The sequence below is a fragment of the Edaphobacter aggregans DSM 19364 genome (assembly GCF_000745965.1).
GTDB classification, from domain to species: domain Bacteria; phylum Acidobacteriota; class Terriglobia; order Terriglobales; family Acidobacteriaceae; genus Edaphobacter; species Edaphobacter aggregans.
The window spans coordinates 1-57,671 of the sequence record NZ_KN050788.1 but is presented as its reverse complement, the minus strand read 5'-3'; the positions used below and the strand labels follow the sequence as shown (position 1 = coordinate 57,671).

Annotated in this window: 42 protein-coding genes, 2 tRNA genes, 3 rRNA genes and 2 pseudogenes (1 of these 49 running past the window's edge); 31 read left to right on the top strand and 18 right to left on the bottom strand. The window is 60.2% G+C overall.

The features are described from left to right. On the bottom strand, positions 1-79 hold the 5' portion of the coding sequence (locus tag Q363_RS32005; RefSeq protein ID WP_035358867.1) for a mechanosensitive ion channel family protein. 1,703 nt of this gene lie to the left of the window's left edge; 79 of the gene's 1,782 nt are visible here — the first part of the coding sequence; it begins with the start codon at positions 77-79; its stop codon lies beyond the left edge, outside the window. Positions 80-199: 120 nt separating this feature from the next. On the opposite strand from Q363_RS32005, the gene Q363_RS32000 reads away from it, so the two are divergent. The 3 genes from Q363_RS32000 (at position 200) to Q363_RS31990 (ending at position 1,638) form a co-directional block, all read left to right on the top strand. After that, positions 200-610 carry an ArsR/SmtB family transcription factor gene (locus tag Q363_RS32000; protein ID WP_051979633.1) on the top strand — a complete coding sequence of 137 codons (411 nt, stop codon included), beginning with the start codon at positions 200-202 and terminating at the stop codon, positions 608-610. Positions 611-642: 32 nt separating this feature from the next. Continuing rightward, complete coding sequence (locus tag Q363_RS31995; protein ID WP_157468108.1) at positions 643-1,137, top strand: SRPBCC family protein; 495 nt, start codon at positions 643-645, stop codon at positions 1,135-1,137. A gap of 75 nt (positions 1,138-1,212) precedes the next feature. Further along, complete coding sequence (locus tag Q363_RS31990) at positions 1,213-1,638, top strand: hypothetical protein (protein WP_035358865.1); 426 nt, start codon at positions 1,213-1,215, stop codon at positions 1,636-1,638. Here the strand turns inward: Q363_RS31990 and Q363_RS47345 are convergent. From Q363_RS47345 to Q363_RS31965, 6 genes and pseudogenes are all read right to left on the bottom strand, one after another. After that, positions 1,627-1,908: pseudogene (locus tag Q363_RS47345) on the bottom strand (DUF7684 family protein); the annotation flags it as partial. The gene Q363_RS31990 and the pseudogene Q363_RS47345 overlap by 12 nt on opposite strands. A 202-nt stretch (positions 1,909-2,110) precedes the next feature. Next, positions 2,111-3,331 carry a beta-ketoacyl-[acyl-carrier-protein] synthase family protein gene (locus tag Q363_RS31985; RefSeq protein ID WP_035358863.1) on the bottom strand — a complete coding sequence of 407 codons (1,221 nt, stop codon included), beginning with the start codon at positions 3,329-3,331 and terminating at the stop codon, positions 2,111-2,113. Positions 3,332-3,352: 21 nt separating this feature from the next. Then, positions 3,353-3,634, bottom strand: coding sequence for an acyl carrier protein (locus Q363_RS31980; protein WP_035358862.1), 282 nt, complete (start codon positions 3,632-3,634; stop codon positions 3,353-3,355). Between the two features lie 132 nt (positions 3,635-3,766). Continuing rightward, positions 3,767-4,897: an NAD(P)/FAD-dependent oxidoreductase gene (locus Q363_RS31975; protein ID WP_051979632.1), complete on the bottom strand. Its 1,131-nt coding sequence runs from the start codon at positions 4,895-4,897 to the stop codon at positions 3,767-3,769. A 42-nt stretch (positions 4,898-4,939) separates the two neighbouring features. Further along, on the bottom strand, positions 4,940-6,001 hold the full coding sequence (locus Q363_RS31970) for a type III polyketide synthase (protein ID WP_035358861.1): 1,062 nt from the start codon (positions 5,999-6,001) through the stop codon (positions 4,940-4,942). A gap of 141 nt (positions 6,002-6,142) precedes the next feature. Then, complete coding sequence (locus Q363_RS31965; protein ID WP_051979631.1) at positions 6,143-7,018, bottom strand: hypothetical protein; 876 nt, start codon at positions 7,016-7,018, stop codon at positions 6,143-6,145. 688 nt (positions 7,019-7,706) lie between these two features. Between Q363_RS31965 and Q363_RS31960 the strand changes: the two genes are divergently transcribed. The 3 genes from Q363_RS31960 (at position 7,707) to Q363_RS31955 (ending at position 14,619) form a co-directional block, all read left to right on the top strand. Then, positions 7,707-8,387 (top strand): PEP-CTERM sorting domain-containing protein, encoded by a 681-nt coding sequence (locus tag Q363_RS31960; RefSeq protein WP_035358860.1) that lies wholly within the window; start codon positions 7,707-7,709, stop codon positions 8,385-8,387. A gap of 719 nt (positions 8,388-9,106) precedes the next feature. After that, entirely contained in the window at positions 9,107-9,262 is a 156-nt protein-coding gene (locus tag Q363_RS41735; RefSeq protein ID WP_157468105.1) for a hypothetical protein, read from the top strand. After that, entirely contained in the window at positions 9,262-14,619 is a 5,358-nt protein-coding gene (locus Q363_RS31955) for a hypothetical protein (protein ID WP_169747228.1), read from the top strand. The genes Q363_RS41735 and Q363_RS31955 overlap by 1 nt, the downstream gene beginning before the upstream one ends. On the opposite strand, the gene Q363_RS31950 is transcribed toward Q363_RS31955, so the two are convergent. From Q363_RS31950 to Q363_RS31935, 4 genes are all read right to left on the bottom strand, one after another. Beyond that, a complete protein-coding gene (locus Q363_RS31950) occupies positions 14,605-16,149 on the bottom strand; it encodes an oligosaccharide flippase family protein (RefSeq protein WP_035358858.1) in 1,545 nt (514 codons plus the stop codon). The two genes, Q363_RS31955 and Q363_RS31950, sit on opposite strands and share 15 nt — an antisense overlap. 77 nt (positions 16,150-16,226) lie before the next feature. Beyond that, on the bottom strand, positions 16,227-18,527 hold the full coding sequence (locus Q363_RS31945) for a tetratricopeptide repeat protein (protein WP_035358857.1): 2,301 nt from the start codon (positions 18,525-18,527) through the stop codon (positions 16,227-16,229). 85 nt (positions 18,528-18,612) lie between these two features. Next, positions 18,613-19,293, bottom strand: a complete 681-nt coding sequence (locus Q363_RS37185) for an exosortase C-terminal domain/associated protein EpsI (RefSeq protein WP_051979630.1) — start codon at positions 19,291-19,293, stop codon at positions 18,613-18,615. Next, entirely contained in the window at positions 19,290-20,240 is a 951-nt protein-coding gene (locus tag Q363_RS31935) for an exosortase/archaeosortase family protein (protein WP_245632611.1), read from the bottom strand. The genes Q363_RS37185 and Q363_RS31935 overlap by 4 nt, the downstream gene beginning before the upstream one ends. A gap of 563 nt (positions 20,241-20,803) precedes the next feature. Between Q363_RS31935 and Q363_RS31930 the strand changes: the two genes are divergently transcribed. From Q363_RS31930 to Q363_RS31900, 7 genes are read left to right on the top strand one after another with little or no spacing between them, the layout of a single operon-like run. After that, the gene (locus tag Q363_RS31930) at positions 20,804-21,460 is read left to right on the top strand and encodes a polysaccharide biosynthesis/export family protein (protein WP_035358856.1); all 657 of its coding nucleotides are present in this window, start codon (positions 20,804-20,806) and stop codon (positions 21,458-21,460) included. A gap of 8 nt (positions 21,461-21,468) precedes the next feature. Next, complete coding sequence (locus Q363_RS31925) at positions 21,469-22,809, top strand: hypothetical protein (RefSeq protein WP_035358853.1); 1,341 nt, start codon at positions 21,469-21,471, stop codon at positions 22,807-22,809. 9 nt (positions 22,810-22,818) lie between these two features. Then, positions 22,819-24,369, top strand: a complete 1,551-nt coding sequence (locus Q363_RS31920; protein WP_035358852.1) for a GumC family protein — start codon at positions 22,819-22,821, stop codon at positions 24,367-24,369. Positions 24,370-24,371: 2 nt separating this feature from the next. Then, positions 24,372-25,301: an ExeA family protein gene (locus Q363_RS31915; protein WP_035358850.1), complete on the top strand. Its 930-nt coding sequence runs from the start codon at positions 24,372-24,374 to the stop codon at positions 25,299-25,301. Continuing rightward, the gene (locus Q363_RS31910) at positions 25,298-26,251 is read left to right on the top strand and encodes a CpsD/CapB family tyrosine-protein kinase (RefSeq protein ID WP_035358849.1); all 954 of its coding nucleotides are present in this window, start codon (positions 25,298-25,300) and stop codon (positions 26,249-26,251) included. Before Q363_RS31915 ends, Q363_RS31910 begins: the two co-directional genes overlap by 4 nt. 18 nt (positions 26,252-26,269) lie before the next feature. Further along, positions 26,270-27,646, top strand: coding sequence for a TIGR03013 family XrtA/PEP-CTERM system glycosyltransferase (locus Q363_RS31905; RefSeq protein ID WP_035358848.1), 1,377 nt, complete (start codon positions 26,270-26,272; stop codon positions 27,644-27,646). Further along, positions 27,643-28,803, top strand: a complete 1,161-nt coding sequence (locus Q363_RS31900) for a glycosyltransferase family 2 protein (protein WP_035358847.1) — start codon at positions 27,643-27,645, stop codon at positions 28,801-28,803. Before Q363_RS31905 ends, Q363_RS31900 begins: the two co-directional genes overlap by 4 nt. Positions 28,804-28,810: 7 nt before the next feature. On the opposite strand, the gene Q363_RS31895 is transcribed toward Q363_RS31900, so the two are convergent. Then, positions 28,811-29,884: a glycosyltransferase gene (locus Q363_RS31895; RefSeq protein ID WP_035358846.1), complete on the bottom strand. Its 1,074-nt coding sequence runs from the start codon at positions 29,882-29,884 to the stop codon at positions 28,811-28,813. 182 nt (positions 29,885-30,066) lie between these two features. On the opposite strand from Q363_RS31895, the gene Q363_RS31890 reads away from it, so the two are divergent. From Q363_RS31890 to Q363_RS31875, 5 genes are read left to right on the top strand one after another with little or no spacing between them, the layout of a single operon-like run. Next, entirely contained in the window at positions 30,067-31,977 is a 1,911-nt protein-coding gene (locus Q363_RS31890) for an HAD-IIIC family phosphatase (protein WP_051979628.1), read from the top strand. Next, positions 31,970-32,233, top strand: a complete 264-nt coding sequence (locus tag Q363_RS31885) for an acyl carrier protein (protein WP_211256477.1) — start codon at positions 31,970-31,972, stop codon at positions 32,231-32,233. The genes Q363_RS31890 and Q363_RS31885 overlap by 8 nt, the downstream gene beginning before the upstream one ends. Beyond that, positions 32,234-33,301, top strand: coding sequence for a hypothetical protein (locus tag Q363_RS31880; protein WP_035358840.1), 1,068 nt, complete (start codon positions 32,234-32,236; stop codon positions 33,299-33,301). It begins immediately after the preceding gene. Next, entirely contained in the window at positions 33,302-33,436 is a 135-nt protein-coding gene (locus Q363_RS45785) for a hypothetical protein (protein ID WP_281176123.1), read from the top strand. Between the two features lie 21 nt (positions 33,437-33,457). Continuing rightward, entirely contained in the window at positions 33,458-34,744 is a 1,287-nt protein-coding gene (locus Q363_RS31875; protein ID WP_035358839.1) for an MBOAT family O-acyltransferase, read from the top strand. Between the two features lie 74 nt (positions 34,745-34,818). Here the strand turns inward: Q363_RS31875 and Q363_RS31870 are convergent, their stop codons facing one another. Next, positions 34,819-36,288 (bottom strand): O-antigen ligase family protein, encoded by a 1,470-nt coding sequence (locus Q363_RS31870; protein WP_035358838.1) that lies wholly within the window; start codon positions 36,286-36,288, stop codon positions 34,819-34,821. Between the two features lie 132 nt (positions 36,289-36,420). Between Q363_RS31870 and Q363_RS31865 the strand changes: the two genes are divergently transcribed. From Q363_RS31865 to Q363_RS31855, 3 genes are read left to right on the top strand one after another with little or no spacing between them, the layout of a single operon-like run. Then, the gene (locus Q363_RS31865) at positions 36,421-37,512 is read left to right on the top strand and encodes a hypothetical protein (RefSeq protein ID WP_035358836.1); all 1,092 of its coding nucleotides are present in this window, start codon (positions 36,421-36,423) and stop codon (positions 37,510-37,512) included. Positions 37,513-37,514: 2 nt separating this feature from the next. Then, positions 37,515-38,852 carry a glycosyltransferase gene (locus Q363_RS31860; protein ID WP_051979627.1) on the top strand — a complete coding sequence of 446 codons (1,338 nt, stop codon included), beginning with the start codon at positions 37,515-37,517 and terminating at the stop codon, positions 38,850-38,852. Further along, positions 38,849-40,024 (top strand): glycosyltransferase, encoded by a 1,176-nt coding sequence (locus Q363_RS31855; RefSeq protein WP_051979626.1) that lies wholly within the window; start codon positions 38,849-38,851, stop codon positions 40,022-40,024. The genes Q363_RS31860 and Q363_RS31855 overlap by 4 nt, the downstream gene beginning before the upstream one ends. Before the next feature lie 53 nt (positions 40,025-40,077). Here Q363_RS31855 and Q363_RS31850 read toward each other — a convergent pair whose 3' ends face one another. Then, positions 40,078-41,175, bottom strand: a complete 1,098-nt coding sequence (locus Q363_RS31850) for a sigma-54 interaction domain-containing protein (RefSeq protein ID WP_245632610.1) — start codon at positions 41,173-41,175, stop codon at positions 40,078-40,080. Positions 41,176-41,705: 530 nt separating this feature from the next. Between Q363_RS31850 and Q363_RS31845 the strand changes: the two genes are divergently transcribed. Both Q363_RS31845 and Q363_RS31840 read left to right on the top strand, forming a co-directional pair. Further along, positions 41,706-43,130 (top strand): sigma-54-dependent transcriptional regulator, encoded by a 1,425-nt coding sequence (locus tag Q363_RS31845; protein WP_035358834.1) that lies wholly within the window; start codon positions 41,706-41,708, stop codon positions 43,128-43,130. Next, positions 43,031-43,639 (top strand): DUF6982 domain-containing protein, encoded by a 609-nt coding sequence (locus Q363_RS31840; RefSeq protein WP_035358833.1) that lies wholly within the window; start codon positions 43,031-43,033, stop codon positions 43,637-43,639. The genes Q363_RS31845 and Q363_RS31840 overlap by 100 nt, the downstream gene beginning before the upstream one ends. A gap of 30 nt (positions 43,640-43,669) precedes the next feature. Here the strand turns inward: Q363_RS31840 and Q363_RS31835 are convergent, their stop codons facing one another. From Q363_RS31835 to Q363_RS31825, 3 genes are all read right to left on the bottom strand, one after another. After that, a complete protein-coding gene (locus tag Q363_RS31835) occupies positions 43,670-44,617 on the bottom strand; it encodes an SDR family oxidoreductase (protein ID WP_035358832.1) in 948 nt (315 codons plus the stop codon). 144 nt (positions 44,618-44,761) lie between these two features. After that, positions 44,762-45,685, bottom strand: a complete 924-nt coding sequence (locus tag Q363_RS31830) for a methyltransferase domain-containing protein (RefSeq protein WP_035358831.1) — start codon at positions 45,683-45,685, stop codon at positions 44,762-44,764. A gap of 161 nt (positions 45,686-45,846) precedes the next feature. Further along, the gene (locus tag Q363_RS31825) at positions 45,847-46,788 is read right to left on the bottom strand and encodes a branched-chain amino acid transaminase (protein ID WP_035358830.1); all 942 of its coding nucleotides are present in this window, start codon (positions 46,786-46,788) and stop codon (positions 45,847-45,849) included. Between the two features lie 181 nt (positions 46,789-46,969). Between Q363_RS31825 and Q363_RS31820 the strand changes: the two genes are divergently transcribed. After that, entirely contained in the window at positions 46,970-47,650 is a 681-nt protein-coding gene (locus tag Q363_RS31820) for a MarC family protein (RefSeq protein ID WP_051979625.1), read from the top strand. A 79-nt stretch (positions 47,651-47,729) separates the two neighbouring features. Here Q363_RS31820 and Q363_RS31815 read toward each other — a convergent pair whose 3' ends face one another. Beyond that, on the bottom strand, positions 47,730-49,097 hold the full coding sequence (locus tag Q363_RS31815) for an NAD-dependent succinate-semialdehyde dehydrogenase (RefSeq protein WP_035358828.1): 1,368 nt from the start codon (positions 49,095-49,097) through the stop codon (positions 47,730-47,732). Positions 49,098-49,345: 248 nt separating this feature from the next. On the opposite strand from Q363_RS31815, the gene Q363_RS31810 reads away from it, so the two are divergent. The 7 genes and pseudogenes from Q363_RS31810 to Q363_RS31780 form a co-directional block, all read left to right on the top strand. Beyond that, positions 49,346-50,821, top strand: coding sequence for a M48 family metallopeptidase (locus Q363_RS31810; RefSeq protein ID WP_035359047.1), 1,476 nt, complete (start codon positions 49,346-49,348; stop codon positions 50,819-50,821). Positions 50,822-51,587: 766 nt separating this feature from the next. After that, a 16S ribosomal RNA gene (locus Q363_RS31805) occupies positions 51,588-53,087 on the top strand. Positions 53,088-53,366: 279 nt separating this feature from the next. Then, positions 53,367-53,443: transfer RNA gene (locus Q363_RS31800), tRNA-Ile, on the top strand. Between the two features lie 36 nt (positions 53,444-53,479). Then, positions 53,480-53,555: transfer RNA gene (locus Q363_RS31795), tRNA-Ala, on the top strand. 360 nt (positions 53,556-53,915) lie between these two features. Next, positions 53,916-56,864, top strand: a 23S ribosomal RNA gene (locus Q363_RS31790). A gap of 139 nt (positions 56,865-57,003) precedes the next feature. Continuing rightward, positions 57,004-57,120: ribosomal RNA gene (rrf, locus tag Q363_RS31785) — 5S ribosomal RNA — on the top strand. Together the 16S, 23S and 5S rRNA genes with 2 tRNA genes alongside form the textbook arrangement of a ribosomal RNA operon. A 264-nt stretch (positions 57,121-57,384) precedes the next feature. Further along, positions 57,385-57,642, top strand: a pseudogene (locus Q363_RS31780) (transposase); the annotation flags it as partial. Positions 57,643-57,671: the final 29 nt, after the last annotated feature.

The window sequence follows — 57,671 nt, the reverse complement described above, 5'->3', positions numbered from 1 at the left end:
GAGTGAGAAAGACGCCGATGAGGCTTGCAAGGAGGAGGAGGGCCGGGACAGCAATGGTGAGTCTACGCAAAGCCTTCATGCTCTCCACCCTACATTGTTTGGCGGGTCGGCTTCAAAGGGTGGCGGGGCAAAGAATTCTGCCGAAGAGCTTGACATTTCAGCACCGAGGCCTGTATATAACCGAAAGGTTATAGAACTTATGGGTTATGGAATCACAGGTGGTGGCGCGCAGGCGCAGAATCTGGATACGACGTTTGCGGCGCTCGCGGACCCAACGCGGAGGGCGATACTGGCGCAGCTGGCGCGGGGCGAGGCCTCGGTGCAGGAGCTGGCGGAGCCGTTCGCGATGAGCCAGCCGGCGATCTCCAAGCATCTTAAGGTGCTGGAGCGTGCGGGGCTGATCTCGCGCGGGCGCGACCGGCAGCGGAGGCCGTGCCGGCTGGAGGCGCAACCACTGGCGGAGGCGAACGAGTGGCTGGAGCGCTATCGGGAGTGCTGGGAGGAGAACTTTGCGCGCCTGGATGCGCTGCTGGAAGAGTTGAAAGCAGAAGGCGGCCGGACGAAGGTTGCAAAGACACAACAGAAGCGGAGGACGCACACGAAGCAGTAGAACGGAATATCTCGACGAGAAAGAGAGACGGCATGCTGACGAAAGAGACAGGGAAGCTGAAGCTGGCGGCGATGGGCGATCGCGAGATCGTAATGACGCGGGAGTTCAACGCACCGCGCAAACTGCTGTTCGATGCATGGACGAAGCCTGAGCTGCTGAAGCGCTGGCTGGCCGGGCCCGAGGGATGGACGATGACGCTCTGCGAGATCGACCTCGAGGTGGGTGGATCGTATCGCTACGAGTGGACGCACCAGAATGGGCAGAAGATGGGGATGGGCGGCGTGTATCGCGAGATCGTGCCGGCCGAGCGGATTGTGGCGACGGAGAAGTTCGATGAGTCGTGGTATCCGGGCGGCGCGATTGTGACGACGACGCTGAACGAGAAGGGCGGCGTCACGACGGTCGAGACGACGGTGACGTATGACTCGCAGGAGGCGCGCAACGGCGTGCTGCGCTCGCCGATGGATACCGGCGTTGCGGCGAGCTACGACCGTCTGGAGGGGCTGCTCGCTACGAACTTCGCCTGAACGCGTGGATTGTGCCGGCGTGGTCCTGTTTGGATCACGCCGGGCTGGTTTGCTCTTTGGTGTGAGGAGGAAACGATGAGCGAGTCGCGTCGATTAGGTCGCAGTGTGGTCGCAGTGTTTGTTGGGGTGCTGGTGGGTGCGGCGCTCAGCCTGGGAGTGGATGAGGTTCTGCATATGATGGGGATCTATCCGCCGTGGGGCGAGCGCATGTCGGATGGCTTGTTTGTGTTGGCCACGGCGTACCGGCTGGTGTTCAGCGTTCTTGGATGCTACGTGATTGCGCGGCTGGCTCCGAACCGGCCGATGGCTCATGCGCTGGTTGGAGGGGCGATCGGGCTGGTGCTGTCCGTTGCAGGGGCGGTTGCGACGTGGAACCTGGATATTGGGCCGCACTGGTATTCGGTGCTGCTGGCGGTGACGGCGCTGCCTTGTGCGTGGGTTGGGGGATGGTTGTGGTTGAACCGGATGAAGGCACAACCTACTGGAAGATTAGCGACGTGAGTTCGCGACGAAGGTCTCCCTGATCGTTTCGCACCAGAGAAGATTGTTGATCGAGATACCGATGCATTCGAAGTCGACAGGCTTTTCTGCTTCGGCGATAAACGCGCAATATTTGAGATACCAAGCAGCCTTCTGCAAGCTGTGTCTCGCGTGCCAACTGGTCATGATGAGTTTCCGCAGAGGATTTTGAGTTGTCTCCTCGTAGGGCCACTTGATTCGATCAAAAAGATCATGAACCCGTTCGCAATCAGGACCCCACGTGCAGAGGTAAGTTAGCCCGGTGGAACGATTTGTCTAGCTGCGTGAAGGATTTGTTCGTCCGACAGCTTCGTGGCGTCAACTGCAAGTAAAAATACGAACGGCTTGGTAATCCCTTCGAATAGGGCAGGCAATGCCTCGATGCTGGAAGCGTTGCCGACTCGAAAGACACGGCTGTCTCGCTTTACGTGTACTGTCTGTAGTCCTCGGACTTTCAGATCCATGTCTTGAGTGCGATGACGGCGTTGAGGCCGCCGAAGGCTAGGGAGTTGGAGAGAGCTACGGTGGGGCCGGTGGGGCGGGGTTCGTTGAGGATGACGTCGACGTTGAGTGCGGGGTCGGGTGTGGTGACGCCTGCGTTATGCGGGAGGCGTCCTTCGTGTAGCGCGAGCACGGTGGCGAGGCCTTCGAGGGCTCCGCTGGCTCCGATGGCGTGGCCGTGCAGAGCTTTGGTGGAGCTGATGGGGATGTGTGGGGTGTGTTCGCCGAAGACCTGGTGGATGGCGGAAGACTCGGTGGCGTCGTTGGCCTGGGTTCCGGTACCGTGCGCGTTGATGTAGCCGACGTCGTCAGGTGCGGCGTTGGCATCGGCGAGTGCCTTGCGCATGGCGGTGGCGGCTCCAGAGGCCTGGGGCTGGGTGATGTGGTTGGCGTCGGCGGACATGCCGAAGCCGATGAGTTCGGCGAAGATGGTGGCATTGCGGGCCTGCGCGGACTCGAGGGTCTCGATGACGAACATGGCGGCGCCTTCGCCGAGGGTCATGCCGTCGCGGTCGGCGGAGAAGGGGCGGCAACGCGTGGGGGAGACGACGCGCATGGAGTCCCAGGCGCGGTAGAAGCCGAAGCTGAGCGGGGCCTCGTGGCCTCCGGTGAGGGCGGCGGTGACCATCCCGGAGCGCACCATGTGGAAGGCGAGGCCGATGGCGTGGGTGGCGGAGGCGCAGGCGGTGGAGATGTCGAAGGTGGGGCCGGTGATCTTGAGGTCGATGGAGATCTGGCTGGCTCCAGCGGACGACATGGTGCGGATAATGGTGAGGGGATGGGCGCGGGCGTCGCGGGTATAGAGGCCTTTGACTTCGTGCTCCTCGGAGGAGCGGCCTCCGCAGGCGCAGCCCATGACGATGGCGATGTCACCGGGGGCGTGGTGCTGCGTGAGCGAGGCCTGCTGGGCGGCCTGGCGGGCGACGACGATGGCGAACTGGGTGTTGCGATTGGTAGCGGCGATGATGCCGGAGTCGAGATGCTGGGTGGCGTCGAAGTCGGGAACAGTCGCGGATTGGGTAAAGCGGACGCCTGGATTGCCGTCAGGGGCGTCCTCTACACCGGTGATGGGAGAGATGCCGGTTTTTCCGGCAAAGAGCGACTCGCGAAAGGCGGAGACGGTGGAGCCGATGGGAGTGATGCAGCCGAGGCCTGTGATGACGACACGATTCACTTCGAGAGGGGGCTCCTTTGTTTACGAGGCGGCGGCCGCGGCCGGGGGTGCGGAACCAGTGGCTGCCTTGGCAGCGATGAGCTGCTCGACGCCGCGGACGACATCGCCGACGGTCTTGAGGGAGCCGAGGGCGTCGTCGGGGATCTCGATGTGGAAGGCCTCTTCGACCTCGAAGGAGATGTTGATCTTGTCGAGCGAGTCGATGTTGAGCTCTTCGAAGCTTGTGTCGAGGGTGATGTTGTCGGCGGGGATGTTCTTGGCCTTGGCGATGATGTCGATCGACCGCTTTGCGATGTCGTCCATGGTGGCTCCCCCCTTTCTGTACTGGTTTGCTCAAAGTTACAGGGATGCCTGAGTCAGTGTAAAGGCAGCTCAGGGGGGCGAGGTCGTGTGGCGATTGGTTTTTTCTGAAGAGTGCATGCGGCGATACGAGGTTCAGAACGAGAGGAGACAGAGGAGGGAGGCGAGGAGTCCGCCGGAGCCGAGGAGGCGGAGCGGCTCTTCTCCGGAGTGGAGGCTGAGCAGGTCGGGGAAGAGCGAAGGGCGACGGCTGAAGGCACGGAGGACGCGGGCGCAGAGTGCGGGGTACCGGTCCATGAGAAGAAGGAGATGGGACATGAGGCGAGGCCGGCGCGAGATACGGGCGTGTGCCTGTTGATAGGACGAGAGATCGTCGACGGAGATGGACTGAACGAGAGCGAGGGCCTGCTGAAAGCAGAGGGCGAGGCCGTCGCCGGTGATGGCGTCGACGGAGCCGGAGGCGTCGCCGACGAGGGCGATGTTGCCGCGGGTGACCTGGCGGAGCGAACGGGTGAGGGTGATGGCCCCGCGGGTGACTCCGATCGGGGTGGCGCGGCACAGGCGGGCTTCAAGGGCGGGGAATAAAGAGAGATGGTCGCGTGTGGAAGGCCGGGAGCGGTAGACGAACGCGACGCAGAGCTCGGAGGCAGAGATGGGAGTGACGTAGGCCTGGCCGTGGGGGCTCCAGTAGACCTCGACGAGGTCGGTGTGAGGCACTACGGCGTAGTGCTGGCGGATTCCGATACGCGATCTTCCGTAGGGGATCTGTTCGAGACCGATGAGAGAGCGAATGCGGGAGTGAAGACCGTCAGCCCCGGCGAGGTAGCGGGGCCGGAAGAGGCCTGCTGTGGTGTGAGCGACGATGAATCCATCGTCAGTGTTCTCGACCGCGTGCACGGTGGTCTGCCAGTGGAAGCGGACTCCGAGGCTGTGCGCGCGATTGAGCAGGAGCTGATGCAGGCGGGTGCGCCGGATGCCGATGCCGGGAGCAGAGCGAAAGAGCCCCTGTGCGGAGGCGCAAGGGGCGGTGGCGTCGAGGAAACGGACTCCGCGAAAGGGGGTGTGCTCTGTGGTGTCGGGATGGACGCCGAGGCGGGCGAGGGCCTCGACGGCAGAGGGCATGAGGCCCTCGCCGCAGGCCTTGTCGATGGATGGTCGGTGGGAGTCGGTGACGACGACCGAGAGGCCCTGGCACGCCGCTGCTATGGCAGTCGCGAGACCGGCGGGGCCGCCACCGGCAATGAGGAGATCAGGGGAGTTCGGCAAGCGTGACCTTTTGTCGTCCTAACTGCTTAGGATTGGACGCAGTCACCACTGAAGCAGCACTAACTCCGAGCAAAAAGCTGGACCCATGGCGGCGAGGATGCTGTAGCTTCCGGGCTTGCCGGGGTGGACTTTGAGGTAGTCCTCCATGACGGCGAGGACGGAGGCAGCGGAGAGGTTGCCGACCTCGCGGAGGCTCTTCCACGAGGGGGCTAGAGCGTCGGGAGGAAGGCCGAGGGAGCTCTGCATGGCCTCGAGGACCTTGGGGCCTCCGGAGTGGAAGATGTAGCTGGAGATGTCGTCGCGGGTGAGGTTGTTGTCGGCGAGGAAGTCTTCGACGTTCTGACGGAGGTTGTCTTCGACGACTTTGGGGACCTCGGGGGAGAGGACGATCCTGAAGCCGGACTCGACGATGTCCCAGCCCATGACGCGCTCGGTGTTGCGGTAGAAGGTGGAGCGGGTGTCGAGGACGCGGGGGCCGCGCTGCTGGCGACCGAGCGGGGTGTTGGCTCCAGCGACGAGGACGGCGGCGGCACCGTCACCGAAGAGTCCGCAGGAGATGAGGTTGGCGATGGACTGATCGTCGTCCTGCCAGGTGAGGGAGCAGAGCTCGACGGAGAGCAGGAGGGCGTACTGGTCTGGGAAGGCGCGGACGTAGTCGGAGGCGCGGGAGATTCCGGCGGCTCCGGCGACGCAGCCGAGACCGAAGATGGGGGTTCGCTTGATGTTGACGGGGAAGGGGAGCCGGTTGATCAGGCGCGCGTCGACGGTGGGGCTGGAGATGCCGGTAACGGAGGCGAAGAAGATGGCCGAGATGTCCTCGGGGGAGACGCCGGCGTGATCAAGGGCGCGGCAGATGGCCTGCTGGCCGAGATCGACGGCGGCCTTGATCCAGGCGTCGTTGGTCTTACGGAAGGTGTCGAGAGCGGGATACTGCTCGAGGGGGAAGACGATGTTGCGGAACTCGACGCCGCAGTTGGCGAAGAGCCGGGGGAGGAGGCGAGGCTCCTCCATCTTGTGTTCCCAACGGCCGCGAAGGGCTTCGGCGATGACACTCTGGTGATAACGATGAGGGGGGTACGCCGTGCCGACAGACGAGATACGCATGCTTTATGTGAGCCCTTTTGCTGTGAGCGAGGTAAGGAGGCCTCGGGGTGATGGTTAATTTTTGATGACGCATTCAGCGTACATGCTTTGACCCCCGTTGTGGTCGAAAAGTTTGAAGTGAGGGGGAAGTCTGGGGGAATCTCAGTGGATGAGCGCGAGTTCGCGGTCATAGAGCGCGTTCATGGGGAACTCCTTTTTGAGCTCGATGAGGATGGCGCGGGCCTCCTGCGGGCGGTTTTCGCGAAGAGCGGCGACGGCGAGCATCATTCGGGCGAAGGGAGCGAGGTAGTAGCCCTGGGTGGCAGTGAGTTTCAGAAGCCGAAGGCCCTCCTCGCGGCTGGTTCCGGCCCCGGTGAAGTTGAGGAGCCAGCGGAGGGGAGCCCACTTGAGACTGAGCATGTAGTTCTCGACGCCGGAGGCGAGGTAAGCGTCGTACATGTGGGGGTCCGCCGCGAGAGCCTGTTTCGACCAGGCGCTGGCCTCCTTGCTGTAGCTGAGGGCGTTGAGGTCCTTCTTGTCGATCATCAGGGCGTAGTCGGAGCGCATTCCGCTGACCAGCGTCTTGACGTAGAGGGCTCGGGCGTCCTTGGCGTTTTTCTTGAGAGCGGCGTCGGCGAGGTTGGAGGCCTGGTTGAGCCGGTCCTCAAAGGCTTTGCGGACGTTGGGGTCGGGGCTGAGGGCGTGCCGGCTGTCGAACTTGCTCTGGTTGGCGAAGAGCTGGACGTCGATGATGTGGAGCCGCTCGAACTCGCTGAAGAGCCAGGCGGCGGCGTCGGAGACGGGGCCCATGGGGTCCTCGGGGTGGGCCTTCATCCAGTCCTGGAACTTGATATGGGCGTCGAGGAAGCGGAGGTTGTACATGTCGCGATAGCCGTCGTCGAGAGGATTGCCGGTGAGAAGGGCGGTGGCGAAGGTTCCCCGCGTCCCGGCAGCCAGTACCAGGAGAAGCGAACAGGCCAGCCTGATACGGTGCAGGGAAAGAAGCTCGGGAATCGGGCGTGATGACAACGGATGCATGGTGCTTCCAATCTTAGCTGTGTTTTGGCGCTCAGCGAGGATGAGAGGATTTTCCCGCCACTTCTGGTTTGACGGCCAAGGAGGCAGATGTACCTACTTTACTGCGTGCTTTTGAAAGGTGAAGTGAACTCCCACAGAGTTTTTCATGCATTGCTTTTCATATTCGGCCAAATGCTCCTGCACTAATTAATTGATATCAATGGGGTTGAGGTTGGAAATTTTGAGGTGGGCGCCTTCGCGCTCTTGACTCCGGGGTTCCATACACTGATGTTCGATGTGAAAGAGTCTGGAGCCCAGCTCCCTTTTGCTGTTGGGAACCGGGTTTGATGGACACGGCAGACGCATTGCTGCGGAGATCGCGATTGGCTCGGGACTGAAACAAGGGCAGAAACGTGGCCCATCCAGAGCGTCGGGAGCGCTTACGAGTGGGGCTTTTTGTGTGGGGGTAAGTTCCTTTCCGGTGGGCAAAAGTTTGCACACACAACCTTGCAGTTTCCAGCTAAGTGATTGAAAGGTGGTCATTTTCCTATTGGCCTACGATCTGCATATAGGACAGGCAAGAACACTTAGCGATCAATGTGGTCACGTTTGTCTCGTCGGCAATGTCCCCCGGGGAGCGCAGGGTGTGAAGCGTTTGTGCGTCAGCAGATTCAACCGCTCTGGCGGTATTGCGATAGGAGGATTTTTTATGAAGTTTTTCTCGAAGCTTTCTGCCGTTGGGGCGGTCCTGGTTCTGGGGACCGCGCTCGCTGCGGCGGATACGGTCACTTTCGGAAGCTATGGCACCTTGCTCGGCCAGGACGGAGTCGCGGTGGCTCCGGTTGCTGGTCAGAACACGGCTGTGCTGTCTGGTGGTAACGCCACCTACAATATCGGCTCCGATGGCGGCAGTGTCTGGAGTCCCGCTGGTCCTAACTCCAGCTGGGTTTCCTTCAACGGCCAGACGGGTCCGACGAGCAACTTTGTCGCCCCGAACGGGACCTACACCTACACCACGACTTTCACGGTCACGGGTGGATCGTATTACGGAAGCATCAGTGCTATGGCTGACGACACGACCGATGTTCTGCTGGACGGCAATCTGCTGATTCCGGCCGGCACGATCGGGACGGATACTCACTGCGCGGATGGAGCTCCGAATTGCATCCAGCCGGCAACCTACAACTTCGTCGCGTACGCACTGTCGGGTGGAGTCCACACGCTGACCTTCAACCTTCAGCAGACCGGACTCGTGTATGAGGGATTGGACTTCTACGGCTCGATCTCGACCAACTCGCCTGTTCCTGAGCCTGGAACGCTGTTCCTGCTGGGAACCGGACTTGTAGGCTCGGCTGGCACGCTGATGCGCCGGATGCGCGCCAGCAAATAGCGATTGTTGAATCCGAGTGGCTGCAGTCATGTGTCGGGAGCCTTGACTGCATCCACTCGATTCGATCCACATCGCGGGGTGAGGAGATTTGTCTCCTCACTCTTTTTTTTGTGCCAGTTAGCTTGTGCAAATGCCCGTAGTAGCTGGCCGGATTGCTCTTTCACAGGAAACAATGCAATAATCGCCTCACTCGTATCTGCGAGCCGAGGTTGAGTTAGCAGCATAGTAGTGAGACCGGTCGGGGTTTCCGGCTATCGTGGCCTTCACTCCCATGCCTCCGGCGAGTTGGTGCGATCTCCTTTCGATCTTCGATCGCTTTGGGGCTCACGAGCTGCGTTTTCGCGGCCTGGCGTAACTCTGTTCTCTCTTTTCTCTGCCTGCCACTTTTGAGGAACTCGTTGGACCTTTGGGTAATTTCCCCGCGATATGTGGGTCTCTAGACTCGCATTCATTCAGGGCACCCGGTTCGGCGGAGAAGGGCGAAAGACCCACGATCTCCTCTCCCTCGCAGTAGCGCATTGAAGGATTGGCAGTACCAAAGCCTTGTTCGACTCCGGTTGGTAAAGACGATCTCTTTGAGACGCTGAAGAGGTCAGCAACCGCCCCAGGCACGGTTCGGGTTTTGAGTCACGCAAGCGCTTCTCCTTCGGGGAAATGTCTGCAGCCGAACGATGGCCCCAGAGACAGGCAAGAGCCCGCGCTCGCCGAAGGAGATTGTTGTGAACATTTTAGCAGTCAAGCTGTTCGTCTGCCCGGAGGACGATCCCGGCGCAACACCCCAGACCACCCACGAAACAGGTAAGGGATCACGGCAACTGAGCCGTGTGTGCGATCCTTCCGCGGACGGACATCTCGGCGCGGGGTGGGACTGCTAATGAAGAGACTCCTGTTGCTGTCCTCACTTGTTTTTTCTTCTCTCGCCGGGGCCGCACTTGCGCAGACGGCGTCGATCATTGTTCCCCAGCAGAGCGCGTTCCGCTATCCCTGGTCGGCTCTCGCCGGATCGGATCGCATGGCATATGTCACGCCGATCGCCGAGACCGATGCTATTACGGCGTGGAGCGGCAATGGGAGCGTGATGACCTTGACTGCGAACAACCATCTCGTGGCTGGCGATGTCATTAACATCCGCAACATGACCTCGGCGGGGCAGTACTTCTCGCAGAGCGTTTGGAAGGTGGCCTCCGCGACCCCGACGAGCTTTACGATCGCCGATGGGACTACGGGATCGAGCACGGAGACGACGGGCTATCTGCAGAAGATTGAGGGGCCGAACTGGACCGGCGACGGCAAGTGGGAGATCGTTACGACGACCGGGTCGGAGACCTTCCGGCTGTACACGCAGGATGGCTCGGCCGACACCGGCATGGTGCCGAATCCGGTTCTGAATCACGCGCCCAGCCACATCAACTTCGTGGTGGGTCCGACGCCCGGTGTGACTTCGACCACCGGATCGATCACGGCCGGCAACTTTGCCATTCATTCGACGATCGAGTTCGAGGTGAAGTTTACTCTGGATGCCGATCCCACCAAGACGGCCAGTTTTCACTATGTCGTTGCGGCGAATGGCGGAGGCAGCCCCTACCAGGGAGTGGCGCACGTCTCGCCGGGATACCGGCAGGTCTTCAAGAACCGCTATATTCCTCTGGCCGGCCAGGTCTTCGGCAACACGAACCAGATGATGGACTGGACGATTACGTCGGCGCCGAGCGGCGGGGATGCGACGCTGCAGTACGCGACGTTTCCGCAGCCGGTCTTTTTCGCGGGGACGGTGAGCGGGCAGTACGAGATCACGGGGTGCCCGCACGTGGACCATACGGCGGGAGCGTGCGATAAGCTGGCGATCTGGGTCTCGCCCAACGATCCTCCCTCTCAGAACGTTGACAAGGTAGAGCAGGTTCCGTGCGACGTAGACACGACGGCGAATCCGACGGTGATGGACATCGGGCCGAGCCAGACTTATCCGAATCTTCTGAGCATTCCGCAGAGCTATGCGGCGCCGCTGCTGGTTCGCCTGCATAACGAGGGCACTGCAGGGCATCCGACGGAGTATCACAACCAGACTCAGGTGAACCTGCCGGCATCCGGAACGTGGGACCATCAGCATCCGGCGTTTGTGTTGTGCGGTGTTCCGAATCCGACGACCGGCGAGCTTCCTATCATCGACGGCGACAAGGCGAATGCGAACTCGTGGAGTAGCCAGTGGCTAGTGGCTCCCTACGGCCTGCTCGTGGTGAACGGCATTTCGGCTGGTCCGACGTTCAACGACGGCCAGGTGAAGCCGTTCCATCACGTCACGATCGCGGGCGTCCACATTCGCAATGTGACTACGGGGTACAGCTACACGGACCATGCGGGCAACACTGGGCAGTGGGGCGGGTCGATGGGAATACGGCCTTACGGCATCCAGTACTGGTCGGTGATCGGGACCTTCGCGGAGAATGTGGCGACGCCGTACTTCGACGACTGCAACTCGCAGCAGAGCGGATGGGCGGCCTGCACGCTGGACACGCTCTACGAGGGCAATCACGCGGTAGGTTATGGTGTCGCGCATCAGTCGACGGAGCACATGTTCTATCTGCAGGCGTTTCGCGACACAGTTCTGCTGAACTTGCAGGATGGCGTTGTGCCGAATGGCGAGGGCACGTCGGCGTACTCGGACCGCGGCACGCGCAGCTTTCACATGTACAACCGGCTGGTTCCGCAGCCTGGCTTCAACACGGCCTCAGGTCCGGGCGGCCACTCGGAGATTCAGGATGCGTATAACTACGTCCTGCCGGACGAGTACTGGGGCTATCAGGGTGCGTCGAACTGCGGTACCGCATATTCGACTGCACCGGGGTGCTCGGGCGCATATGGCGGCGAAGACTGGTTTGCTGCGGTGACTGAGGAGCACTCGAACTCCGAGTTCACCATCGGTAACGCCTATGAGTCGGATTCAGGAGGCACGAAGTTTCTCGGCATTGCGACGACGCACAACACGACGGGCATCGACAACTCTTCGCAGGGCTTCTACGGCTTCAACACGTTCTACGTCACGCCGAATGCTCTGAATAACGGGCAGTACTTCTTCGAGGACACGCGGTTGGGTGCACGCAGCAACCCTGACGAGCAGTATCTTCCGTCGGTGTGGCCGCGCGGATTCGTGCAGAACAACATCATTCCGTGGAAGAACGACACCAACTGCGCGTACACTTGTTCGCCGTTCGGGCTCTACGGCCACGTTCTGCTCGACTTCCAGACCAACATGGTGACGCCGGGCCAAGTGACGGTTGCTCCGAACATCATTCCCACGGGGTGGGGGGGCGGGAGCATCTTCCAGAACGGTGTGAACACGGGCTACAACTACATCGATGGCTGGAGTCTGAACCCAATCAATCGCAATCTGGGAGGCTTTACCTCGACGAACTTTATTCCGTATTCGGCCTTTCCGATCGATCCGGCATCGCTTGCTCCGTCTCCCAGCTCTTCGGCCGTGGGCGCGGCATCGGCTCCGACCGGTCAGCTCGCTTATTATCCTCCGCGCTTCAATGCGGTGGATGCAGCGATGAGTCCATTCAAGCCGAGGACCGACCTGACTACGGTTGGAGCGTACGATCCGGCCAATGCCGCGACACTGGTGTCGATCAGCGTTACGCCTGGCGGGCCGGTGGCTGTGACTTTCCCGGCGACTGCGCAGATGACGGCGTCGTGCACGTACTCGGACGCGAGCGTGACGGACTGCGGGAAGTCGGTGACGTGGTCGAATGGAGGATCGTCGTTCTTCACGATCAGCTCGGGCGCGACCGGCGGTCTTATTACGAGCCTGAATTTGGCGGGTAGTGGAACGGTGACCTGCAGCCTGGGTGCGGTGAACTGCAACAGCATCACGGTGAATGTAACGGCGGCGGCTGCGCCACCCACTACTACGCCTCCGACCACTACACCTCCGACCACGACGCCATCATCGCCTGTTGGGATCTCGGTTGTGCAGCCGCCGTTCGGATTCAATCTGATTCCGAATTCGACGCGGAGGATCTTCGCGACGGTGACGAATGGAAGCACGAACCAGGTGACGTGGACGCTGAAGTCGGGCTCGGCGAAGCTGTCAGCGAACACGGGCTCGTGGATCGACGTCACGGCGCCGGCTACGGGCAGCTCGTGCTCGTACACCGCGGTTGCCGGCGGGAACTACGCTGTGACCTCGGCGACGCAGTTCACGATTGAGGCGACTGCGGTGGACGATTCGACCAAGACCAGCGATGTCACGTTCAACGTGTGTGACCCGAAGGTGCAGGTTTCGATTGTGCCGTTCTACCGTGCGCTGTACGCCAGCCAGGCCGCCGATCTGCAGAGCCTTGTGCTGGGAGCGGTGGACCAGAGCGTGCACTGGACGATTACGCAGCAGCCGACCGGCGGCGATGGACAGCTTGCCGATACGACTGCGCGGGACACAGTGTTTACGGCGACCGCTCCGGGCCGCTACTACCTTACGGCCACCAGCACCGCCGATCCGAACAAGAGCGCGACTGCGATTGTGTATGTCAGCGGCAACAAGATGCCTTACCGCGTGACGCCTAATCAGACGGAGCCGGTGGACTGCACGGTGGATCCGCAGATGATCGGGCATGTGTATGACGTGGGCCCTTCGCAGACCTACAAGACGCTGGCTTCGGTGCCGTTCCCTTCGATGACGCCTGGCTCGACCGTGCGCGTGCATAACGAAGACGCGACGGGGCTGCATCCGACGGAGTACCACGAGTATGTGCAGATCTCGCAGCAGGCGACGGCCGATCAGCCGTTCCGTGTGTGCGGTGTACCCGACGCTGCTGGCAACCTTCCGATTATTGATGGAGCCGGCGCGACGGGACGCTCGGACACAAACAGCGGCGCCGTGGGTATAGGCCTGGTGACGCTGCATTCTCCGAGCGCCACGAGCTTCTGGCCAGACTTTCCGGGTGCGGCCTACGTTGTGCTCGAAGGCCTGCACTTCCGCAACGCGAAGAAGGGGCAGAACTACACGGCTCCGGATGGAACGCCGGGGCAGTGGGGCGATTCGGCGGCTTGCGTGGCAATCAACCAGGGGCAGAACAACGCCTTTGTCGGTAACGAGTACGAGAACTGCGGCAATGGCGTGCTCTCGGCGAACAACTCCGGCGTGAGCTGGAGCGGCACGGACCTGAACACATTGTGGGAGGGCAGCCACTTCCACAACAACGGTTCTCCGGGATCGTCGGACTCGCACCAGCTCAACCTGCAGGCCTGGGGTGAGGTGATTCAGTTCAATCGCATCGAGCAGTATGCCTCTGGAGCCACGGGTTCGAACCTGAAGTCGCGCGGCGTCCAGGGCATCATTCGCTACAACTACCTGGGTGACGGCGCGGCGCGCCAGATGGACCTGGTGGATGTGCAGGGCGCCAGTGCGCTAATGTCTTTCGAGAGCTTCCTGAGCGGCGGCTCGAAATCGCTGCACGCGCTGAATGCTTCTGACACCTATCCGGCAGACATGATGGCCGCGGAGCAGGAGGCGTGGAACTGGCACTTTGTCTACGGCAACATCTACGACAACGGGTCGTCCAACGCTCCGATCCACTTCAGCGAGGATCATGACGGAGGCGAGCCTTCGCGTAAGGGATCACTGTTCTGGTACAACAACACGCTTCGCGAGAGGCTGTGCGCGAGCTGCTCGGGTCAGAAATGGACGCTGTTCGATACGTCGATGGGAGGCGGCAACTTCGCATCGCACGTCGAGTGGCAGACGGTCCAGGCGTTCAACAACGTCATCTGGATGGACGATCCGACGAAGCCGTACTTCCAGTGGAACAACTTCAATACGTTCATCGGTGTTGCGGGCAAGAACCTGTTGTCGGCGAACTGGGGGAGCAACGACACGAACGGTGGATCGGGGACGGGATGGAACAACGACCCGAATCCGCTGGGCTATCAGGGCGCGTCGAACCTGGCCTCGCACCTGACGGGCTTTACCAGCGCGAACCTGATGACTACGTCGTCGATGCCATTCGATGCCAATACGTGGATCCTGAACAGCAATACAGCGGGAAACATGGCGCTGCCTTCGCCGGTGTGCCAGATGCCGACGCGGTTCGCCTACCTTCCGAGCCTTGGATACGCGGTGCCGCGCATCTCGAATCCGAATGTGGGAGCAACAGACACGGCGGCGCAGACGGCGACGCAGAACAACCTGGTGATGGCGACCGGGCGGATGAACACCCGCTACTCAAACTGCCGTTGAGTCGGGTGCCATCCTGCGCGTGAAGCGGTCGAGCAGATAGTTGACCGGAGCTGCAAGGGCCGGAGGACAGGCGTTCGAGATCACCTTGAATCGATCGCAGTCCTCCGGCTCGAGCATTTTGAGGAGATAGGCGAGCGCGAGGAAGACGACGATGGCGGTAATGGCGCCTCCGATAAGACCTCCGAGCGGAGGCAGCCGGAAGGCGACGCCGTACGCAGCGAGCGATGCGGCGGCGCTGATGGCGATGACCTTGAGGATGAAGCTCCAGGGAAGCTGAATGCGGTACTGGCGGATGGCGATGGCCCACATGAGGCCGACGGCGGTGATCTGCGCGGCTCCGCTGCCGATGCAGGCTCCGAGCGCGCCGTGGGCGGGGATCAGGTACCAGGCTACGCCGATGTCGACGAAGGACGCGATGACCGTAGTGATGAGGAAGAACTTCTGGCGGTCGACGCTCTCAAACAGGCTTTGGATAGGGCCGAGGAAGGCCTTGGGGAGGCAGAGCAGCGGCGCGACGGATGCGACCAGCAGCGCGCCGATGTACTGCTTGCCGTAGAGCACGAGCAGTGCAGGTGCGGCGAGCGGCACAGCGATGGCGTGAATGGGAATGGAGATGAGGGCGATGTAACGCGCCGAGGCCGCGGTCATGGCCGGTAGCTTTGTGCGGTCGCGGCCGTATTGCGCGAGGATGCTGGCTCCGGTCGCCGCGGCGAAGATGGTGGGGAAGAGCAGCAGGCGCTCGGCGAGGTTGAAGGCGACCGAGTAGAACGAGAGCTGGCGGATGTCCGGCGTGAGGTGCTTCAGCAGGAAGAGCTCGGAGCGGTCCCAGACCACGAGGGTGAGGAGCATCCCCATAACGCTCTGCGCGGCGAAGCTCATCATTCGGGCGCGGAGGTGGGGCAGGGGCTGGGCGGAGCCGGGGTCCCACGCGAGGATGCGGCGCGTCGTTGGAATGATGCGGACCAGGAAGTCGAGGACGCGCATGCTGAACATCGCGAAGGCGATGCCGATGACTCCCCAGTGAAGCACGACGGCCAGCATGGTAAGGATGAAGTAGGTGGCCGTCGAGACGAGCGAGGCGGGCAGGTTCGCGGAGAGGTTCTCGGCGGCGACGTTGGCCTGCGCGGGGACGGAGTTGGTCATCGTTGGCCAGACGCTGAGGACGAGCAGCAGGGCGGCGACGCGGTAGTCGGGGGGCGCGTCGCGCATGACCCAGACGACGGCGAAGAGGGTCGCGACGGCGGCGACGGAGGCCTGGATGAAGAGGGTGCGGATGTAGATGAAACGGCTGGTGGCGTAGTCAGAGGCTCCGAGGAACTCGGCCATGTACTTGCGCGTGGTGGCGGGGATGCCAACCGAACCCAGATTGGCGACGATGCCGGTGATCCAGGTGACGTAGATGATGTACCCCATCTTCGCCGGACCGAGGGTCCGGGCGATCGCGATGGAGGTGATCAGCGACGTGACGAAGCCAATCAGGTTTTCAAGGCCGTACCAGGCCGTGTTGCGAGCGATGGTTTTACTGTTCACACGATTCCTGGGGAAATTGGTTCGGCCGGGCCCGCGGTGATCGGTTCGGGCCCGGCTTTGAAAGGTAGAGACAGCGATCAGCCGAGCTGGCTCAGCGCCTTCTCGGCGTCTTTCGCCGTCTGACTGTTAGGCGCGAGCGTCACAGCCTTCTTCAGGTGCGTGGTGGCATCGGCGGTGTTGGACAGCTTGCTGTAAGTCAGGCCCAGGTGATAGTGCAGCGCGGCGTTGTCGGGAGCAGCCTTGACTGCGTCCTCCAGAAGGTCGCGCGCGGAGGAGAAGTTGCCTTTGTGGTAATAGGCCCAGGCGAGCGTATCGGCTGTGCTGGGCGAGTTGGGCATCGCACGGCGGGCGATCTGCGCGTAAGACAGGGCGACGTCGATGTTCTGGCCTGTCTCCACCATCAGGTATGCGAGGTTGTTTGCTGCAATGGGCTGGTCGGGTTGGATCTGGAGGGCCTTCTTGTAGGTGGCCATCGCCTGGTCGCGGTTGCCCTGGGCCTCCTGCAGGGAGCCGAGGACGGTGAATCCCTGTGCGTCGTTGGGGTGATCGTTGGTCCATTGCTGCCACTTGGCCACGGCCTTGTTGGCATCACCACTGGTGAGCAGCGCGCGGGTGTAGGCCACAACGGCGATCGGATCGCCGGGGTTCAGCTGCATCGCCTTCTCCGCCGAGGCGATTGCGCCGTTGGTGTCGCCTGTGGCGCCCTGAAGCTGCGAGAGCAGGTTGTACATGTCGCCGTTCTGTGGAGCCTTAGCGATCTGTCCCTGCACGCGTGCGATGGCCTTGGCGGGCTGCTTTTCTACCATATAGGTGGTGGCGAGCAGGCGCAGGGCGCGCGAGGAGTTGGGGTTGTGGACGAGGGTCTGCTCCAGCAGAGCTCTCGCCTCGGGGACGTTCTTCTGCACCAGCCTGAGCTGGGCCAGCTCAAAGTAGCCGTTGGCGTTGTTGGGGTCTGCCTTGATGGCTTCCTTGAAGTCGGCCTCAGCGCGGTCATAGTGCTTCTGGCTGCCCTCGGCCATGCCGCGCCACAGGTAGCCGTTCGCGGACTGCGGGGAGGCGGCGATCGTCGACTCCCCGATCTGGGCGAGCGTGGTGAAGTCCTGGCGGTCGAGCGAGATCTGCGCCAGACCCTCCTGCGCCTCAGCGCTCTTGGAGTTCAGGCGGGTTGCATCGCGGAAAGCCTGCTGGGCTGCGGGAATGTCACCCTTAGCCCGTGCCGCGCGGCCCAGCCACAGCTTTACCTGGAAGTTGTCCGGATTGGCCTTGGAGGCCTTCTGCAGCAGGTCGAAGGCGTCGTTGGCCTTGCCGTCGTTGAGCATCAGCATGCCGTTGAGCACGGCGACCTCAGGCATGCCACTGTCGTCCTTTGCAAGCTCCTGCCCGATCTCGCGAGCCTTGGGCAGATTCTTCTTGAGCATAAGGATTTGCGCGTAAGAGAGCTTGAGGGGAGCGCTCTTCGGGTGCTTGGCGACAAGGTCAGCGTAGGTTGACTCACCCTTATCCAACTGGCCGCTGCGAATGTAGTAGGTGGCCAGCATCGAGGCCGCGCTGGTGTCGTCTGGCATATCTTCGGCCGTCTTGCGCAGGGTCTCCTCAGCCATGGTGGCGTTGTTCTGGCGCAGGTAGAGGTCGGCGAGGCTGGAGCGCGCAACGATATTCTTGGGATCGGCAGCGACGGCGGCGTTCATCTGCTCCAGCGCACCACTGAGATCACCCTTCTTCTGGAGCATTGAGGCCAGCACGATGTGGGAGGCAACGTTCTTGCTGTCCAGCGTAACAGCCTTGCGCATCTGGTCTTCAGCCTGGCCAGCGGTGACAGGATTGGTGCTCTGGAGCAGGCCGAGCGCGGTGTGGAAGCTTGCGCGGTTGGGGTCGATCGAGAGCGCCTTCTGGACCTGCGTGGTGGCCTCGGGAAGGTCGCCTTTGCGGGCGGCGATGCCGGAGAGAAGCGCATAGGCGTCGGCGTTGTTGCTGTTCAGCGCCAGGACGGCATTTGCCTGCTCGGTCGCCTTGTCGGGAGCATTGCCGGCCAGTTGCAGGTTGCCGAGGTCGATGCGGGCCTGCTGGTTAGTAGGCGCGAGGTCGACGGTTCGGAGCAACTCCGCATAACCGGGCAGCATGCTGCCCTGCTTGAGATAGACCTTGGCCAGCTCATAGTGCGCGTCGGCGAAGTTGCGGTCCACCTTCAGGGCGTTGGAGAACTGGATGGTCGCCTCCTTGAGCTTGCCGTCGTTGGCGTAGCGCTTGCCGCTCTCCAGGTACTTGTGCTTCTGTTTGTTCGGATCGCGAGAGCAGCCTGTGGTGGAGCCCAGGGCGAGCGAGGCCGCCAGAAGGACGGCGAAGAGGCGAAGTGATGCGGTAGCCCGTGACATTCTCATCGTACGTTTCCTCAAAATCTACCTTCCAGGTAAAGCTGTCGAAGCTGTCGTTCACACCGGCTTCGCTCCGGCTGGCGGTACGGTCTCAGTTGGGGATGAACTGAGACAGGTATGGTGTCATGTGCGTGGTGAAGCGGACGGCGCGGTCCCGCGCATCGGCGACCTGTTCCGTCGTTGCGATGGGAGTGATGACGCGGACCAGAGCCCCGTCGGTGCGGTTATATCGGATGGCGTCAGCCAGCATGTAGGCCTTGGCCTTGTACTCGTTGGCGATGCTGCGGCCGTGCGCCTGATACCAGTAGATGACGAACTGCCGCGACTCGCCGTTGTTGATGACGTATTCGCCTACGTTGAAGCGCTTGCCATTGATGTCGTCGAGGCTGGCGTACTGCGAGGATTCGAACGTCCATCCTGCGCCGGGAAGGCAGTGCTGGGGCGAGTGAATGGACTGGCCGGTGCGCTGCGTGGCAAAGTAGCCGATGAACAGGCCGATTGGGTAGCTGGCTCCGGGGCTGGCGCCGGGCTTCGCCGCCACGGCTCGCGCGTCCGGAACGATATAGAGGCGGTTGAGAAAGTCACCCTTGCCGAGGACTGCGAGCACATCGTCCTGCATCGGAATGTTTTGCGCGATCTTGCCGTCGATGATGTCCGGCATCATGCTGAGCGGCTCGCTGGTCGGCACGTGGTCGGCGTCTCCGCGATGCAGCAGCAGCGTCAGAGTCGCAACCATCAGCAGAACGACGGTCCAGAAGCGGGGGGATCTCATAGCGCCTTCTCCTTTGCGGGAGCAACGAGCTGCATGAGGCGATGGATCAGATAGAGGCAGAGGAGGGAGATGACGAACATCACCCATCCCGAGAACTCGTGGAAGAAGCCGAGCGCCTTGACTGGATCCCAGTATTGGACGCAGAGACCGGTGCCGACGATACGGGCGACGTTGGCCGCGACGGCGATCGGGATGCTGGCCAGCGCCAGAATCACGCGGCGCGTGGTGGTGCGCTCAAGAAAGTAGCCGTAGAAGACAGCCAATGTAAAGAGGCTCATCAGGGAGCGGATTCCGCTGCAGGCTTCGGCGACCTCGAGCTTCATCACCGGCAGCTGGATCACGTTGCCCTCCTGCAGGACCGGGACTCCCAGCAGCGGCAGGATCATGCTGGCCAGTTGCGAAGCCAGCAGCTGCAGCGGGAAGGTGATCTGGTTGAAGATGATCGCCGGAAACGGAATCGCCAGCAGAAGGACCAGGATCGGGAAGATCACCTGGCGCAGGATCTGGCCGCCGAAGAAGGTCCAGACCAGACCGGCCAGAAGGAACACAAACGATATCCGCGAAGTGAACAGGTCGACGCCGTAGACCCCGAAGATCAGGGTGATCAGGCCGAAGACGACCAGCCCAAGCCCGGCCCATGTGGGGCGCGCCGGCGTGGCCGCGATCTGCTTTCTCTTGTCCCAGAGCAGAAAGAGCGAGAACAGAGGGACGAGAAAGCCGTGCGAGTAGTCGGCGATGTTGTACCAGTCAATAACCAGCTTGATGGCGATCCGGTAGTACAGCGCGATCAACAGCGCCCCGATGATCAGGAAGGGAATCGAAGCTACGCGGGATATTGAAGGCCGGTCCAACGAAGAAAGCGGCTGTTCCTGTCCAGAGAGGAACTCCGGAGAGGCGGGTTCGCTTTGCATGCTGCGGGCCACCGTCTGTATGGCGTTATACTTCACGCATCACCTGTAAGCAATTTACCTGCCGAGCTATAACCACGCTTCGTGGGCCGAAATTTCAGCCTGTGGTCAGCGCCAATAGAGAAGATAATCAACCATGTTGTAGTGAAAAGGGAAAAACATTTCCCACTTCGGCTGCCGTTCTGCATACCATAAAGATGATTCAGGGCCTGAATTGCCGGCGGATCTCGATGGAATGGTGCTGGAAGCGCCGAGGGCCAGTCTACATCTCGATTGGCTGCTGCGGTTGCGAAAAAAGAGCTTCTTTTGAGGAGGTTTGGCATTCATCGTGCATTCACCCGGTTAGGATGGTTTTTCCGGGCTACGCGTGTTTCCCGGACCGGGGAGAGACCCGGATTTTGCATCCATATTAGGTGGGGGATAGGGAGGATTGGGATCACCCTTCTTCCGCCCAAGGGGAATAACGTAAAAACCGCGTGGAATCAACGATGTTGAGAGAAACGAAGGGAGCAAAGCTGAGCCGGATGAGTGAAAATGGAAAGATCCATGCCGCTTGCCGCGGGCAGGAGGGTAACGCTTGCCGCGGGCAGGAGGGTAATTCGATGAAGTGGTTCCAGGCAGGACTTGTGTTGGTGGCGATGTCGATTCCCGGCCTTGCTCAGGATTCGCAGAAGAAGCCGGGTTCCTCGACACCTTCGCCGGCCGGATCCGCGCCCAGCTCCCAAGCTAGCTCGCCATCTCCTACTGGGACGCAGGCCGCGTCTGTGTCCGCCGGCGTGGACAACGCGCGCTACATCATCGGCTCCGACGATACGCTGCAGATTACAGTATGGAAGGAGCCTTCGCTTTCCGGGGCCATTCCAGTGCGGCCGGACGGGATGATCTCGCTGGTGCTGGTCGGCGATCTTCCTGCCGCTGGCCGGACCCCGATGCAGCTCGCCGATGACATTACCGTAAGGCTCAGGAAGTATATTCAGGATCCGAACGTCTCGGTGTTGGTGATGGGCGTTAACAGCCAGAAGATCTTTTTGGTGGGCGAGGTGGGGCATGTGGGTCCGGTGATGATGACGCCGGGGATGACTCCGCTGCAGGCGATCGCAGCCGCCGGCGGCCTGTCGCCGTATGCGAATTCGAAGAAGATCTACATTTTGCGGGGAGATGCGGCAAAGCAGCAGAGGATTCCGTTCAACTATAAACAGGCCCTGAAGGGGGAGAATCAGATCGAGCTCAGGCCGGGAGACACGATCGTCGTTCCATGAGGTTATCGATGAAGACGTGGATTCCCATCTCGATGATGCTGGTCGTTCTAGGGTTTGCCCGGTCCTTTGGACAGGCGGCGCCGACGGCGACTGAGGTCGTAACTCCGACGCCGGGCGTGTCAGGGCCGAAGCTGTCCTGGGTCGACGGTACGGTTCACTATGCCCTGAGCGCCTCCGAGATCGTACAGTACGGCTTCTTCGGTTCGGGAGACCTCACCAGCACGACGGCGCTTTCAGGCAACGTGGGCTGGGCTTCGATGAGCCAGAGTCATCCGTCGACGCTGCTGTTTGCGGGCGGAGTCCTGTTTGGCCAGGGTGGTCAGGGAGTCTCCACCTACCAGAACATCGCCGTCTCCCAGGGGCTCATCAAGGGCAGATGGATTTTCAATGTCTCCGACTCGTTCAGCTTTCTTCCGCAGTCGCCGACGACGGGTCTGTCCGGTGTTCCCGGAGTGGGCGACGTGGGGACAGTACCGATCCAGGGACCCTCGGCGGGTCCGGCGGGCGGCATACTGACCTACTCGGGCAACCGCATTGCGAATGTGGTGAGCGGGGACATCGAGCGCAGGATCACCGGCAGGACATCGGTCAGCGGCGGTGCTTCCTGGTCGCTTCTCCACTTTATGGATAAGAACTCGGGATTGGATACGTCTGCGGTGACGGGCGAGGTAGCCCTCAACCGTCGCATCAACCCCCTCAGTTCGGCCAGCGTCAGCGCGGTCTACTCGACATACGACACCAGCGGCATCTACGCTACCCTGCCGCCGGGCTTTCCGAACAACAGCGTGACCTACTATACCAAGGGCATCAACCTGTCCTACTCGCGGCAGTGGACCCGTTTGCTCTCGACCGATGTATCGGCAGGTCCGCAATGGATTCAGACTTCGGCGGCGCAGCTGATTCCGGACAGGCTGAACTTCTATGTGAACGCGGGGCTAGGCTACAGCCGTAAGCTCATTAACTACAGCATGCGCTATACCCACGGCGTCAATGGTGGCTCGGGTGTGCAGCCCGGAGGAATCGCTGACAATTTTTCGGCGTCGGCAGGGCGTGTTTTCAGCCGGCAGTGGGCCGGCTCGGCAACGTTCTCGTACTCGCACACCACGGGGCTGCTAGTGCTGTTTCCCAATGCTGGATCGGGGATCAACGGGGCGACGAATACCGAGTACGGTACGCTGCAGGTGACACGCGGCTTTACCCGGACCATCTCGGGCTACGCAAGCTACACCGCACAGAACCAGTCCGTGAACCAAGTGCTTTCTACGCAGAACGCCTTCAGCGGAATGTCGCACACCTTCGGAATTGGAATCACCTGGGCGCCGCAGTCCAAGCGTCTGGGGGAGTTTTAAGGAGCTAATATGCTAGGACATCGCGCGCTCACCTTCGACGACTACTTCGGGATCCTGAAGCGGCGTGGCTGGATGGTCACCGTTCCCGCGATTCTGTTGGCGCTCGTCGGCTTCGGGGCAACCTTCATTGTGACGCCGCAGTACGTCTCGCAGACGCTGATCCTGGTGGAGCAGCAAAAGGTTCCTGACGAGTACGTCAAGCCGGTACTGGAAGAGGACCTGACGGCTCGGCTGGCCTCGATGAAGGAGCAGATCCTTAGCCGCTCGCGCCTTGAGCCGATCATCGAGCGGTTCAATCTTTACGGCACCAAGAAGGCATCGATGGACGACCGGATCGACCAGACGAGGAAGAACATCGACATCAAGCCAATTCACTCGGAGATGGCGCGGACCGGAGGCCTGCCGGGCTTCTTCATCTCATTCAAGGACGCGGACCCGCACACGGCGCAGCAAGTGTGCGGCGAGATTGCATCGCTGTTCGTTACGGCCAACCTGAACGCGCGCGCGCAGTCGGCCGAGGGCACGACAGACTTCCTGAAGAGCCAGCTTGATGCCGCCAAACGCAGCCTCGACGACCAGGACTCAAGGCTCGCCGCATTCCAGCAGAAGTACATGGGAAGGCTCCCGGGCGAAGAGCAGCCGAACATGAACATGCTGACCAGCCTGAACACGCAGCTGGACGCGGCGACCCAGGCGCTGAATCGCATGGAGCAGGACAAGAGCTATATCGAGGCGATGATCGCTCAGCAGCAGGGAATGGCGGCGCAGACCGGCGACAGCAAAGGTGGTGCGGCTGTTCCGGGAGCCCAGCAGGCACAGCTTCAGGCGTTGCTGAGTGAAGAGGCTGATCTGACCAAGCGTTACACTGACGACTATCCTGATGTCGTCGCTGTACGTCGCCGCATTAAGGAGCTTCGCGCCGAGATAGCGGCCGCCCCGCCGGCGCCCGCGGCAGACACCAAGCCCAGTTCAGCTCCCAGTCGTTACGACAGTCCCACGGTGCAGCAGCTTCGCGCGCAGCTTCGCTCGCTTGACCAGGGAATTCAGGCCAAACGGCACGAGCAGGCTTTGATCCAGAATCAGGTCCACGTCTACCAGGACCGCATCTCCTCGAGCCCTGCGATTCAGGAGGAGTACAAGACCCTCACCCGCGACTACACAACCGCGCAGGGTTTTTACGATGAGCTGCTGAGGAAGATGAACCAGTCGAAGATGGCCACCGATCTTGAGCGCCGCCAGCAGGGAGAACAGTTCAGCGTGATGGATCAACCGAACCTTCCTGATGCGCCAATGTTCCCCAAGCGCGGAGTGTTTGTGGGGGCGGGCTTTATGGGCGGACTGATTCTGGGCGTGATGTTCGTGGCATGGAAGGAGTACCGCGACACGGCGTTGCGCTCGGAGCGCGATGTGTGGGCTTTCACCAAGCTTCCGACGCTCGGCGTTATCTCCTTCTCCGGGGAGGTGCTGGAGCCCGCGAACTCCGGAGGCAGAGGGCGGTTTCGTAAACGGACGACAGAGATTCACTCGGCTGGCAAATCATTGGTCGATACTGGTGCGTAACGATGTATAACAGTTTCTTTAAATTACACAGCAGCCCGTTTGGCACGAGTCCCGATCCGCGGTTTCTCTACATGATGCCGCACACGCGGGAGGCGCTCGCCTGTCTGGAGTACGGCATCTCGGCGCGGAAGGGCTTCACTGTTCTTACCGGAGAGGTGGGAACGGGCAAGACGACGCTGCTTCGGCGGGCGTTGGCCTCGTTCAGCAACCGGCGCGTCTCGACGTCCTTTGTCTTCAATCCTCGCCTGGAAGTGCTGGACTTTCTCGAGTTCGTCCTCACCGACTTCGGCGTCAACCCGGCCACGCGCACCAAGTCAGGCATGCTGCTTCAGCTGAACCGCTGGCTGATCGAGCGCTTCCGCATGGAGGAGACGTGTGTTGTCGTCGTCGATGAGGCGCAGAACCTCTCCTGGGAGCTGTTGGAGGAGATTCGCCTGCTGACCAACCTCGAGACCTCGTCGGAGAAGCTGCTGCAGATCGTGCTCTCCGGCCAGCCTGAGCTGGAGGAGAAGCTTCGCCACCCCAGCGTGCGCCAGCTTCGCCAGCGCGTAGCGCTTTGGTGTCGGACGCAGGCCCTCACCGAGAGCCAGACACACGCCTATGTTGCGGAGCGGCTGAGACTGGCCGGTGCGACGTGGTCCATCTTTTCGCTCGAGGCGCTCGACCTGGTGCATCGTTACAGCCGGGGGATCCCGCGCGTCATCAATCTGCTGTGTGAGCACTGCCTCATCGTGGCCTATGTGGAGCAGGCTCAGCAGGTGACGGCGACGATGGTCGAAGGCGTGGCGGCAGAGCTTGAGCTTGAGACGCAGCCGTTTCTGATCTCCTCCGCGGCCATGGGCGGCGGCCTCACTGCGCGCGGCGCCGGAGGCGAGGTCACTGGTTTCATGTCAGCGTTTGAAGGCGACACGAAGGGAAGGCAGGATCGATGAGCCGCATATACGAAGCACTCCAGAAGGCTGAGTCGGAACGAAAGCTGGAGCGGCACGAGCGTGAGCCGCTCACCCCGGTCAACGAGGTCGAACAGATGCCAGCCACGGCAGCGCTCGCCGACTACGAGACGCCATTGCCGTTCGCAGAGGAGCGGACGGTCGAGGGAATCGACGATGCGGGTGCGCCGCTGAGTATGGGAGGGGGCCTCAATCTGAGCTCCATCCCGCGCCTTCCGTGGAACCTTGCCGCAGCCCGTCTTCCGGCGCTACTCGAGCGCGGTCCCGCCATCGAGCAGTTCCGCAGCCTGCGCTCGCGCATCTACGAGGCGCGCGACATCCGCCCGATCAAGTCCATTCTCGTCACGAGCGGCCTGCCTCAGGAGGGCAAGAGCTTTATCTCTAGCAACCTCGCCCTTAGCCTGGCGCGACACAAGAACAGCAAGGTCCTGCTGATCGACGGTGACATGCGCCGTTATACGGTCCACGAGCTGCTCGGCACGGAGTCCGATCCTGGGCTCGCCGACTATCTCGCGGGCAAGGCGACCGCCGAGGAGATCATGCAACGGGCTGAAGAGCCGGATGATCCAAACGCTGCCGGACGTGCGGTTCTTCAGAACCTCAACTTTATCCCGGGAGGCAATGGCGGAGACAAGGCTGCCGATCTCTCGGGCAGTGCAAGGTTCGGAGAGCTGCTCAGAACCGTTGCGCCTTACTTCGACTGGATCATCATCGACTCCTCTCCCGTGTTGCCGGTCTCCGACGCCGTCAACCTCGCGCGTTCCTGCGACGGTGTGTTGCTGGTCGCGCGTAGCGGCATCACCAAGTATCCCGTCGCCCAGCGGGCCGCCAGCGAGCTCAGGGCCTCCAACATTCTCGGGTTTGTATTGAATGCTGTGCATGAGGCGCCCCAGGTTGGCAACTACTACGGGTACAACGCCAGCAAGGAGTAACAGGGAGCACGGCAAGCGATGATTCGGCTTTTCAATGTGTACTACCCGACCCGCACCATTGTCCTGCTACTGTGCGAGACACTGATCATCAGTGGCTCGTTCCTGCTGGCGACCGTGATGATCGAGGGGCCGGATACCTACATCTGCCTGAACTATGAGTACGGGACGCTGAAGATCTTAGCGCTCACCGTCATCACCCTGTTGTTTTCCTACTACTTCGATCTCTACGAGCCGCAGCGCATCTCGGCCCGCTGGGAGATTTACTTCCGGCTTCTCCTGGTACTCGGCTTTCTGTCGTTTCTCCTGTCGGCCATCATCTATTTCTTTCCCGCCGTCGACATCGCGCACTATGTTCTGCTGCTCGGGCTTATGTTTCTCACGCTGGGCCTGGTGGCCTGGCGCAGCGCCTACGAGTGGATCATCGGACGTGAAGTCTTTCGCGAGCGCGTCTATGTCCTGGGTGGCGGCGACCGCGCGCGCATGATCGCCGATATCCTTCGCAACCGGAAGGATGCGGGGATGGAGGTCATCGGCTTCGAATCGGTTCCCACCGACAAGGTGGAGCGCAAGGAGGCCTTCAGCGCCGCGCTCGAGTCTTTTCGCGGACATAATCCCGGCGTCGATCGGGTCATCGTTGCCCTTGAGGATCGGCGTGGAGAGCTTCCCCTCCGCGAGCTACTGAAGCTGCGCTTCGACGGGGTCGTCATCGAGGAGGCCAATACCCTACTTGAGCGGCTCACCGGCAAGCTTTACCTCGACGGTCTGCGCCCCTCGAACTTCATTTATAGCGAGGGTTTCCGCGTAAGACCGTCGCAGCAGATCGCGCGCCGCCTCGTCTCTACGCTGACCGCCACAACTGGCCTTTTGCTCTTCCTTCCCTTCTTTCCGTTTGTCGTCCTGATGGTGCGGCTCTCCTCGCCCGGGCCGATCTTCTTCCGGCAGACGCGCGTGGGTATGGGCGGTCGCAACTTTACCGTGTACAAGTTCCGCACCATGCGCACCGACGCCGAGGCTTCGGGCGCCAAGTGGGCTAGCAAGGACGATCCCCGCGCCACAAGGATCGGCAGCTTCATGCGCAAAGTTCGGCTGGATGAGGTTCCGCAGCTCTGGAACGTCCTTCGCGGCGACATGGGCTTCGTTGGGCCGCGTCCGGAGCGGCCGGAGTTCGTGCCATGGCTCTCGGAGAATATCCCGTACTTCGATCTTCGCCACATGATTCGCCCGGGGCTCACGGGATGGGCGCAGGTGCGCTATGGCTATGGCTCGACGCTCGAAGAGGCCCGCGAAAAGCTTGAGTACGACCTCTACTACATCAAGCACATGACTCTCGGGCTCGATCTGCTGATCATGTTCGAGACGGTCAAGACGATCCTGAGGCGGCGGGGTGCGCAATGAGCCTCGTCTTCTGGCTCTCCTTCGCGGTGATTACCTATACCTACGTCGGTTATCCGGCCATCATGTATCTGCTTTCGCGCTTCTCCCCGCACCCGTGGTGTACGGCGCCCTTCGACGCTCCGGTAAGCATCGTCATGGCGGTGCACAATGGGGCCGATCGCTTGCCGCAGCAGATCGAGCACCTGACGACGCTCGACCCTGAGCGCATACGCGAGGTCATCATCGTCTCCGATGGCTCGACGGATGATACGGCAGCCATTCTCAGCCAGCTACAACATTCACGTCTCCGGGCCATCATCCTTCCCGAGCAAGGAGGCAAGGCCGCCGCTCTCAATCACGGCATCGCAGGCGCCACGGGAGAGATTCTCCTCTTCATCGATATCCGTCCCAAGGTCGCGCCGGGAGCACTTGCCGAGCTGATGAGCAACTTCGCTGATCCTCAGGTCGGCTGCGTCGCCGGAGAGCTTGTTCTCAACACCGATGGTCACGATGCGGCCGCCTCCGCGGTAAGCGGAGTCTACTGGCGCTATGAGCAGTGGATCCGCAACTGCGAGGCTGCCTTTGACTCACCGGTCGGGGTTTACGGAGGCTTCTATGCTGCGCGGCGGTCACTCGTCCGGCCCTTTCCGCCCGGCATCATCCTCGACGATATGTTCCAGCCGCTCTCGATCCTGCGCCAGGGCTACCGCAGTGTTCTCGATCGCTCCGCCATCGTCACCGACACATGGCCCGGCAAGGTTACCGGCGAGTTTCAGCGCAAGGTCCGCACGCTGGCGGGAAACTTCCAGCTCGTGTCGCTCGCGCCGTGGGCATTCAGCCCCGGCAACCGCGTGTTTTGTCAGCTGGTGTCACACAAGCTGCTGCGGCTCGTCGTTCCTTACTTCTTCCTGCTGATGTTGATCAGCGCGACCTGGCTCGGCTTTGGATCACCTGCATGGGGCGCCGCCGCCCTGGCGCAGTGGGCCTTCTGGCTTGCCGCGCTTGCGGCGCTGCGCTTCAGGCTGCCGGTCATCCATCGTTTTGCCGCCGCTGCCAGCGCGCTGCTTGTGCTGAATGCCGCCGCCATCGCGGGGCTCTACAAGTTCCTGTTCACCACCGGGCCACTGTGGAAGATTTGGTCACCCACCGGACCAACCACAGAGCCAGTCACGTCGTAGGGGAGACCTAGGAGCGCGTCCGGAGATACAGCTCCATATATGAGGCGTCCATTCGCTCGAGCGTAAACAGCTGTCCGTACGCTGTCTGCGCGTTCTCGCGAAAGACCGTCCTTTGCCTCTCGTCCGAGGCCATCTGGACAATCGCCTCGGCCATCGCGTCCGAATCCCCGACCGGCGTGGTCAGCCCGGCGTGGGCGTTCTTCACCACCTCGGCCATGCCGCCTACATCGGTCACGATCGCGGGCAGCCCGGCGGACATGGCCTGGAGCAGCGACATCGGTAGCCCCTCCGAGGTCGAGGACATGCAGTAGACATCGGCCACCGAGAAGAAGCCTGCGACGTCCAGCCGCTCGCCCCAGAAGGTCACCACCTCGCCGGCTCCCAGTTCCTTTACCAGGTCCTCAAGGCGCTGGCGCTCATGCCCATGGCCGACGATCCAAAGCCGCAGCCCCGGCACGCGCGGCGCAGCGAGCACAGATGCGCGGATGAGTGTGTGCAGGCTCTTGATCGGGGCCAGTCGGCCTACGAACAGCAGCGTGAAGCCGCGCTTCTCCGGCCATTGCTCAGGCGGAGCAGGCGCTATGGGATCGACACCGTTGTAGACGCGCACGATCTTGTTGCGGTGCGCTCCGGGGATGTTTCGCAGGTTCTCGCACGTCACATCGCAGATGCCTACGATCCAGTCGCAGAAGCGCGCCACGAAGTTGAAGGCCCGCTCCTCCTTGAGGTGATAGGGAGGAGCCACGAGGCTGTGCCGCGTGGAGACGACACAGCGCGCGCCTGATAGCTTTGCCGGAATCGCCGCCTGGAGGGTCGGAGCCGGATTGTGGCAGTGAACGACCTCGGGGCGGACTTTCTTCAACTCGGTCCAGAACCGCCGGAAGGTGTTGAGAAACGGGGCCTCGCCCAGTACCAGCACCGGAATGCCGTCGGCGACCAGCGTCTCGCCGAGCGCGCCCAGGTTGCTGTAGGCGATTACTGAGACGTCATGCCCGTTTGCCCGCTGCAGCCGGCACAGCTGCGCGACGAGGACCTCCGCGCCGCCCATCTCTAGACTATAGACAACGTGAACGATCTTCATGCGAGGTGTCGAGGGGGTCTGTCGTTGGTGGAAGATGAGCAGGACAAGTGGCTGCTGTCGAATTTACATCAAAGTGAATGAGGAACAAACCGGTGACGATTATTCTGATACTGTCACCCGCACGGGTTAGATCGAACTGCCCTCTCCAATGGCAGAATTGATAGATACAGGAGTCATTCCGGATGAGCAGTGACACACAGGTGGCCGCAGCACGCCACGACATCACGGTCGACGATGCCCGCGAGCTGCTTGCTGCAAAAGACCCTGCATTCTGGCCTGCAGTGCGCCATTTGACGCGGCACGCCGAGGACTTTTCTACGGTCCTCTCGCTGGCAACGATGCGCAAGAAGGCACTCCGCGCCGGCGTTCCCGGCGGGGTCGACAAGACCATCCGGCTCGCCATGGTTGGGGGCTCCAGCCTCTACCCACTGCATGAGCTGGTGGAGCAGTTTATCGGAGCGCAATCCTCGAAGGGCTGGTGGCAGACCGAGCTCTTCAAGGGCGACTACGACAACTACATCTCAGAGATCCTCGATCCTACGAGCGAGCTTTACGCGTTCTCTCCCGACGTTATTCTGCTCATACCGTCGAGCCAGCGCTGCGTCTACCAGGGAGCGCTCACCGATTCGCCTGAGGACCAGCGCGCTGCCGCGGTCAGCACTGCCGAAGACCTGCTCGGCCTGTGCCGCGCAGCGCACGAGCGCTCCGGGGCTGAGGTGATTCTTGCCAACTTTCTTCCCGCATCGGACTTCGACCCTGGCCCCTTCCGGGTGCGCACGCTCGGCTCCGACTGGAGTTTCCGCAAGCTCGTCAACCTCGAGTTGGGCCTTCGCGTGCCCTCTTACGTTCACATCTGCGATGCGGAGTTCCTGGCCACTCGCCGCGGCGCCGTCAACTGCTACGACCCTCGCGGCTGGTTCGAGACCAAGCAGCTCTATGCGTCAGATTTCGCTGTGGACATCGCCCGCGAGGTGGGCTCGATCGTCGGCTCGCTGCACAAGTCCTCGAAGAAGGTGCTCGCGCTTGACCTCGATAACACACTGTGGGGCGGAGTCATCGGCGACGACGGCATGACGGGCATTGAGATTGGTGGAACCCATGCCCGCGGCGAAGCCTTCAAGCAGTTCCAGCTGGCCATCGCCTCTCTGGCGCCTCGCGGCGTCGTTCTCGCCGTGTGCAGCAAGAACGACTACAAGAACGCTGCCGAGCCTTTCGAGAAGCACCCCGAGATGGTGCTGCGACTGAAGGACATCGCCTCCTTCCAGGCGAACTGGGAGCCCAAGAGCGAGAACCTGCGCCGCATCGCCGAGGAGCTGAACCTCGGCCTCGACAGCATCGTGTTTGTGGACGATAACCCCGCCGAGATCGAGATCGTCAACCAGTTTGTGCCTGAGATCGCGACCATTCTGTTGGGCCCTGATCCTTCGACTTACGCATCGCAGCTTCTCAACTGCCGCCACTTCGAGCCGCGCTCCATCACCGCGGATGATCTGCAGCGCGGGGAGCAGTATCAGGCGCAGGCCGCGCGCGCGCAGGCTATGAGCTCCTCCGGAACCGACATGGCCGCGTACCTTGCCTCGCTCGACATGCACTCCGTCATCAGCGAGTTCACGCCAGTCGACGTGCCCCGCATCTCGCAGCTCATCAACAAGAGCAATCAGTTCAACGTCACGACGCGGCGCCGCTCCGAGGCGGAGGTTGAAGCTTTGATGACCGACCCGACGCACTACGAATTCAGTGTGCGTCTGGCCGACAGGTTTGGCGACAACGGTCTCATTTCCGTCGTCATTGTTCGAGTGGAAGGGATGACCGCCGTCGTCGACACATGGCTGATGAGTTGCCGCGTCCTCAAGCGCCAGATGGAAGACGAGGTGGTCAACGAGATTGTTCGCCTCGCGATTCTGCGCGGTTGTACGGACGTCGTCGGCCATTATCTTCCAACGGAGAAGAGCGGCATGGTCCGCGACCTCTTTCCGCGCATGGGCTTCGCGCTTGTCGAAGAGACCCCTGAGCGCGCCACATGGCGCCTCGAAACTGCAACCTTCACCCCGCGGCCGACGCATATTCAAATCGACCGGAGAGCATATGAGTGAGATGACGCAAACTGAGATCCTTGTAAAGATGCAGACTGTCTTCGACGACGTCTTTCTTGATGACGTCAAGGTCACGCCCGAGCTGAGCGCCAACGACGTGGAGGAGTGGGACTCGCTGCTCCAGATATCTCTCGTGCTTGGTGTCGAGAAGGCGTTCGGTGTCCGCTTTCGCGTAGGCGAGGTCGAGGCGACCAAGAACCTCGGGGAGTTCGCCAACCTTATCCAGCGCCGCATGGCCGAGACGGCAAAGGCGTAGATGTTCCCAGCCGTCTGGTCGAACCGCCACGCCGTGGCGCTCATCCTCGTCATCGGTATCCTGCTCACGCTGCCCGTACTCATGCACGTCGTGGGGCTACCTCCGCGCGACCGCGTGTACTCCGGGATACGTGTGGAGACCGGAACTGGCCCGCTTGATGAATACAACGTCTTCGAGGAAAAGGGCCCCGTCGACGTCGTCGTCATCGGCAGCTCGCTTCTCGTTCGTGGCGTCGACATCGGCTACATTGAGCAGCAGCTCTCGCAACAACTCGGACGCCCCGCGAGGGTGCGGCGTCTGTCGCTCAAGTGGCAGGGGCTGGACATGCAGTACATGCTGATGAAGGACTTCCTTGAGCATCGCAGGGCCGGCATGATCATCATGGACATGCCTACGGACGCCCTCATCGGCGATACACCGCACATACAGGCCTACCGCTGGATGCGCTGGGGCGAGTTCCCGCAGTCCACTGCAGGGCTCTCCTTGCGCAACCGCCTCGCTATTTATGGAGCAGAGGTCCTTGGGGCTCCGCGGCAGCTCGTTAACTATCTTCGCCCCAATCGGCTGGTTCAAAATCCGGCGCTCGTCCAGAAGCTCGGCTCGCAATTGGAGTATGGCAACGTTGGTTACTACGGCGGACCTTTTGTCGAGGAGCCGCGTATGCCGCCGGCCCTTTCGCCTGAATCCATCCTCTCGCATGGAGCTTCGGACCCGCACTTTGACTTTGACGGCCAGCCACTCGGGCCGTATCACCAGCACTGGGCCCGTGAGATTGGCAACCTGGCGAAGCAGTACAACGTACCGTTCGTCCTGATTCACGTCCCCGAAGACACGGAGAAAGGGGACATTCGAGTCCCCGAGCGCATGTACTGGCCGGAGGTGATCGGTCTGCCCTCGACTCCAATCATCGGCATTCCCTCGGCGACGCTCTTCCGCGACATGCCGGCTGAGCAGGTCAAGAACTACTACTACGACCAGCACTTCAACGACAACGGCAAGGAGCTCTTCACCCGCGCCATTACTCCCGCGATCCTCGGTATCTACGCGAAGGAGGCTCAGAGGAACTAGATGACCGCACCGGCTTCGAAGATCAATCCCCTCCTTGTCGGCGTGCTCTTTGTGCTTTGCATCGCAGCGATCACGCTCACGCTGTTTATCACGCCCGACTCGTTGTCGGTCAATCTCGTCTACCAGGCTTTCTGATCCCGGAGGAACCGCACCGTAATGCCGCACGGCCTCTCCCACTTTCTCTCCAGCTCGCTGCTGCTTGTCACCCTCGCGGTTCCGTTTCTTCTGTTTCCACTTGCGGCATGGATCGTTCTCCGTCTGCCCGTCGGCCGTATGCGTATGGCGGCCTTTGCAGTCGTCAATCTGGTCTTCGCTCTAGCGGTCTGCATCTCACGCGGAACGTATGGGGTGCGCCTTCACGATGTCAAGCAGTACTTCGTCTTCTCGACCGCGATGTTCGCGGCCTACGTCGTGCTCGTCGCCCTCCAGTACCTTCTGCTTGAGAAGAAGCTCGGTTCCTGGCTGCCGCTCTTTTTTCCGCTGCTTATGCTCGCGATGGTCAAGTACATGCCGGCCCACTGGACCCAGGGGTTTGTCCCAGCTCCTTTCTCCAACAAGGTCTTCGGCGACTTCTTGCTTGGCCTCTCATACATGGCCTTCCGCCTGACCTACATGGTTCACGAGATCCGCAACGAGATCGTGCCGCTGCCCAGCTTCTCCGAGTACCTCTCGTTCGCATTCTTTGTTCCCACGCTCTCGATCGGGCCGATCAATCCCTACAGCTCCTTCCACAACTCGCTGCATAAGCCCGACCGCACGCTGACCCCCGTTGGCCGCTCCTGGGCGCGCATCCTCATCGGACTCACGAAATACATCTTCCTCGGCAATCTCGCCAACCAGCTATCGTATGATGGCCTTCTGGCCGACGGCCTGCCGCACCACTGGATCGACTTTCCCATCGCCGTCGCGGGCTACTGCGCCTATCTGTATTTGAATTTCTCCGGCTTCTGCGATATCGCCATCGGTGTCTCCGGCCTTCTGGGTATCCACGTCCAGGAGAACTTCGACCGGCCCTTCTCCAAGCGCAACCTGCAGGAATTCTGGGCCCACTGGCACATGACGCTGACCAACTACATGCGCGATATGGTCTTCGTCCCGCTCTCGAAGTCTCTCGTCCGCCGCTTCGGTCCGGCCTCGGCGCCGCACTGCATCGCGCTGGCCATCGCCATCGTCTTCATTCTTATGGGAATCTGGCATGGCGCAGGATGGAACTTCGTCCTCTACGGCCTGTGGCACGCCGTCGGAGTCGCCACAGTCCACTACTACACGCTCTTCCTCAAGAAGCGTCTGGGCAAGGCGCGCTACGCGAAATACCGCGAGAACCGCGTGATCTACCACATCGCGAATGCCGTGACCCTGGCCTACTTCGCGCTCGGCCTCATTCTCGTCGCCAACTCGATGCGCGGCCTACACATGATCCTGGGCAGCTTCCGGCCGATGTAGCGCCTGGCTGTCTCCGGATCAACTTCGACGTGGGGGCAGGGAAGCGCCGCTTAAGGAAAGCGCTGCCTAGCTGCCTAATAGACGCCCATCATGTGCTCCACGCGGAGCATGATGTAAACCACAAGGATCAGCCCAATCGCTCCGGCCGCAGAGTATTGAACGACTTTGTAGAAGTTCATCCGCGGTGGGGCGAGCTGCTGGTCGAGGGCCATCCGGTAGATTACCTGCACCATGCCGCCATAGATAAACAGTGTCATGATGAAGGCTCGCGACAGGAACCAGCCTGCAACGAAGTAACCGACGATCGAGTAGAGCATCAGCCGGGAGATCCGCTGAATCTCCTCCGGCGGCAGCTTCGGGTCTTCTGTCTCGATCACCAGGTGCGCCGGTACGGCCATCGCAGGATTCGCGGAGTCTTCGGCTACCATCACGCCGCCGGCTGCTTCGGTCACAGCGTACTGCGGTTCGCGCCAGCGCAGGTCGGCGACTGGCTCCCGCCGAACCCCCAGGGCCCGGTCGTAGGAAAACTCGTCGTTGTCCGGCGCCTTCTCTGTCTTCAGCGATGCGCAGACAGTCGCATCGCGGATCGTCGGCAGGACGAACATTACCCACCAGAACAGGCCGAACATGCCGAGTTCTGCTGCGCACACGATGATCGTGTTGTGCGCGGTGATAAAGAAGTACTCGCTGAACCGGCCGAGGCCGACGCCGAAGAACGGATGTTGCTTGACGAGATCGAGTCCGACCGCCCAGGCCTCCATGCGCCCGGCTCCCGCCTCGACCGAGACGTCGCGTCCTCCGGACCACCCGATGAGGCGGGAGGCGGCAAATCCGCCGGCTGCGATAATCGCCGCCGGCACCGTGCCGATCTTGCGCCGCGACGCAAACAGAATCACCGCCAGCAGCGCGAGCATTCCGCCGCGGGAGTGCGTCAGATACATTCCGAAGATCAGCAGCGCTACGGCAGGCAAAATGAAAAGAAAGTTCCGGAGCAGGCTGCCCTTCCTCCAGAAGAAGAACAGGCAAGGGATCAGGCTTACCATAACCTGGCCGAAGTCGTTCGGGTCGTTGATGAAGGCCATGCCGCGAAGCCGGTAGAAACGCGAGCCTTCGTCGTCCCCCTGTGGCATCAAGTAAGGATTCAGATAGTCGCCGGCGCGCAGCGCCAGATAGCCGCGGAGGATCGCATGGGCGCTCACTATGAAGAACACGGCGATCACCAGTTGGAGGTGTCTCTTGGTCCTGCAATTGATTACGATCAGGAAGAAGCTGAATGCATTTGGAATGAAACCGAAAACGGCTTCAGGGATGGACCCCAGCCATCCTGTCATCACGCCGGAGATGATTACAGCGCTGCATATTCCTAGCAAGGCGTATGTCTGCGGGATGATAAATATCTTCGATCGCTGAATTCCATGGAGCGAGGCGACCAGCGCCAGTGCAGCCAAGATGATCTGAATGTGAAACTCGGCGACTGGCCCCCACACCGTCCATGGACCCATATATGCCGTAAAGATGTACAGCAGCGTGAGGAAAAGTCCCATAGAATACTCTGTGTCACTGATGCAATATTATTGCATTCTCCAGGCTGGAGACGAGGAATACCTGATGTTCTTGACGGGGCATAACCCCTCGGCTCCTGCAGATTAGTTTCTGATCGGTGCGAATATCTCATCATGAAGCTTCCTCGCCACGCTGAGCTTTGGTTCCCAGGCTATCTACGCGACCGCGCACGGCATCTGCTGGGCCGACCGATACCCCGGCGCCTCTGGGTCTCCATCACTGACCACTACGAACCCCTGGGCGGCCGCGTCTCCACGGAGACGGCTCTCCGGCGCGTCGCCCGCTGGCAGGAGGCATGGCCCCGTATCGCAGAGGCCGCCCCCCGCGACGCGTACGGCCGCACTCCCTGTTATTGCTTTTTCTATCCCGAGGAGGAGTACCGCCCCGAGCTGCTTGAGCCGCTTGCGGAGATGACTCGGCAGGGAATCGGCGACGTCGAGGTGCACATCCACCACGACCGCGAGACCGCCGATGGTTTCGTCCGGAAGATCGGGGAGTTCTGCCGGCGCCTCCGCGGCGACCACGGCCTTCTGAACGATCACAACGGAAGAATGGTCTTCGGCTTCATCCATGGCAACTGGGCGCTCGACAACTCGCATCCGGCCGGGGTGAACTGCGGCCTTACCGGCGAGATCGAGCTACTGCGCGACCTGGGGTGCTATGCCGACTTCACCATGCCTTCGCTGCCGTCGCCCACGCAGGGCAGTATCGTCAATCAGATCTATTGGTGTACCGGAACTCCCGGCAAGCCGAAGGCCTTCGATCGCGGCATCGCGGCCACGGTGCGGGGCGGAGCGCAGGGCGATCTGCTGATGATCACTGGACCGGTTGGCCTCCGCTACGCTGGGCGGCTTGTTCCCCGCGTCGAGATGGGCGAGATCGCGGCCAATGATCTGCCGACTGAGTACCGTGTCCGCCGCTGGCTCTCTCTTGCTCCGCGCATCGACGGCGATATCTTCCTCAAGCTCTACACGCATGGCGCGCGAGAGGATAACGCCGACGCCCTGCTGGGCACGCCCGGTCGCGCCGGAGGTCTCGAGCAGATGTTCGGCTGGCTGCATCAGGCCGCCGGGGAGCAGCAGATCGAACTCCACTGGGCCAGCGCCTATCAGATGTTTACGGCAGTCGAAGCTCTCACGGGGCCGCTCCATCCAGGCTCCCGCGTCGCCTCCGAGCCAGTTGGCTCTAGGGCCGGAGTCCGCTGATCTTGAACCTTCTGCTGATCACATACTCGTTCCCCCCGGCCGGCGGCGTCGGTGTGTTGCGCGCGCTCTCGCTGGCGAAGTACCTGCCGGAGAACGGCGTCCGCGTGGATGTACTGACGGCGCGCAATGCGCCCGCTGTCGGCAGGGATCTCTCGCTACTTCAACAGATCCCGGGCGAGGTGACGGTGCATCGCACTTGGACCCTCGATCTTCCATTCTGGCTGCGCAAGGCCGTGAAGAAGGCCGTGACCGGGGGCAAGGCGAAGCCAGCGGCGGTCTCTGGGAATGGCAGCGGCGGAGGAGGAAATCCGTTGAAGCAGTTGATCGGCAACCTGCTGCTTCCCGACCCTCAGGTCGGCTGGCTTCCGTTTGCCCTGCCAGCAGCGGAGCGCATCATTCGTGAGCGCGCCATCGACGCGGTGGTGGTCACGGTGCCCCCGTTCTCAAGCGTCCGGCTGGTCACGCGGCTGCGCAGTATCTTTCCCGCGCTGCCCATCCTGGTCGACTTTCGCGACGAGTGGCTGACCACAACGCTCGACTTGGTGAGCTTCAACAGCAACAGCCGCGCCCGCATGGTGGCTCACAAGGCTGAGGCGGAGGCCGTGCGCGATGCGACAGCCGTCGTTCTAGTGACCGAGGCTGCGCGGCGCGAGTTGCAGGCCCGTTACCCCGGGGTTGCGAAGCAGAGATTCGTCTGCATTCCAAACGGTTACGACACTCCGCCTCCCACCGCGCAGTCGACACAGGCGGAGCCGATTGCTCCGATAGAGAAGGTGGTCCTTACCTATATCGGCACAGTCTACGGCTCGACGGCTCCGGGAACCTTCGTTGAGGCAGTCCTCGGATTGCCCGGGGCGGTCCGCTCGCGGCTGCTGGTCCGGTTCATCGGTCACATTGAGACGCCCGCTTATCGGGAGCAGCTTTTGTCACTTGGTGACACCATCGAGTTGAAGGGCTTCGTCCCGCAGGCGGAGGCTCTCGCTGCTATCCACGACACTACGTACCTCCTTCTCATCACGCACGACCGCATCAACGTCGCGGCAAAGTTCTACGACTACCTCGGCGGCGGCAAACCAATCCTTGGCGCCGTGCACCCGGAGGGCGAGGTGCGCCGGCTGCTGGAGGAGACGAGGGCCGGAAGATGGGCCAGCGTGGACGATGCGCAGGCGATCCGCCGGATGATCGTCGAGGCCATCGAAGGTTCTTCGTCTGCCGTCCAGCCCGACTATGAGCGCATCGCGGCCTATCACCGGCGCCCACTTGCTGCCCGTTATGTCGCGCTGCTTCGCGAGTTGACCGGCGCTACGAGCCAAACCACCGGGGAGCCCACGAGCCGATGAGAGTTGCGGTTATCACCAGATACTTTCCTACCTCGTACGAGCCGTGGGCGGGCCACTCCGCCTATCAGACGCTACGCTTCCTCGCCCGACGGTGCGAGCTCCAGCTCTTCTATCCAGAGTCGATATATCCTCCGGGGCTCACTCCGCGCAACCGCGCCGGGCGTCGCATCGACTTCAAGTATCGTCCTGGGGACGTCGACGTCGAATACATTGCATATCCTGCGCTTCCGGCCATCTCGCGATCGCTGAACGGATGGTCGGCGGCCCGCAGCATTCTCTCTCGCGTTCGCGACTGGAAGCCCGAGATCATCCTCAATTACATCGTGTACCCGGACGGCGATGCCGCCCTTCGTGTGGCCCGTGCTCTTCGAATTCCCTTTGTCGTCACTGCGATCGGCTCGGACCTCAATGTGATTCCGCCGCTGTGCGGCGGGCTCACGCGGCGCGTGCTCCATGACGCGGACTTCACGATCACGGTCAGCGGCGATCTGCTGCGCACGGCGCGAGATCTCGGGGCTCCGGCAGACCGCAGCCGAGCCGTGCTGAACGGCTGCGACACGGAGATCTTTTGTCCCAAGGATCGTGCGCAGGCACGAGGGTCGCTCGGCATTCCTGCCGACGCCGAGGCCATCGTCTACGTGGGACGGCTGGATCTGGCGAAGGGGCTGGGTGAGTTGGTCTCGGCCGTAGCCAGCCTGCGAGCCAGCCGGCCACGGCTTCATTGCTACATCGTGGGCAATGGGCCGGCGCGCCAGCAGCTATTGGAGGCCATCGCGTCCAACGACGCGGTCGGACAGATTACGCTGGTCCCTCCGTGCCAGACCGACGGGGTCGCGACCTGGATGGCGGCCTCCGATCTGATAACCCTGCCGAGTTACCGCGAAGGCTGCCCGAACGTTGTCATCGAAGCCCTTGCCTCGGGACGCCCGGTAGTCGCCACCGATGTGGGGGGCATCCCGGAGCTGATGGACGACTCCTGCGGCCGTCTGGTTCCGGCTCGCGACGCCGAGGCGCTCGCCTCCGGGCTTGAACAGGTACTTGCCCAGTCGTGGGATCACGAGGTGATCGCAGCCCATCACAGCCGAAGCTGGTCCGACGTAAGCGATGACGTGGAAGCGATCCTGGCCACCGTGCTCGACCGCGCACGATCCCGTCAAAGGCAACCGGCTTAAAGGCAATCGGCGCTGCTGCCGTGGAGACAGACGCGCCGATCACAGGTGAGACTTCAGTAGATTCTTGTCCGCGGAATCGGAGTTGAGAGTGCGGGACGCATCTGCCGTTCCTCGGTCTTCTTGGTGCCGGGCACTCGCAGGGGCCGTGGGGGAACCTCGGGCATACCGGCCTCGCTCAATTTATAGAGAAGGGAGCGATAGCTGATCTGCAGCCACTTGGCGGTCTTTTGCCGATTCCAACTGTTGGCTTGGAGGACCTTGAGGATGATCTGTCGCTCGAGGTCGTGGGTGGCCTGCCGAGTGATGTTTTTGAGTGAGATCGGTTCGCTGAGGTCGATCTCGGTGGTGATGCCACCGCGCGGCTGCTCAGGCATCAGTTCGGCCACCAAGGCCTCCTCACTACCGATCAGAACGTAGCTGCGGATCAGGTTTTCGAGCTGGCGGATGTTTCCTGGCCAGTGATAGTTCTGCATCAGCCTGACGGCGCTCTTCGAGAGCAGCTCCGGAGTGTGGTGGAAGATTCGCGAATAGTGGTCGATGAAGTAATCGATCAGCACCGGGAGGTCGGCGATTCTCTCTCGCAGAGGCGGCAGGTTAATCGTGACAGCGTTGATGCGGAAGAGGAAGTCGAGCCGGAAGCTTCCGGCCTCCACTTGGGTCCGCAGATCGCCGTTGGCGGCTGAGACAAGCCGTGTCGCAATGGAGCGCGACTCATGTCCACCGACCCGGACAAAGGTTCCGTCCTGCAGCACCTGCAGCAGCTTCGATTGAACGTTCAGGTCCAGGCTGCCGACCTCGTCGAGGAAGAGGGTGCCCTGATGTGCCTGCTCGACGCGGCCGAGCTTGGTGCTCATGGCGCCGGTAAAAGCCCCTTTTTCGTAGCCGAAGAGCTCGGTCTCCAGCAGCGAGTGGGGGATCGCCGGACAGCTGACTTTGACGAGGGATCCCCGTGAGCGGAGAGAGAGGGAGTGCAAGAGCTGCACGCATATCTCTTTCCCCGTTCCGCTTTCTCCTTGAATCAGCACAGGAACGTCGGTCTCGGCTACCCGTTCTATTTTGTTACGGACGGCATGCATTGCCGCGGTTTTGCCGAAAAGGATATCCATCGGCGGCAGATTGGGAGAGATCGCGGACTTAGCATTATAAACCAAGGTTATTTTCCCGTCTTCGGACGTCCAGGCAGAGTAGCGCAAAGATGCAATACTCTTCACATTGCACGTCGAGCACCAATCTTTCGAGGACGGCCTCATTTTCCGGCCCGATTACCGTCGGAGGTGTAGACGCATATGACGCCTAGTTTTGCAAACACGTTGTAATCTCGTATTTACAGGAGGTTTTGGGGACACGATCGCTCCGTCTTACCACGGTAATCTGCTATCGAAAAATGATAGTTCCCCCTTCCGGGTCCTCAGGACCGGATGCAAAGTAGGACTACTTCCTGTGGGAGTGGTAAACGATTTTCTCTTTTGTCGGCAAAATTATTAACATTTTTGTGTCACGCTTTGCAGATTCCGAACTAGAATTCGCTCAGTGGATAGCCGTGGGACTTCTCCCCACTTCACGGCTGATTAGAGTCACAAGAAACGAAAGCCTGCGATTGAAGGATTGGTTCGCCTGGGTCTCGGCTTAGTTGGCAAGGTTTGGGTGCAAGAATCCGAACCTGCAAATATAGGGGTGTTGTATGTCCGTTTCGCTGTCCTATCCGGTGACTGCTTTGAAGGCCTCAAAGGCGCGTCCGCAGGTTTTGATTCTGGAACCGGACCTGGCCGTGCTCGACTATCTTCGTCTTACGCTGGGGGATCGCTACGCCCTTAGCCTCTTCTCCGAGGAGCGGTCGCTGCTGGAACGTCTGGAGCAGGGCGACGAGCTGGACCTTTTGGTGCTTGCGCTGCACTCTGGCCGCGATCCGATGCCTTTGTTGACGCATATTCGGTGCGCGAAGCCGCATCTTCCTGTAATTGTGCTCTCCTGCTCGGCTGAGCTGCGCGACCTGGAGATGGTGATCCGCCTTGGTGTACGCGCTATTGTGATGAAGCCATTTGTGGGCAGCGATATTGAGGAGGCCATCGAGGAGCACCTCGCGACTCCGGAGAGAAATACGCCGGTGCCGGACTCGCCGCGCGAGATTCCGCTCAACGAAACACACTCCTTCGTCCGGTCGAGCAAGCGGATGCGCGACCTTGAGTCCCAGGCCGCGCTGGTGGCGCGAGCCGATATCCCTCTGCTGATCCTGGGCGAGAGTGGAACGGGCAAGGAGATACTGGCGCTTTACACGCACAAGATGTCGGCGCGCAGCCAACACACCTTCCTGAAGGTGAACTGCGCCGCCGTTCCCGCCGACCTGCTTGAGAGCGAATTGTTCGGCTATGAGCAGGGTGCCTTCACCGGCGCGGTCAAGACGAAGCCAGGTAAGTTTGAGATCTGCTCCGGGGGGACGATCTTCCTCGACGAGATTGGTGAGATGCCCGCGATTCTGCAGGCAAAGCTCTTGCAGGTGCTGCAGGATGGAACGTTTTCGCGTCTGGGCAGCCGGTCGCCGATGAAGGTGGACGTGCGTGTGATTGCCGCCACAAACATCAACATGAAAGAGGCGATGGCCAACAAGACGTTCCGCGAAGACCTATACTACCGCCTCAATGGCTTTACGCTCAATATTCCTCCTCTGCGCGAGCGCAGAGAGGAGATTCCAGTTCTCGCCGAGTACTTTATGCGCAAAGGTGCACGCCGCTACGGCCGTGATCCTCTGCCATTCTCTCCGAGACTTCTTGACACTCTGTCGGCGCACAGCTGGCCGGGGAATCTGCGCGAGCTTGAGAATGTGATAAACCGCTATCTGGTGCTGGCCGACGAGCGGGCGATCCTCGACGAACTGGCTCCTGCCGCCTCCACCCAGTCGGGCGCGACGCCGGCGGAGGCCGCCAGTGGCGCAGGGCTGAAAGCCTTGGTAAAAAATCTTAAGGGCGGCGCCGAGGCGGCTGCGATTGCACAGGTGTTGGAGGGAACTGGATGGAACCGCAAGGCAGCGGCAAACGATCTGCAGATCAGCTACAAGGCTCTGCTGTACAAGATCAAGCAATACGATCTGTCTCCGCAAGATCGCGTGTAGCCGCCAAGATCGCCGCGGTTGCGGCTGCTTCCGCCGAGGGGGTCTATCGCATCGTTGTCCGGTATGAGGACCGCGCTGTTCGGGGAACAGCCCAGATCAGCGAACTGGGATCAATCGAGCAGCTGCTGCAGAACGATCCCCACGCTCCGCTCGATACCCTCCGGCTGAACCTGATTGAGACCGGCGAGGTGGAAGAGGTTCCCACGCGTGAAGCGAAGGCGGTCTTCTTCGTGAAGACCTTCGATGGGGATGTTCGCCACAAGGCACTGCACTTCCACGAGAACGCCCCGGTCGTTCCCGGGCTGTGGGTTCGGGTCCACTTCTACGACAATGAGATGATCGAGGGGATCATCAGCAACACGCGTGACTTTGTCCTTGAGGATGGCTTCTTTCTGATCCCGACAGATCCCAACGGCAATAACCGGCTGGTCTACGTGAACAAGAGCGGCCTCAAGGACTTTCACGTCCTTGGCATGCGCAATCCGCCCAAGAATCTTCACAACCTGTAACGATGCTCGGGCTCGCGGGAGCTGAAGGCTTCAGACAGCGACGGACTCGCGGGCCCAGGCGATGGTTTGCTCGAGTCCGTAGGCGAGGTCTGCCACGACATCGTATCCGAAGGCCTGCCGGGCGAGCGAGATGTCCGCGACCGAGTGCTTGATGTCGCCCTCGCGCTCGGGGGCATGATGGACGCCTCCCCCGAAACCCGTAATTCGTTTGATCTCAGCGAAGGCCTCGAGCAGCGTGATCCGTCGTCCTGTCGCCACGTTGAAGACTTTGCCGGCGACTCTGTCTGCAGGAGCCTTCGCGGCGCGCAGGTTCGCGCTGACCACGTTGTCGATGTAGGTGAAGTCGCGGCTGGTGAGTCCGTCGCCGAAGATGGTCGGCGTCTGGCCTGCGAGCATGAGAGAGATGAACCGCGCGAGCACGCCGGAGTACTGCGAGGAGGGGTCCTGACGCGGTCCGAAGATGTTGAAGTAGCGCAGCGAGACGGTCTCGAGTCCATAGACCCTGAAGTAGCTTGCCAGGTAATGCTCTCCGGCGAGCTTCTGCACGGCGTAGGGAGATAGGGGGACCGGGCACATGGCCTCGCGCTTGGGGAGCTCAGGCGAGTCGCCGTAAGCGGCGGAAGAGGCTGCGTAGAGCACTCGCTTCACTCCTGCCTGGCGGGCAGCCTCAAGCACGTTCAGGGTTCCGGTCAGGTTTGGGCCGTTGGTGCCGACCGGGTCGGCGACAGACTTCGGCACCGAAGGGATGGCGGCCTCATGAAAGACGTAGTCCACTCCCTCGCAGGCGGAGGTAACGGCTTCGGTATCGAGGATATCGGCGCTGCGGACGTCGATGCGGGAGCTGATCTCCTCGATGTTGACCATCGAGCCGGTCGACAGATTGTCGATGCCGCGAACACGGGCACCCTCGGCGAGAAGAGCACGAGCGATGCTTGACCCAATGAAGCCGGCGATGCCGGTAACAAGAACAGTAGACATGAGCCTCCGGTACTACACGGCAATCGGGCTGCCTTGTGGTTAAGACTATCGTAGGCGGTTTGGGCAGGGTAGGAGTGATCCTACGTCAAAAGTGTCACCCGGCCGCCGGCTGGCACTGCTTCGAAGACGCTACGCCGAGGTACGTCATGGATTAGTGATCACGGTTCGCGAAGCAACTGGGACGGATGAGCTCACCTTCTGCAGGATGAATTCCATCTGGGTTCCCAGCCTCTCCCTGAACAAGGATGTTCCGAGTAATAGCGGTGGCGCGACGAGGATGGTTATTGGCACTGAGATGTGTTGAAAATCATTCCGATGCGAGCGGCGGAATCCAACGACGCGGAAGCTACAGCGACGAAAGAGAGCCTCAGCCGTGGGCTTGGTGAACTCCCACGTATGTCCGGGAATATGACAGCATTTCCAAAGCCAGCTGCGTCCCGTCATCTGAGCCAGTGTCTTGAAGTAGCGCGATTCAAGAGATTCGATGTCCGGGAAGCTGATGAAGGCAAACCCTCCGTCTTCAAGGAGCGAGTAGACGCGCAAGAGCGTCGTGACGGGATGAAGCGCGTGTTCGAGGACGTCTGCCATCGAGATCAGGCGGAAAGATCGCCCGCTGTAATTCGCTGTCTCGAAGGGTTCATTCCGGACTGTGATGCCGTAGTGCTGTTCGGCCCACCGAGCTGTGACCTCATTGATCTCGAGCCCCTCGGCGTTGAACCCTCTCTGCTTTAAAACGTAGGGAAATAGCCCTGTGGTGCAGCCGATGTCGAGCGAAGGTCCGGGGCGCACATAGGAACAGATCCAGTCGGCATATCCGCGGAACTTCTCTCCGAACTCGAGTTCGGTCTCCTCTTCGGACAACAGGTCTGCATGGTACCCTCCGCTGTAGAAGGTCTTAATGTCGTCAAGCGTAGGACGAGGATCGGTGTAGTACTGTGTGCAGTCCGGGCATCTTGCCAGGTACCAGATTTTATCTCCAAGGCTCCTGGAGAACAGCCGGATAGCGTTCGTCGCGCCGCAACTTGGGCATGCAGACGATGCCGCTTCGGAAAACTTCGGATGACCCATGTTCGACTCCTCTCGGTGGCTCGAAAGAAGGAAACCATGATCCCACTGCGAGGTAAAGGTTTTCCGGAGTTACGGCCTTGCGGAGTCCAGAGATTGTCGAAGAGCATAAACCACAAACGGGCAGCCGAAGCTGCCCCCTGTTTCTATGTGGGGATTACCGGTTATGCGCCGACTGTCTCGGCGACCTTGACGTTGACCGGAGTGAGCCAGTTGTAGCGATCTGGATTGAGGCCGTTGACGATCGCGAAGAACTCATTGTGGAGCGCCGTCGTGATGGGGCCCATGGTGCCGTCGCCGATCAGGATGCGATCGACCGAGCGGAGATGGGTGACCTCGGCGGCGGTTCCGGTGAAGAAGGCCTCGTCGCAGATGTAGAGGAGTTCGCGCGGCAGCGCCTGCTCGACGACCTCGATGCCGAGTTGTCGGGCGAGCGTGATGACGGAGCTGCGCGTGATTCCGCTCAGAACCGAGTTGGCCAGAGGCGTTGTGTACAAAACGCCGTTGCGGACGAGGAAGAGGTTCTCGCCCGAGCCCTCGGAGAGGTAGCCGTTGACGTCGAGCGCGATTCCCTCAGCATAGCCGTTGATCTCGGCCTCCATGCGGATGAGTTGCGAGTTCATGTAGTTTGCGCCAGCCTTGGCGAGCGAGGGCATGGTGTTGGGAGCCAGACGCGACCAGCTGGAGACGCAAACGTCGGCGCCTTCGTTGCCGGGGACGTACTTGCCCCACGGGAAGTTAACGATGTAGACCTCGACCGGCGACTTGAGCGGGTTGACACCGACCTCGCCGTAACCGCGGAAGGCGATGGGGCGGATGTAGCAGGGCGCGACGCCGTTGGCTTCGATGACATCGACGACGGCGGTCGAGAGCTGTTCGACTGTGTAGGGCAGCGGCATGCGGTAGATCTTGGCCGAGTCGATCAGCCGCTGCATGTGCTCCTGCAGACGGAAGACTCCGGCACCGCTGGGCTGTGCGTAGCAGCGGATGCCCTCGAAGACGGAGGAGCCATAGTGGACGACATGGCTCATGACGTGGATCTGGGCCTTGTCCCAGGGGATGAGTTGTCCGTTGTGCCAGATGTTCGCAGTGGTCTGAATAGGCATGAATGGCTCCTGATGTCGAGATTTCATTATAGCGGTGCGGAGGGCAGCGCATCATTCGATCTTCTTGGAGCAGCTTCGTTCCCTCCGGGAAGGCAGAAGGGCGAAGCAGTTGAGCGGACCTCTGAGAGAGAGGAGGGAGGAGCCCAAACAGGAACCGGCTCTCGCATGGGAGAATGTAGAGATGCTGGTTCCACACTCGATGAGTCTTTCAGGGCTCGAGAACTCGGTGTACGTACGGTTTTCGGTGCTGGCGCTGAGCTCGATCTTTTTTCTAGTCGATCCCTTCGCCGCTTTGCCAACGTTTCTGGCGGTGACGGCGGGCTCTGACGAGCATCGGCGGAGGAGGATTGCGTGGAAGGCGTCGTTGACGGCATTGATCTTTCTAAGTACCTTTGCCTTGGCTGGGCAGTACATCTTCAAGATGTTCGGCATTACGCTGCCTGCGTTCGAGATCGCAGGCGGGGTGATCCTGCTGCTGATTGGTCTGGATATGCTGGAGGCGAAGCGGTCGGCGACCCAGGAGGCGACGGGCGACGCGGAGGCCGCGGCCAGTAAGGAGGACGCCGGAATCGTGCCGCTGGGAATCCCAATGCTGGCCGGACCGGGTGCGATCGCGAGCGTGATGGTGCTGGTGGGCCAAGTGCAGAACCGGTGGCAGATGGTGGCGATTCTGGGGTCGATCCTCATTACGGCAGCGATCTGCTACCTGGTGCTGGGGCACTCAGAAAGGGTGGCGCGGGCTCTTGGAGACACGGGGATTCGCATCCTGGTGCGAATTATGGGTTTGCTGCTGGTGGCGCTGGCGGTGCAGTACTTTGTGAATGGCATGGCCGATCTTGGTGTGATTACGAAGCCTTCTTAGATCTTCCCGTTTGCAGAGACACTAAACCCCCGCAAGCACAGCGGGGGTTTAGTGTCTAAAACCTTCCGGGGATGGAGGATCAGGCTACGCGGATCAGCTTCTTGTTCACGAATTCGCCGATACCAAGATCGGAGAGTTCGCGGCCGTAGCCGGAGTTCTTTACGCCGCCAAACGGGAGGTCGGGCGCGGTCCAGGTTGATTGGTTGATGAAGACCATGCCGGTGTCGATCTGGCGTGCGACCCTCTTGCCCCGCTCGATGTCTTTGGTGATCACCGATCCGCCAAGACCATAGGGGGAGTCGTTCGCCAGCTTGACGGCCTCCTGCTCGTTCTTCACGCGGAAGATGAGCGCTACCGGGGCGAAGAACTCCTGATAATAAGCAGGATTTTCCGGCTTGATATTGGTCAGGACGGTCGGCTCAAGGAAGTATCCGGGCCGGTTGAGCCGCTTTCCACCGAGCAGGACCTTTGCGCCACCGTCAACCGCCGTCTTGATCTGCTGCTGAACAAGATTGAGAGCACCTTTAGTGCACAGCGGTCCGATCGTCGTCTGTGCATCCATCGGATCGCCGGGAACCAGCTTCTCCATCTCCTTTTTGAAGCGATCGACGAAGGCGTCGGCGATCTTCTCGTCGAGGATGAAGCGTTTGGCGGCGACACAACATTGTCCGGTGTTGTTCATGCGGCCCCACACGCCCCATTTGATGGCCGTGTCCATATCCGCGTCGTCCAGCACGATGAAGGCATCGCTACCGCCGAGTTCCATCGTGCTCTTCTTGAGGGCCTTGCCGGCCTCGGCAGCAACGGCAGCACCAGCCCGTTCGCTGCCCGTTAGCGCCACGCCCTTGATGCGCTTGTCGGCGATCGCGGTGGCGGCCTGCTCGTTCGAGAGAAAGACGTTGGTGTAAGCACCCGCCGGAGCGCCGGCGTCGAGGAAGAGCTTTTCAAAGGCCAGCGCGCACTGCGGCACGTTGGGCGCATGCTTCACGATCAGCGTGTTGCCCACCATCAGGTTGGGTCCGGCGACACGCGCCAACTGGTAGTAGGGGAAGTTCCAGGGCTCGACGCAGAAGAGGACGCCCAGGGGCGCGTTCTCGACGAAGGCCTCGCCCTCATGCACCTTCAGCTTCTCGGGAGCGAGAAACTTCTCTGCGTTGTCAGCGTAGTAATCCAGGATATCGGCGCTCAGGTCAACCTCTGCCTGCGCCTCTCGAAACAGCTTACCCATCTCAAGAGTAATGGGGCTGGCGAATTCGTCGCGGTTTTGACGCAGGATCGAAGCCGCCTTCTTGACGATGATCTTGCGCTCGGCCAGGGGCTTCAGACTCCAGCCGTTCTGGTAGGTACCCTCGGCACGCGCGATGATCTCCTCGAGTTGCTGGTCCGTGTGCTCTGGAAATGTTTTAACCAGTTCTTCATTGTTTGGATTGATGGTTTGGTATGTCATTGGAAACGCTCTCCTTGTCTGTTTCATTTCCTTAGACGATGTGACCGGACTAGCATTGCTTAAGAATTTGGGGGGCGTGCTTGCTCTGACGTCCCGTTTCCGCTCGATGCGATACTGCCCAGGCGGTCCTCCGTGGTGTGGTGGAGATGGGGCTGGGGCGCGTATTCTACTTCCGCGCGCTGGTGGTCGACCGACTGGCGGTGGTGCGACATTCTGTGTCGATTTCTGCATCACAAATGCAGAGGGCCATGAAACAGACGAGACCAGTGCTGATTTGGGTAATGGCGATCGGGCTCGTAGGCGCGAGCCTTCCGGCGTGGGCGCGATTCCAGGTGCCTCCACCGTGCAAAAACGCCTTCACGGTGGAGCAGGAGCAGACCGAGGGCGCAAAGGTTGCAGCTGAGGTCTTCAAGCAAATGCCGGTGCTGCCCGATGGGTCGCCGATCTCGCAGTATATCCGGCAGTTGGGGGGGAAGTTGGTAGCGGTGACGCCGGGCTACCGGTGGCCGTTCAACTTTCACGTGGTCGCCAGCGAGGAGATTAATGCATTTGCACTGCCGGGCGGTGCAATGTTTGTGAACCTGGGGACGATTCAGGCAGCGGAGACCGAGTCGCAGCTGGCCGGTGTGATGGCGCACGAGTTGTCGCACGTGGTGATGCGCCATTCCACCTGCAACATGACCAAGCAGCAGTCGGTCGGCACATGGGCGGCGTTGGGCCAGTTGGGTGCGGCGATTGCGTTGGGAAACGGCGCTCTGGGGTCGATGGCGAGCCAGGGGATTGGAATGGCGGCCGGGCTTGGCTTTCTGCGGATGTCGCGCGAGTACGAGAAGCAGGCCGACCTGCTAGGGGCCGACATCCTGTACGACGCAGGCTTCGATCCGCGTGGGCTGCCGCAGTTCTTCGAGACGATTGAGGCAAAGTACGGCGAGGGCGGAGCGCAAATCTTCAGCGACCACCCGAATCCGGGCAACCGGACACAGTACGTCAATGCGGAGATTGCTACGCTTCCTCCGCGAGCCAATCCGCGGGTGACGTCGGCTGAGTTTACACGCGCTCGCGAGCTGGCGAAGAAGGAGAAGACGTACAACGCCAAGGAGGTGCAGGCCGGTGCGTGGCGGCAGACTGGAAACTACGCCCTGGTGGCAGGCGGTCCCGGGCAGGTGATCCCCAGTCCCGCCAGCAGTAACGGCCAGGGTGCACCCATCGGAAGGCTGAGCCGCGCATCGCTCGGCCTGAACGACCGTATGGTCCCCTATCAGGGCAGAGCGTTTTCGGTGAATTATCCAGCGAGTTGGCAGAAGGCAGAGGGTAAGAACGGCAACGTGGCGTTTGTTCCTCCGAACGGCGCCGGACAGTCGGGAATCGCATACGGCGCGATGATCGACGGGGTGAAGTTCCAAACCCCGGTTCGGGATGCGAACTCGTTGGCGCAGGCAACGACGGCAATTGCGCAGCAGATCAGCCAGCAGAATGGCGGAATGCAGCAGGCCAGCGATCTGACGACCCTGACGATCGGAGGACAGCCGGCCAACGCGGTCGAGCTTCGGGGAAGGTCGCCGGTCAGCGATGGAGGCTCAACTCTGGTGGAGCGGGATCTTCTGGTGACGGTAGCGCGGCCGGACGGGGGAGTGAGCTACATGGTCTTCGTGGCTCCGGAACCGGATTACCCGACGCTGAAGCCGCTGTTCTCGTCGATGATCCAGAGTTTTCAAGTGAAGTAAAACCCGCGTATCTATTGAGTAAATCGCAGTTTCCAACAGGAATCCCGAGTTTTTAACAGGGACCACGGGTTGCACTACGGCTCCGTCGTTGATAATCTCAGGAAGTCGCAGTGAGCAGCCGGCTTGCACAGAAGTAAAAAGCACGGTATTCTTACTGAGTAGTAGAAAGCTTCGCACCTGAGCCGGGAACAGTGAGCAGAGGGAAGACGGAGCGCAGTCCAAGCGTTTGATCGCGGCAGAGAGCCAAGGGCCAGCCGAATCCAAACCCAAGTCACTGCAATCAAAAGAAGAAGCCTAGGCTTCGCGGCAGACGTTGCGCCGTATGGATGTTTTGACATTTTGCGCTTTGCGAACGTTGATTTGGCGGGGACGATCCGAGAGAGAAAATCTCAAAAGAAAGTTCAAAAACAGGTTGACATGAGGTTGAAAGTTCGATATTCTCAGAAAGTTCGCTAAAACGTCGGACGCTGCTAAGCGGTAAGAGTAGGGCTGAGTAAAACGCCTGAATGCAGCGAAATAAAAGACGAAAACAGCGCATCAAGTTCGAGGACACGATCCTGGCTTTGAGCCGGAGAGGTCCTTGATCCAAAGCTGCCCGCCTAGTGCGGATGCAGTTCGGATCTTTGACAACATAGTTGAACGTGCCAGTCGTGAGATGATACGGAATTTGGTTTAGTCATTCTCACTAATTATATCCTTCGCTCCTTTCGAGCGAGCGAAGGCGTCTGACTCCCGGACCTCCGTCCTGGGAGCGGACACACCAAGATTAAACGAGAGTTTGATCCTGGCTCAGAATCAACGCTGGCGGCGTGCCTAACACATGCAAGTCGCACGAGAAAGGGTAGCAATACCTGAGTACAGTGGCGCACGGGTGAGTAACACGTGAATTATCTACCTTCGAGTGGGGAATAACTGAGAGAAATCTCAGCTAATACCGCATAACACCTACGGGTCAAAGCAGCAATGCGCTTGAAGAGGAGTTCGCGGCAGATTAGTTAGTTGGCGGGGTAATGGCCCACCAAGACGATGATCTGTATCCGGCCTGAGAGGGCGCACGGACACACTGGAACTGAAACACGGTCCAGACTCCTACGGGAGGCAGCAGTGGGGAATTTTGCGCAATGGGGGAAACCCTGACGCAGCAACGCCGCGTGGAGGATGAAATCCCTTGGGATGTAAACTCCTTTCGATCGGGACGATTATGACGGTACCGGAAGAAGAAGCCCCGGCTAACTTCGTGCCAGCAGCCGCGGTAATACGAGGGGGGCAAGCGTTGTTCGGAATTATTGGGCGTAAAGGGCGCGTAGGCGGTTTGACAAGTCTGATGTGAAATCTCTGGGCTCAACCCAGAGTCTGCATTAGAAACTGTCGGGCTTGAGTATGGGAGAGGTGAGTGGAATTTCCGGTGTAGCGGTGAAATGCGTAGATATCGGAAGGAACACCTGTGGCGAAAGCGGCTCACTGGACCATAACTGACGCTGAGGCGCGAAAGCTAGGGGAGCAAACAGGATTAGATACCCTGGTAGTCCTAGCCCTAAACGATGATTGCTTGGTGTGACAGGTACCCAATCCTGTCGTGCCGAAGCTAACGCGATAAGCAATCCGCCTGGGGAGTACGGTCGCAAGGCTGAAACTCAAAGGAATTGACGGGGGCCCGCACAAGCGGTGGAGCATGTGGTTTAATTCGACGCAACGCGAAGAACCTTACCTGGGCTCGAAATGTAGTGGACCGGGGTAGAAATATCCCTTTCTAGCAATAGACTGCTATATAGGTGCTGCATGGCTGTCGTCAGCTCGTGTCGTGAGATGTTGGGTTAAGTCCCGCAACGAGCGCAACCCTTATCTTCAGTTGCTACCATTTAGTTGAGCACTCTGACGAAACCGCCTCGGATAACGGGGAGGAAGGTGGGGATGACGTCAAGTCCTCATGGCCTTTATGTCCAGGGCTACACACGTGCTACAATGGCCGGTACAAACCGCTGCAAACCCGCGAGGGGGAGCTAATCGGAAAAAGCCGGCCTCAGTTCGGATTGGAGTCTGCAACTCGACTCCATGAAGCTGGAATCGCTAGTAATCGCAGATCAGCATGCTGCGGTGAATACGTTCCCGGGCCTTGTACACACCGCCCGTCACATCACGAAAGTGGGTTGCACTAGAAGTCGGTGCGCTAACCGCAAGGGAGCAGCCGCCCAAGGTGTAATTCATGATTGGGGTGAAGTCGTAACAAGGTAGCCGTAGGAGAACCTGCGGCTGGATCACCTCCTTTCTAAGAGAGAACGTCATGGCACTCGGATGCGCCCCGCGATCGCGGGCAGCTCTAGTAGCTGAGCACTCCGGGACGTTGTCATGTACCGTCTCTAGCTATTAAGTCTGCTGGAGATGAGCCTGAACTAAACCTTCTCTTTGCCGATATTCTTCAACATCGATGGTCAGGAGTGGCGTAGCCGCTCCGCACGTTCAACTGTGTCCTCGAAACCTTTTTCGAGAGAGCTCGACTTTGGCTCAGACGAGTCAGCAGAGCAGCATGCGTACAAAGCGCAATGCCGGGCCTGTAGCTCAGTTGGTTAGAGCGCACCCCTGATAAGGGTGAGGTCGGTAGTTCGAATCTACCCAGGCCCACCACTTTGACCGCAGCTATCGGGTAAACTGATAGTCGATGGGGCTGTAGCTCAGTTGGGAGAGCACCTGCTTTGCAAGCAGGGGGTCAACGGTTCGATCCCGTTCAGCTCCACCATCAACCCTCGAACAAGGAAGTATGAGCTGCTTCAGGTTGAGGCTCTGCGCAAGCGGAGTTTGAACCTTGAGCAGCAATGCTCGAGCCGCCTAAGGGCGCGACAGCGACATGTAAGTCGCTCGACGATTTTTGACAACTGAATAGATTGGGTAAATATAACTACAAGGCTGAGCAGCATGTCTTCGGGTAGTCTCCGGAGAAAGCTGTCAATCAGTGTTGAGTGTCTTTAGAATATTCGTATCGGCGATCAGGTCCTCAGTAAGTTGGGGAGATGGTTGTAGCGATACAGGCGAATGGACAATGTAGATTGCTTAGTAAGTAGTAGAGGTAGTTGCTCTGCTGCGTGCGAGTAAATTCTATGGTCAAGCTACTAAGGGCGCACGGTGGATGCCTTGGCAGAAACAGGCGATGAAGGACGTGGCAAGCTGCGATAAGCTTCGGGAAGCCGCACACAGGCGTTGATCCGGAGATTTCCGAATGGGGAAACCCACCCAGGCAAAACCTGGGTATATCCAACTGAATTCATAGGTTGGAATAGGCGAACGGAGGGAAGTGAACCATCTCAGTACCTCCAGGAGGAGAAAGAAACCTCGATTCCGAAAGTAGTGGCGAGCGAAATCGGAACAGCCCAAACCCGTTGCATTAAGGTGCGTCGGGGGTTGTAGGGCCTGCAACAGTAGAGTTACCAATCTGGTCGATAGTCAAAGCTTCTGGAAAGGAGCTCCATAGAGGGTGACAGACCCGTAGACGAAATTGATCCAGACTCGAAGCAGGTACCTGAGTAAGGCGGGGCACGAGAAACCCTGCTTGAATCCACGGGGACCATCCCGTAAGGCTAAATACTCGTTTCTGACCGATAGTGAACCAGTACCGTGAGGGAAAGGCGAAAAGCACCCCTTTGAGGGGAGTGAAAAGTACCTGAAACCGTGTGCCTACAAGCAGTGGGAGGACTATGCCCGCAAGGGAATGTCTGACCGCGTGCCTATTGCATAATGAGCCGGCTAGTTATTCTTGTCAGCAAGGTTAAGCGTGAGCGAGCCGCAGCGAAAGCGAGTCTGAATAGGGCGATAAGTTGGCAGGAATAGACGCGAAGCGGGATGATCTACCCTTGGCCAGGTTGAAGGTGGGGTAACACCTACTGGAGGACCGAACCGGTGTTTGTTGAAAAAAGCTCGGATGAGCTGAGGGTAGGGGTGAAAGGCTAATCAAATTCCGTGATAGCTCGTTCTCTCCGAAATAGCTTTAGGGCTAGCCTCGGGTGATTTGGATTGGTGGTAGAGACATGATTGGACTAGGGGGCTTTCCGGCTTACTGAATCCAGCCAAACTTCGAATGCCAATTACAACCAGCCCGGGAGTCAGACTGTGGGGGCTAAGCTTCACAGTCGAGAGGAAAACAGTCCAGACCGCCTGCTAAGGTCCCCAAATTACAGTTAAGTGGGAAAGGAAGTCGGAACGCTCAGACAGCCAGGAGGTTGGCTTAGAAGCAGCCATCCTTTAAAGAAAGCGTAATAGCTCACTGGTCAAGCGGTCCGGTGCCGACAATACAACGGGGCTAAAACTGTATACCGAAGCAGCGGATGCACACTTTGAGTGTGCGTGGTAGGAGAGCATTCTCACAGCGATGAAGTCAGACTGAGAAGACTGATGGAGCGTTGAGAAGAGACCCTGCCGGCATAAGTAGCGATAAGGAAGGTGAGAACCCTTCCCGCCGAAAGTCTAAGGTTTCCTGAGGAAGGTTAATCCGCTCAGGGTTAGGCGGTCCCTAAGCCGAGGCCGAGAGGCGTAGGCGATGGACATCCGGTTAATATTCCGGACCTCCCAGTTTTTCGTTATCACGATGGGGTGACGCAGAAGGATAAGCAGGACCTCCTATGGCTATGGGGTTCGATGCGCGTAAGCTGGTTTTCCTAGGCAAATCCGGGAAGGCATAACAGTGAGGCGCAAAGCAGTAAGCCGTATGGCTGAAAGCTGCTGAGTTCACGCTGCCAAGAAAAACCTCTAAGGAGAGAGATTGGGAACCGTACCACAAACCGACACAGGTAGACGAGGAGAATATCCAAAGGCGCTCGAGTGAAAGCTTGTTAAGGAACTCGGCAAATTAGACCCGTAACTTCGGGAGAAGGGTCGCCCCCTGGGTGCAAGCCCGGTGGGGCCGCAGTGAAACGCGTACGGCGACTGTTTAACAAAAACACAGGTCTCTGCAAAGTCTAAAACGACGTATAGGGGCTGACTCCTGCCCGGTGCCGGAAGGTTAAAGGGAGAGGTTAGGGCGCAAGCTCGAAGCTTTGAACTGAAGCCCCGGTGAACGGCGGCCGTAACTATAACGGTCCTAAGGTAGCGAAATTCCTTGTCGGGTAAGTTCCGACCTGCACGAATGGAGTAACGATCGTACGACTGTCTTAACGAGTTGCTCGGCGAACTTGTAGTACCGGTGAAGATGCCGGTTACCCGCAGCTAGACGAAAAGACCCCGTGCACCTTTACTATACTTTTACTGTGAGTTACGGCAATTGCTGCGCAGGATAGGTGGGAGGCTTTGATACCAGGTTCTCGGACTTGGTGGAGCCAACGGTGAGATACCACCCTGCGATTGTTGTGATTCTAACCTCCTCCCGTGATCCGGGAGAGGGACATAGTAAGACGGGTAGTTTGACTGGGGCGGTCGCCTCCTAAATTGTAACGGAGGCGCGCGAAGCTACACTCAGGTCGTTTGGAAATCGACCGTCGAGTGCAAAGGCATAAGTGTGGTTAACTGCGAGACCTACAAGTCGAGCAGATGCGAAAGCAGGCCTTAGTGATCCGGTGGTTCTGTATGGAAGGGCCATCGCTCAACGGATAAAAGGTACGCCGGGGATAACAGGCTGATCATTGCCAAGAGTTCATATCGACGCAATGGTTTGGCACCTCGATGTCGGCTCATCGCATCCTGGAGCTGTAGAAGGTTCCAAGGGTTAGGCTGTTCGCCTATTAAAGCGGTACGTGAGCTGGGTTCAGAACGTCGCGAGACAGTTCGGTCTCTATCTGCTGTGGGCGTAGGAGATTTGAAGAGGGCTGTCCTTAGTACGAGAGGACCGGGATGGACGAACCTCTTGTGTTCCAGTTGTCTTGCCAAAGGCACGGCTGGGTAGCGAAGTTCGGTTGTGATAACCGCTGAATGCATATAAGCGGGAAGCACGCTCTAAGATGAGATCTCCCAACCCGTAAGGGAAAAGAAGGGCCCAGGAAGACCACCTGGTTGATAGGCTGGAGGTTGAAGCGCAGTAATGCGTGTAGCTTACCAGTACTAATCGCCCGTTCGGCTTGTCCATAGAATTTACTCTGCGCAGTGAGCAGCATTTGCTAACTGTTCCGAAGATTCTCGACACAAGCCATGTAGTTATACGCAAGGTAACGTCTACTCAATCTATTCAGTTGTGGAAGATCGCGCGAGCGAGATTTCTCAAGTTTGCCGGTGAGTTTACCGCGAGGGTCACACCCGTTCCCATCCCGAACACGGAAGTTAAGCCTCGTTGGGCCGATGGTACTGCACGCGTAAGTGTGTGGGAGATTAGGTGATCGCCGGCATAATTTAGAAAGGCCCCATCTTCGGATGGGGCCTTTCTGTTTTTGTAATTCGTCAGGAATCTTAGCGGTGAGCGCGAAGCAAATACTGAGTGATCAGCACAATGAGAGTTCCTTGCTGGCGACAATTATTTCTCCCTATATGAGGTGAGTTGAGACGATGCGGGAAGCGCTTGGAGAGCGCCTTTCGCATGGTGATGACCTGCCCCCGGAAATCTCTACCAGTTTGAACTGGAGTTCTCTCCTAAATTGAACGAGGGAGCTGAGATGAAGAAGAGCCGGTATACGGAAGAGCAGATCATTGGGATATTGAAGCAGCATGAGGCTGGAGTGAAGACGGCGGATCTGTGCCGTGAGCACGGGATCAGCGCGGCGACGTTCTACGGCTGGAAGCTGAAGTTCGGGGGCATGGAGGTGAGCGAGGCGCAGCGGCTGAAGGCGATGGAGGATGAGAACCGTCGTCTGAAGCTGCTGGTGGCGGAGTTGAGCCTGCACGGCGAGGCGCTGAAGGCAGTCATACGAAAAAACGGCTGGAGCTTGCCGGTCTAAGAGGC

Coding starts and splice junctions, on each gene's coding strand:
- Q363_RS32000 (WP_051979633.1), top strand. CDS start 200: ATGGGTTATGGAATCACAGGTGGTGGCGCGCAGGCGCAGAATCTGGAT.
- Q363_RS45785 (WP_281176123.1), top strand. CDS start 33,302: ATGACCGCACCGGCTTCGAAGATCAATCCCCTCCTTGTCGGCGTGCTC.
- Q363_RS31960 (WP_035358860.1), top strand. CDS start 7,707: ATGAAGTTTTTCTCGAAGCTTTCTGCCGTTGGGGCGGTCCTGGTTCTG.
- Q363_RS31810 (WP_035359047.1), top strand. CDS start 49,346: ATGAAACAGACGAGACCAGTGCTGATTTGGGTAATGGCGATCGGGCTC.
- Q363_RS31830 (WP_035358831.1), bottom strand. CDS start 45,685: ATGGGTCATCCGAAGTTTTCCGAAGCGGCATCGTCTGCATGCCCAAGT.
- Q363_RS37185 (WP_051979630.1), bottom strand. CDS start 19,293: ATGAGATCCCCCCGCTTCTGGACCGTCGTTCTGCTGATGGTTGCGACT.
- Q363_RS31875 (WP_035358839.1), top strand. CDS start 33,458: ATGCCGCACGGCCTCTCCCACTTTCTCTCCAGCTCGCTGCTGCTTGTC.
- Q363_RS31845 (WP_035358834.1), top strand. CDS start 41,706: ATGTCCGTTTCGCTGTCCTATCCGGTGACTGCTTTGAAGGCCTCAAAG.
- Q363_RS31815 (WP_035358828.1), bottom strand. CDS start 49,097: ATGACATACCAAACCATCAATCCAAACAATGAAGAACTGGTTAAAACA.
- Q363_RS31820 (WP_051979625.1), top strand. CDS start 46,970: ATGCTGGTTCCACACTCGATGAGTCTTTCAGGGCTCGAGAACTCGGTG.
- Q363_RS31855 (WP_051979626.1), top strand. CDS start 38,849: ATGAGAGTTGCGGTTATCACCAGATACTTTCCTACCTCGTACGAGCCG.
- Q363_RS31970 (WP_035358861.1), bottom strand. CDS start 6,001: ATGCGTATCTCGTCTGTCGGCACGGCGTACCCCCCTCATCGTTATCAC.
- Q363_RS31840 (WP_035358833.1), top strand. CDS start 43,031: ATGGAACCGCAAGGCAGCGGCAAACGATCTGCAGATCAGCTACAAGGC.
- Q363_RS31885 (WP_211256477.1), top strand. CDS start 31,970: ATGAGTGAGATGACGCAAACTGAGATCCTTGTAAAGATGCAGACTGTC.
- Q363_RS31955 (WP_169747228.1), top strand. CDS start 9,262: ATGAAGAGACTCCTGTTGCTGTCCTCACTTGTTTTTTCTTCTCTCGCC.
- Q363_RS31980 (WP_035358862.1), bottom strand. CDS start 3,634: ATGGACGACATCGCAAAGCGGTCGATCGACATCATCGCCAAGGCCAAG.
- Q363_RS31915 (WP_035358850.1), top strand. CDS start 24,372: ATGTATAACAGTTTCTTTAAATTACACAGCAGCCCGTTTGGCACGAGT.
- Q363_RS31870 (WP_035358838.1), bottom strand. CDS start 36,288: ATGGGACTTTTCCTCACGCTGCTGTACATCTTTACGGCATATATGGGT.
- Q363_RS31945 (WP_035358857.1), bottom strand. CDS start 18,527: ATGAGAATGTCACGGGCTACCGCATCACTTCGCCTCTTCGCCGTCCTT.
- Q363_RS31905 (WP_035358848.1), top strand. CDS start 26,270: ATGATTCGGCTTTTCAATGTGTACTACCCGACCCGCACCATTGTCCTG.
- Q363_RS31920 (WP_035358852.1), top strand. CDS start 22,819: ATGCTAGGACATCGCGCGCTCACCTTCGACGACTACTTCGGGATCCTG.
- Q363_RS31925 (WP_035358853.1), top strand. CDS start 21,469: ATGAAGACGTGGATTCCCATCTCGATGATGCTGGTCGTTCTAGGGTTT.
- Q363_RS31890 (WP_051979628.1), top strand. CDS start 30,067: ATGAGCAGTGACACACAGGTGGCCGCAGCACGCCACGACATCACGGTC.
- Q363_RS31990 (WP_035358865.1), top strand. CDS start 1,213: ATGAGCGAGTCGCGTCGATTAGGTCGCAGTGTGGTCGCAGTGTTTGTT.
- Q363_RS31825 (WP_035358830.1), bottom strand. CDS start 46,788: ATGCCTATTCAGACCACTGCGAACATCTGGCACAACGGACAACTCATC.
- Q363_RS31835 (WP_035358832.1), bottom strand. CDS start 44,617: ATGTCTACTGTTCTTGTTACCGGCATCGCCGGCTTCATTGGGTCAAGC.
- Q363_RS31995 (WP_157468108.1), top strand. CDS start 643: ATGCTGACGAAAGAGACAGGGAAGCTGAAGCTGGCGGCGATGGGCGAT.
- Q363_RS31865 (WP_035358836.1), top strand. CDS start 36,421: ATGAAGCTTCCTCGCCACGCTGAGCTTTGGTTCCCAGGCTATCTACGC.
- Q363_RS31910 (WP_035358849.1), top strand. CDS start 25,298: ATGAGCCGCATATACGAAGCACTCCAGAAGGCTGAGTCGGAACGAAAG.
- Q363_RS31900 (WP_035358847.1), top strand. CDS start 27,643: ATGAGCCTCGTCTTCTGGCTCTCCTTCGCGGTGATTACCTATACCTAC.
- Q363_RS31880 (WP_035358840.1), top strand. CDS start 32,234: ATGTTCCCAGCCGTCTGGTCGAACCGCCACGCCGTGGCGCTCATCCTC.
- Q363_RS31895 (WP_035358846.1), bottom strand. CDS start 29,884: ATGAAGATCGTTCACGTTGTCTATAGTCTAGAGATGGGCGGCGCGGAG.
- Q363_RS31965 (WP_051979631.1), bottom strand. CDS start 7,018: ATGCATCCGTTGTCATCACGCCCGATTCCCGAGCTTCTTTCCCTGCAC.
- Q363_RS31930 (WP_035358856.1), top strand. CDS start 20,804: ATGAAGTGGTTCCAGGCAGGACTTGTGTTGGTGGCGATGTCGATTCCC.